Origin of the sequence: Spiroplasma attinicola (assembly GCF_023509825.1) — a bacterium.
GTDB lineage: Bacteria > Bacillota_I > Bacilli_A > Mycoplasmatales > VBWQ01 > Spiroplasma_D > Spiroplasma_D attinicola.
In genome coordinates this window covers 1-57,671 of the sequence record NZ_JAKQXY010000002.1, presented here as the reverse complement: position 1 = coordinate 57,671, position 57,671 = coordinate 1, and the positions used below count along the sequence as shown (strand labels likewise).

At 27.0% G+C, this 57,671-nt stretch carries 39 protein-coding genes, 3 rRNA genes, 2 riboswitches and 1 other annotated feature (1 of these 45 running past the window's edge); of the genes, 8 read left to right on the top strand and 34 right to left on the bottom strand.

Annotated elements, in window-relative coordinates:
* On the top strand, positions 1–894 hold the 3' portion of the coding sequence (locus tag LT335_RS03325) for an Mbov_0401 family ICE element transposase-like protein (protein ID WP_249728673.1). It extends 423 nt beyond the left edge of the window; only the last 894 of its 1,317 coding nucleotides appear in the window; the start codon falls outside the window, past its left edge; the stop codon is at positions 892–894.
* Between the two features lie 240 nt (positions 895–1,134).
* On the opposite strand, the gene rnc is transcribed toward LT335_RS03325, so the two are convergent.
* The 8 genes from rnc to nrdF all read right to left on the bottom strand — a co-directional run bounded on the left by rnc (position 1,135) and on the right by nrdF (position 13,543).
* Entirely contained in the window at positions 1,135–1,830 is a 696-nt protein-coding gene (gene rnc / locus LT335_RS03320) for a ribonuclease III (RefSeq protein WP_249728672.1), read from the bottom strand.
* Between the two features lie 36 nt (positions 1,831–1,866).
* The gene (gene plsX / locus LT335_RS03315; protein WP_249728670.1) at positions 1,867–2,892 is read right to left on the bottom strand and encodes a phosphate acyltransferase PlsX; all 1,026 of its coding nucleotides are present in this window, start codon (positions 2,890–2,892) and stop codon (positions 1,867–1,869) included.
* A 58-nt stretch (positions 2,893–2,950) separates the two neighbouring features.
* Entirely contained in the window at positions 2,951–5,641 is a 2,691-nt protein-coding gene (gene mgtA / locus LT335_RS03310) for a magnesium-translocating P-type ATPase (RefSeq protein WP_249728669.1), read from the bottom strand.
* Positions 5,642–5,729: 88 nt separating this feature from the next.
* A riboswitch (M-box (ykoK) riboswitch) is annotated at positions 5,730–5,903 on the bottom strand.
* 714 nt (positions 5,904–6,617) lie between these two features.
* Positions 6,618–7,691, bottom strand: a complete 1,074-nt coding sequence (locus LT335_RS03305; RefSeq protein WP_249728667.1) for a hypothetical protein — start codon at positions 7,689–7,691, stop codon at positions 6,618–6,620.
* Positions 7,684–9,582, bottom strand: a complete 1,899-nt coding sequence (locus tag LT335_RS03300) for an AAA family ATPase (RefSeq protein WP_249728665.1) — start codon at positions 9,580–9,582, stop codon at positions 7,684–7,686. The genes LT335_RS03305 and LT335_RS03300 overlap by 8 nt, the downstream gene beginning before the upstream one ends.
* 286 nt (positions 9,583–9,868) lie before the next feature.
* Positions 9,869–12,022, bottom strand: a complete 2,154-nt coding sequence (nrdE, locus tag LT335_RS03295; RefSeq protein WP_249728663.1) for a class 1b ribonucleoside-diphosphate reductase subunit alpha — start codon at positions 12,020–12,022, stop codon at positions 9,869–9,871.
* Positions 12,022–12,495 (bottom strand): class Ib ribonucleoside-diphosphate reductase assembly flavoprotein NrdI, encoded by a 474-nt coding sequence (gene nrdI / locus LT335_RS03290; RefSeq protein WP_249728661.1) that lies wholly within the window; start codon positions 12,493–12,495, stop codon positions 12,022–12,024. The genes nrdE and nrdI overlap by 1 nt, the downstream gene beginning before the upstream one ends.
* A gap of 25 nt (positions 12,496–12,520) precedes the next feature.
* Positions 12,521–13,543 carry a class 1b ribonucleoside-diphosphate reductase subunit beta gene (gene nrdF, locus LT335_RS03285; protein WP_249728660.1) on the bottom strand — a complete coding sequence of 341 codons (1,023 nt, stop codon included), beginning with the start codon at positions 13,541–13,543 and terminating at the stop codon, positions 12,521–12,523.
* 153 nt (positions 13,544–13,696) lie between these two features.
* A riboswitch (cobalamin riboswitch) is annotated at positions 13,697–13,862 on the bottom strand.
* Positions 13,863–14,030: 168 nt separating this feature from the next.
* Here nrdF and LT335_RS03280 point away from each other — a divergent pair.
* Positions 14,031–14,399, top strand: coding sequence for a Spx/MgsR family RNA polymerase-binding regulatory protein (locus LT335_RS03280; RefSeq protein WP_249728658.1), 369 nt, complete (start codon positions 14,031–14,033; stop codon positions 14,397–14,399).
* Positions 14,400–14,421: 22 nt separating this feature from the next.
* Here the strand turns inward: LT335_RS03280 and alaS are convergent, their stop codons facing one another.
* Entirely contained in the window at positions 14,422–17,187 is a 2,766-nt protein-coding gene (gene alaS, locus LT335_RS03275) for an alanine--tRNA ligase (RefSeq protein WP_374982222.1), read from the bottom strand.
* 205 nt (positions 17,188–17,392) lie between these two features.
* On the opposite strand from alaS, the gene LT335_RS03270 reads away from it, so the two are divergent.
* Positions 17,393–18,589, top strand: coding sequence for an AEC family transporter (locus tag LT335_RS03270; RefSeq protein ID WP_249728654.1), 1,197 nt, complete (start codon positions 17,393–17,395; stop codon positions 18,587–18,589).
* Positions 18,590–18,621: 32 nt separating this feature from the next.
* Complete coding sequence (locus LT335_RS03265; RefSeq protein ID WP_249728653.1) at positions 18,622–19,614, top strand: NAD(P)-dependent oxidoreductase; 993 nt, start codon at positions 18,622–18,624, stop codon at positions 19,612–19,614.
* 51 nt (positions 19,615–19,665) lie between these two features.
* On the opposite strand, the gene LT335_RS03260 is transcribed toward LT335_RS03265, so the two are convergent.
* Both LT335_RS03260 and LT335_RS03255 read right to left on the bottom strand, forming a co-directional pair.
* On the bottom strand, positions 19,666–20,436 hold the full coding sequence (locus tag LT335_RS03260) for a potassium channel family protein (protein WP_249728651.1): 771 nt from the start codon (positions 20,434–20,436) through the stop codon (positions 19,666–19,668).
* A 177-nt stretch (positions 20,437–20,613) separates the two neighbouring features.
* Complete coding sequence (locus tag LT335_RS03255) at positions 20,614–21,612, bottom strand: NAD(P)-dependent oxidoreductase (RefSeq protein ID WP_249728649.1); 999 nt, start codon at positions 21,610–21,612, stop codon at positions 20,614–20,616.
* 135 nt (positions 21,613–21,747) lie between these two features.
* On the opposite strand from LT335_RS03255, the gene LT335_RS03250 reads away from it, so the two are divergent.
* The gene (locus LT335_RS03250) at positions 21,748–22,176 is read left to right on the top strand and encodes a GNAT family N-acetyltransferase (protein ID WP_249728648.1); all 429 of its coding nucleotides are present in this window, start codon (positions 21,748–21,750) and stop codon (positions 22,174–22,176) included.
* Between the two features lie 56 nt (positions 22,177–22,232).
* Here LT335_RS03250 and LT335_RS03245 read toward each other — a convergent pair whose 3' ends face one another.
* From LT335_RS03245 to LT335_RS03145, 22 genes are all read right to left on the bottom strand, one after another.
* Positions 22,233–22,664: a hypothetical protein gene (locus LT335_RS03245; RefSeq protein ID WP_249728646.1), complete on the bottom strand. Its 432-nt coding sequence runs from the start codon at positions 22,662–22,664 to the stop codon at positions 22,233–22,235.
* Positions 22,665–22,948: 284 nt separating this feature from the next.
* On the bottom strand, positions 22,949–23,209 hold the full coding sequence (locus LT335_RS03240) for a hypothetical protein (RefSeq protein ID WP_249728645.1): 261 nt from the start codon (positions 23,207–23,209) through the stop codon (positions 22,949–22,951).
* Positions 23,210–23,259: 50 nt separating this feature from the next.
* Positions 23,260–24,939 (bottom strand): AAA family ATPase, encoded by a 1,680-nt coding sequence (locus LT335_RS04600; protein ID WP_249728644.1) that lies wholly within the window; start codon positions 24,937–24,939, stop codon positions 23,260–23,262.
* A gap of 146 nt (positions 24,940–25,085) precedes the next feature.
* The gene (locus LT335_RS03230; RefSeq protein ID WP_249728642.1) at positions 25,086–26,279 is read right to left on the bottom strand and encodes a hypothetical protein; all 1,194 of its coding nucleotides are present in this window, start codon (positions 26,277–26,279) and stop codon (positions 25,086–25,088) included.
* Positions 26,280–26,408: 129 nt separating this feature from the next.
* Entirely contained in the window at positions 26,409–30,170 is a 3,762-nt protein-coding gene (gene rpoC, locus LT335_RS03225) for a DNA-directed RNA polymerase subunit beta' (protein ID WP_249728641.1), read from the bottom strand.
* Positions 30,171–30,185: 15 nt separating this feature from the next.
* Positions 30,186–33,968 (bottom strand): DNA-directed RNA polymerase subunit beta, encoded by a 3,783-nt coding sequence (rpoB, locus tag LT335_RS03220; protein ID WP_249728639.1) that lies wholly within the window; start codon positions 33,966–33,968, stop codon positions 30,186–30,188.
* 140 nt (positions 33,969–34,108) lie between these two features.
* On the bottom strand, positions 34,109–34,492 hold the full coding sequence (gene rplL / locus LT335_RS03215; protein ID WP_249728638.1) for a 50S ribosomal protein L7/L12: 384 nt from the start codon (positions 34,490–34,492) through the stop codon (positions 34,109–34,111).
* A gap of 34 nt (positions 34,493–34,526) precedes the next feature.
* Positions 34,527–35,027, bottom strand: a complete 501-nt coding sequence (gene rplJ, locus LT335_RS03210) for a 50S ribosomal protein L10 (RefSeq protein WP_249728637.1) — start codon at positions 35,025–35,027, stop codon at positions 34,527–34,529.
* 40 nt (positions 35,028–35,067) lie between these two features.
* Positions 35,068–35,193, bottom strand: a sequence feature (ribosomal protein L10 leader region).
* Positions 35,194–35,255: 62 nt separating this feature from the next.
* A complete protein-coding gene (locus LT335_RS03205) occupies positions 35,256–35,762 on the bottom strand; it encodes a phospholipase D-like domain-containing protein (protein WP_249728636.1) in 507 nt (168 codons plus the stop codon).
* Between the two features lie 47 nt (positions 35,763–35,809).
* On the bottom strand, positions 35,810–36,778 hold the full coding sequence (locus tag LT335_RS03200; RefSeq protein ID WP_249728634.1) for a DNA cytosine methyltransferase: 969 nt from the start codon (positions 36,776–36,778) through the stop codon (positions 35,810–35,812).
* Positions 36,779–36,838: 60 nt separating this feature from the next.
* Positions 36,839–38,053 carry a DNA methyltransferase gene (locus tag LT335_RS04595; protein WP_249728633.1) on the bottom strand — a complete coding sequence of 405 codons (1,215 nt, stop codon included), beginning with the start codon at positions 38,051–38,053 and terminating at the stop codon, positions 36,839–36,841.
* 27 nt (positions 38,054–38,080) lie between these two features.
* On the bottom strand, positions 38,081–39,844 hold the full coding sequence (locus LT335_RS03190) for a hypothetical protein (RefSeq protein WP_249728632.1): 1,764 nt from the start codon (positions 39,842–39,844) through the stop codon (positions 38,081–38,083).
* Between the two features lie 198 nt (positions 39,845–40,042).
* Positions 40,043–40,177, bottom strand: coding sequence for a hypothetical protein (locus LT335_RS04305; RefSeq protein ID WP_283778631.1), 135 nt, complete (start codon positions 40,175–40,177; stop codon positions 40,043–40,045).
* Entirely contained in the window at positions 40,158–40,874 is a 717-nt protein-coding gene (locus LT335_RS03185) for a Fic family protein (protein ID WP_249728630.1), read from the bottom strand. Before LT335_RS03185 ends, LT335_RS04305 begins: the two co-directional genes overlap by 20 nt.
* A 304-nt stretch (positions 40,875–41,178) precedes the next feature.
* On the bottom strand, positions 41,179–41,967 hold the full coding sequence (locus LT335_RS03180; RefSeq protein WP_249728629.1) for a pyrroline-5-carboxylate reductase family protein: 789 nt from the start codon (positions 41,965–41,967) through the stop codon (positions 41,179–41,181).
* 18 nt (positions 41,968–41,985) lie between these two features.
* On the bottom strand, positions 41,986–43,098 hold the full coding sequence (locus LT335_RS03175; protein WP_249728628.1) for a hypothetical protein: 1,113 nt from the start codon (positions 43,096–43,098) through the stop codon (positions 41,986–41,988).
* Between the two features lie 178 nt (positions 43,099–43,276).
* Positions 43,277–43,382 (bottom strand): 5S ribosomal RNA (rrf, locus tag LT335_RS03170).
* Between the two features lie 72 nt (positions 43,383–43,454).
* Positions 43,455–46,382, bottom strand: a 23S ribosomal RNA gene (locus tag LT335_RS03165).
* Between the two features lie 215 nt (positions 46,383–46,597).
* A 16S ribosomal RNA gene (locus tag LT335_RS03160) occupies positions 46,598–48,118 on the bottom strand.
* The 16S, 23S and 5S rRNA genes sit together here, the layout of an rRNA operon.
* 261 nt (positions 48,119–48,379) lie before the next feature.
* A complete protein-coding gene (gene rpmF / locus LT335_RS03155; RefSeq protein WP_249728627.1) occupies positions 48,380–48,682 on the bottom strand; it encodes a 50S ribosomal protein L32 in 303 nt (100 codons plus the stop codon).
* 97 nt (positions 48,683–48,779) lie between these two features.
* Positions 48,780–51,824, bottom strand: coding sequence for a DEAD/DEAH box helicase family protein (locus tag LT335_RS04590; RefSeq protein ID WP_249728625.1), 3,045 nt, complete (start codon positions 51,822–51,824; stop codon positions 48,780–48,782).
* 31 nt (positions 51,825–51,855) lie between these two features.
* A complete protein-coding gene (locus LT335_RS03145; protein ID WP_249728623.1) occupies positions 51,856–52,260 on the bottom strand; it encodes a MerR family transcriptional regulator in 405 nt (134 codons plus the stop codon).
* Positions 52,261–52,323: 63 nt separating this feature from the next.
* Here LT335_RS03145 and LT335_RS03140 point away from each other — a divergent pair, with 63 nt between their 5' ends.
* Together LT335_RS03140 and LT335_RS03135 are read left to right on the top strand one after the other, a co-directional pair.
* Positions 52,324–53,310, top strand: a complete 987-nt coding sequence (locus LT335_RS03140) for an aldo/keto reductase (protein WP_249728622.1) — start codon at positions 52,324–52,326, stop codon at positions 53,308–53,310.
* A 19-nt stretch (positions 53,311–53,329) separates the two neighbouring features.
* Positions 53,330–54,175: an SDR family oxidoreductase gene (locus LT335_RS03135; protein ID WP_249728621.1), complete on the top strand. Its 846-nt coding sequence runs from the start codon at positions 53,330–53,332 to the stop codon at positions 54,173–54,175.
* Positions 54,176–54,737: 562 nt separating this feature from the next.
* Here LT335_RS03135 and LT335_RS03130 read toward each other — a convergent pair.
* Positions 54,738–56,138, bottom strand: a complete 1,401-nt coding sequence (locus LT335_RS03130; protein ID WP_249728619.1) for an APC family permease — start codon at positions 56,136–56,138, stop codon at positions 54,738–54,740.
* 159 nt (positions 56,139–56,297) lie between these two features.
* Between LT335_RS03130 and LT335_RS03125 the strand changes: the two genes are divergently transcribed.
* Entirely contained in the window at positions 56,298–57,023 is a 726-nt protein-coding gene (locus tag LT335_RS03125) for a DUF3800 domain-containing protein (RefSeq protein WP_308699464.1), read from the top strand.
* Positions 57,024–57,671: the final 648 nt, after the last annotated feature.

Below are 57,671 nucleotides of genomic sequence, written 5' to 3'. Positions count from 1 at the left end.
AATATTATTAAATCATTTGATTTATATCAATCGTTAAAAATTCTTACTTTACAACAAAAACCGATTTTAATTCCTAATTGCTTATACATCAATATGGATGAAACTTATGTTAAATTAAGAAATAATAATAAACTTAATAAATATCGCATTCGCTTAATTACCTTTCATACTGGTTATAATCAAGACACTTCCACCAATAAAAGAAAAGTTTTAGCTAATAAACGAGTATATTGACAACTATTTCCAATTACTCAAAAAATTGATACAAAGGAATTTATTAACAATCTTAAAAGCATTGCTAAAATTTTTTATGCCAATGTTGATACTAGTAAAATCATTATTGGTGGTGATGGTGCACCATGGATTAGAGAAGCAAGTTATTATTGATCAAACTCTTATTACTTACTTGACAAATTTCATGCTTGTCGTCAATTAAAAAAAATATTTCCCAATGAAGTAAATAACAAAAATCTAGAAAAATATCAAATTAGCAAAAATCTTTTTAATCTTGGATTATATTCTGAATTAATTACTTATTTAGAAAATAACTCTCCTAAATTAACAAGTAAAGAAAAACAAATAAAACTAGAAAAAGTAATTAGTTATTTTAAAAATAATTCAATTGGAATTATTAATCAAAAATTACAATTTAATATTGGCGTTAGTGCTGAAGGAGATGTTTCTCATATTGTTAAATGATTACTAGGTTATGGTTCAAAAGCATTTAATTATCAAACTTTTAAAAATATGTTATTATTACGAACAGCTGATATTAATCAAATTGATATTATTAATTATTTAAAATATGAAAATCATAATAAACAAAAATTAACTAAGGAACTTTATCAAAAAAAATATTATTACTCCTCACTAAATAAAATAATTTATTATTAAAATTATTTTTAAAAATTAATTCAAAAGTAATTATTGTTATCTTAAATTAAGATTATTTTTTTTCTGAAATTATTTAAAAAAATAAATAAAAAAACCTTGTTTTCTTTTTTAAATCAGTGCTATAATATTAAAGAATTGAAAAGATAGTAATAAAAACCTTTTGGTTCTTAGTTATTATATTAGTCCGTAAAATAAATTATTCAACCGTAATTAAAAAGATGCTTTAAAAACATCTTTTTTTTATTTTTTAACTTGTGCTAATTTTGCTAACGCTGCCTTAGCGGCCTCTTGTTCTGCTTTCTTTTTTGTTGTTCCTTGACCTTTGCCTAGTAAAATTTCATCTAAGTAAGCACCAATAATAAAAATCAGATTATTATTTTTCTTATTTTGTTCAATTAGCTTATAAATAATTGGATTGCGCTTTTCATTTTGAACGTATTCTTGTAATTTTGTTTTATAATCAATCATCCGATCAAAATTATTATTAGTAATTCATTCATACAAAGTTAAATTTAAAAGACGATCAATTGCTTGATGACCTAAATCTAAATAAACAGCCGCTAGAAATGACTCAAAAACATCTGATAAAATACTAACTCGTTGTTTACCTCCAGTACTTTCTTCACCATGACCTAAAACAAGATAATTTTCTAAACCTAAAGATAAACTAGCAGCAGCTAAAGTTTCTTCTCGAACTGCTTTACTTCTTAAACTTGTCATTTCTCCTTCAGTCATATTAGGAAATTGTCTTCAAATAAATTCTGAAATATGAGCACTTAAAAGGGCATCACCTAAAAACTCTAATCGTTCATAAGAATAAGATAAATTTTTTTCATTAGAATAAGATTTATGAGTAAATGCTGCTAAATAATTTTCATTAGTTTTAATTTTAGTCGCTAAACTCATTCTTAAAATATTATTAATTTCATTTTCCATTATCAATCATTCCTTAATATTCTTATAAAGGCAAATTTATAAGATTTTTTTAACTTCATCTTTAATTTTATTAGTCACATCTTGTTTAATTGCCGTTCTCAATAATTTCAAAGTACTATAATAAGATTGAACATCACTTGAACCATGTGCCTTAAAACAAATACCATTGATCCCAATTAATTGGGCACCACCAGTATTTTTATAATCAAAAGTAGTTTTAATTGTTTTAAAAACTGGTTTTGACATTAATCCTAATAATTTAGTTCAAAGATTTTTTTTATAAGCTTTTTTTAATAAAGTAAAAATTAAGGTTGTAATTCCTTCAAATGATTTTAAAAGAACATTACCAGAATAACCATCACAAACAACAATATCAACTTCACCATTTAAAACTTCACGGGGTTCAATATTACCACAAAAATTCAATTGTTGTAATTTCCCATCTTTAAGAGTTAATTCACTTAACTTTGCATAAGTTTCTTTTGTTACCTTTGGACCTTTATTTGCTTCAAGTCCAATATTTAATAAAGCAACTTTTGGTTCAGCAATATTTAAAATTGCTTTACTATAAATATTAGCCATTAAAGCAAAAGTAACTAACTCATCAGCAGTATTTTCAATATTAGCACCAATATCTAAAACTAATACTTTTGTCCCTTTTAATGTTGGCATAATTGGCATAAAAGCAGGTCTTTTAATCCCAGAAATTTCACCTAATAATAAATGACAAACTCCCAAATAAGCAGCAGTTGAACCTGATGAAAGAACACCATCAACTTTTTTTTCTTTAACTAAACGAACAGATTGACTCATTGAAGAATTTGGCATTCTTAATGCTTCAAATGGTCCAGCAGTCATTGGTACTATTTCATTAGCATGATGAATATCTAAGTTTTTATTTGGTTTGTTTTTAAAAATTTCTTGCAAATGATTTTTAATTTCTACTTCATTACCAACTAAAGTGATTTTTAAATCAGTAAATTCTTTTACCATTTCGCAAGCAGCTAAAATTGCTTCTTTACTGCCAAAATCACCACTCATAACATCAAATGCAATTTTCATAATACCTCCTACTGTTGCTATTAAAAATTATATCGTGTTCTACCTATTAATCATAATTTTAAATTCAACTTTTAAAAATTTTAATATATAACATTTTTCATAATTGACTCAGACCAAAATAAGCAATAACAATACCAACCAAATAAGCAAAGAAAATTCATGGTAATGGCACTAAATTTACTGCTGTGCCAATTACTGTAAAAGGAATGGCAATTCCAATTGCAGTAAATAAAATTGTTGTCACATAAACAGGTCACGAAGCATTACTTTTAAAGAATGGTACTTTTGCTGTTCTTAGTAAATGGAAAATTAAAGTTTGAGTTGTAATTCCAAGAACAAATCAGCCTGATTGAAATAACGGTGCATTATCATTAGGAATTGCATGTAAAGCATACCCTAAAAAAGCAAAAGTCGCAATATCAAAAATTGAACTTAACGGCCCATTTCACAAAGCAAATGGCACAATACTTTTAATATTTCACTTCCGCGGTTTGGCAATAAATTCTTGATCAACACCATCTCATGGAATTGTCAATTGTGACAAGTCATATAATAAGTTTTGTAACAAGATTTGAATTGCTAACATTGGTAAAAATGGTAATCAAGCAGCAGCTATTAAGATACTTAGAACATTACCAAAATTTGAGGCAATAGTAATTTTAATATATTTTAAAATATTACCAAAAGTAATTCGACCACCTGTAACACCTTGTTCTAAAACATTTAAATCTTTTTCCAAAAGAATAATATCTGAAGCTTCTTTAGCAATATCAGAAGCACTATTAACAGAAATACTAACATCAGCATGATGTAAAGCAACAGCATCATTAATACCATCACCTAAAAAACCAACAGTATGATTTTTTAATTTTAAAATATCAATAATTCGTGCTTTTTGTAATGGATTCATTTTTGCAAAAATTGTTGTTTCATCAGCTCGAATGCTTAATTCTTGATCACTAATAGCATCAATTTCAGTTCCTAGTAAAGGAGTTTTTGGATCTAATCCAACTTTATTACAAATTGCTCTTGTAACAATTTCATTATCACCCGTTAAAATTTTAACCTCAACACCATGAGTTTTTAATGCTTGAATTGCAGTAATCGCACTTTTTTTAGGAACATCAAAAAAACCAATATAGCCCATTAAAGTTAAATTTGATTCATCTTTAATTTTATAAACTTGTTTCTTATCTGCTTTAAAATTACGATATCCAACAGCAATTACTCGTAAACCTTGACTATTTAAATCTTGACTTAATTGTAAAATTTTTGCTTTCACTTCTTGATCTAATGGCACAACTTTATCTTCAATTTCAACACTATGACAAATCTTTAAAATTTCTTCAACAGCACCTTTACAAATTAAAATATCATCTTGATCATTCTTACTAATAACAACTGACATTCTTCTTCGGGCAAAATCAAAAGGAATTTCATCAACTTTATGATAATCTTGTTTAGTAATTTTACCGCTTTGTGCTTTTTCAATAATTGTTTTATCAATATTATTTTTTAACCCAGTTTGAAAACTACTATTTAAAAATGCTAGTTCTAAAACACGATGAGATTTTTTACCATCAGGGTCTAAATACCTTACTAATTCAATTTTATCTTCGGTTAAAGTACCAGTTTTATCAGTACATAAAATATCCATTGCCCCAAAATTTTGAATACTACTCAAATTTTTAACAATTACTTTTTTCTTTGATAATCGCAAAGCACCACGAGCCAAATTAGCACTAACAATCACAGGTAACATTTCAGGAGTAATTCCAACAGCCACTGAAATTGAAAACAATAACGCTGATAATCAATCATGTTTAGTAAAAAAGTTAACAACAAAAATTAAGGTAATCATTGCTAGCATAAATGCCACTAAAAGATAACTAACCTTTTTAATTCCTTTATTAAAACTAGTTTCTGGTCTTTTAGCAGTAATTGAACTAGCAATTGTTCCAAAATAACTATTTGCTCCTGTTGCAATGACAATCGCAATTGCACCACCTGAAACAACACTTGTACCCATAAAACATAAATTTTCAAATTCTAACATATTGCTAGTTTTTTTACTATTTTTATTATTATAAGTTGCATGTTTTTCAACTGGTAATGCTTCACCAGTTAAAGCAGCCTGATTAATAAATAAATCAATTGATTTTAATAATCGCACATCAGCAGGAACCATATCACCAGATGAAAGAAAAACAATATCACCAGGAACCAATTCTTCAATTAAAATTTCTTTCGTATTTTGAGCAACACTATTTAAATCATCTAAATTAATTTTTCGGTCAGGAAACTTTCTACTATAACGAAAAACACTAGCAGTTGTTTCAACCATTTCTCGTAATTTTTCTGATGATTTATAGCTACGAAAATCTTGAAAGAAAGTAATTATAACACTCAAAACAACCATAACAAGGACAATAATTGCTCCTCATAATTCACTACGATCATTAGGGTCATCATTAATGACAAAATAACTAATAAAATTATAAATCGCAATAATTGTTAAAATAATAATAAATGGATTAACCAAATTACGAAAAAGTTGTTTATATCAAACAAAATGCTTATGAGAAAAATCATTTTTACCATATTCTTTTTGCTTTTCTTCAATTTGATCTTTAGTTAAACCAAGCAAACTGCTATCTAATCTTTTAATTGTTTCTTGTTTTGAAAGTTGTGAAACTTCTTTAAAAAAAACATTATTTTTTACAGCGACCTTTTTTGTTTTGTTTTTCATGTTTCACCTTCAATCTTATATTTTGTTAGCCAAAAAATAAAAAAAGATTTATTTACGGAAAAAATAAATCCTATTCACAATTAAAAAGAATTTATTCACCGCGTTGAGCTTTAGCACTTTACAACTTTGACTTAAAAGTATAAGTCAGCTACATTAACTTAAGCCTTAATTCGACAAAAGTTGTTCACCCATTTTTTTGTCTTTAGACAAAAGTGGGTAGCAGCATATATCCGTAAAGTAGCCTCACCTAACAGAATAAAAATATTCGATTATTTTATCTACCTTATTTATAGCAGAAAAATCTTAATTAAACAATTATTATGAGTAAAAGAGAAGAAAATTTTAATATTTTAAACTATTTTTTTAATTTACATTTCATAACTATCTTGTTCATTTAGTTTTTCATTTCCATTATCTTTAATCTCGTTTTTTAACAATTCATTTTCAAGTCTTAATTGATTATTTTCAAATTTTAATTTTGTAATTTCAATATAAGGATCAATTTGAAAAGTTAATTTACTAAATTTACTTATAAATAATTTTTGTTGTTCATCATTTAAAATAAAAATTTTATTGTTATCATTTATATATCACTTATTAATTAAATCTTTAGTATTAACTTTAATTAAATTTTTATTATAAAAATAAGTATCAATATTATTAATTTTTATAACAATAGACTTTTCGTTAATATTAACTTGTTTTGTTGTACCAGCTCATACTAAATATATAATAATATTGTTGTTATAAGTTAAAGTAAAAAACTTAACTTGCAGGTAACCAAATCTCGTTCAAATTAGACCTTTCTTTAAGAAAGGTTATTTTTTTATTCAAATTTTTACTTTTAAATAAAAAAACATAAAAATAAAATTGGAATGCGCCTCCATAAGTAGTTTCACATAACTTTTTATTTTCGTGTCTATTTTTGAGGTGCATTCCAAACAGATAAACTGTTTTATGTTTATTTGCTTAATATTTATATTATTCCTCATAATTCAATTATAGGAAAAGGCATATCTAATTTAAGATCAGAAATCATATCTTGAAATTGTTTTATAATATGTTCTTCCAAATAATTATTACTATAATCATCAAATAAATTAAAAATATAATTTTTATCTATTTTTTTATAAACTTTACTTCTATTTAGAAAATTAAATATTTTTTCTCTCAAAAAAGTAGTATCTTCTATTTCTAAATCTTGATTAATTTTTTGCAAAAAGTTTTCTATTAAATTTTCATTTATACAAAGAAAATTATTATCAACTAAATATTTAATAAAAATATAATTAATTGGCAAATTCAAATTATTTTTGATTGTTGTAAAATTACTTATATATTTTTTATGGTTTGGTTTAATTAATTTACTTAAATTTTGATGATTAAAAAAATAATCTTTTTGTATAATTTTATTCTTTATTTTTTTATAATTAAAATTTAATTCTTTTACTATAAGAGAAAAATTTTTAAGAAAAAAAATATCTAATTGCTCAAAAAAATTTTTAATCTTTAAATATAAACTATCTAATTTATCAAATTCTAAAAAAATTTCTTCATCAATTTGAATTAAATTATTGTTATCATAATAATAACCATACTTATCTGTAAGAAAGCCAAAATTTTGAAAATCTTTCTCAAACTTCTTATGAACTATAAAAAAGAATTCTAATTCTATCTTTTGATTTTCATTTAAATAAATTAATAATAATATTCATCTAAAAATCATTAAATATTCTCAATCATAATTAATTACTTTTTCATAAATTATTTTTTTAAAATTATTTCAAATATTATCTCAACTATATTCTTTACAATCATCCAAAATTGAAATTGCTAAATTTAAATATTTTTCACATTGTTTTTTTGCATTTTCAAATAAATAATCATGATATATAAAAATTGTAACATTCTCTTTGATAAAAAGATTTTGCTTTAATTTATTAGAAATACTATCTTTTTGATTTAATAATTTTTGATCTAATTTTGATTCAAACTTTACTATTTCTTTTAAAGCATTATTATTTTGTTTTTTCAAAAAGAAACTAGTCATTTAATTCACCAAATTTTTGTTTTAAATATGTAAATAATTCTTTAATATTTTCTTCAGTTTCAGATTCTTGTAATAATTTTTGATAATAATCATTAAGTTTATTAAAATCATCACTTTTGATAAGTGTTAAATGTTCATCTTTAATATTCTTTAATAAAGTTTCTAAATCTTTAATTTTTTTATGTGAGAAAACATCATTATATTTTATAATTCTTTTTTTATCTATAAAATTATTATTTTTATAATCATTATCGTATAATGAAATATATTTTAAATTTGAAATTTTAAGAAAATTAATCAATTTAGTATTAAATTTACCATTAATACTTATAAAGTGTAAATTTTTATCTTTGACATAATTCTTATTATATCAAGTATAAAAAGAATGATCTGTTTTACCTTCAACAGTTATGTACTTAAAATCTTTATGATTCATTGCATTTATAACTAAATAATCATTACCTGTTATTGTAATTTCTTTTCCTAAAGCAGTTTCAGTTAATTCATTTTTATTATTCTCAGAATAAGATTTAACTACAGTTTTATTATTTTTATTCTTTTCAACAATCAAAATATCTTGATAAGTTTCAAAAATATGTCCTAGTAAATAAGGACTATGAGTAGTATAAATTATTTTAGTTTTTGTTTCTTCAGTTATTTTCTTTAATTCTTTATATAATTGTAAAATGGCACTAATATGTAATCCTTGATCTGGTTCATCAAGTAAAAGAATAATTTCTCTATCTGAATATTTTTTGCAATATTCTAAATTTAATTTTAAAAATAATTTATTCCTTAATCCTTGACTTATTAAAGCAATATTTTCTTCACATTCTAAATTATTATTTTTCAAAATCAGTTTAGAATTTAAAAACTTATCTCTATCAATATAAAAACTTGGATAAACAACATAATTATTACTATCATCATTTAAAATATCTAATAAAAATTCTTTTTTTAAAATCTCATTAATTTTTTTTAGAAATTCTTCATTTTTACTTTGACTTTTATTGTTTAATAAACTTTCAATTTTTATTAAAATATTCTTTCAGTCTTTATTAAAATAAATTAAAGGTGTTAAATAATTATTTAATAAATCTAGTTCAATATTTTTTTTAGACAAATCAATTGAACTAAAAATTTTAAATTCTTCATAATTTTCTAAACTAGTACAAATATAAAATATTTTACTTGATAAGTCATGATTTAAAATAGTTTTTTTTAATTCTCTAAAATTATTAATAAATTCAAATAATTTTGTTATTATATCTTCAATTTCTTCTTTTGAAGAAAAAACATAACTATTTAAAAGAAAATCTTTGAATGATTTCTTCAATTTATCATCATTATTTGAAATAAGAAGATTTTGGTCGAATGGAAAATAATTTTCTGCTTGATATAAATGAATTTCACTAGGATTTTCCAAAACTTTTTTTAAATTTTCAATAAAAAAATCAAAATCCCTTTGTAAAAAATATTTATTTTTAAAATGATTTTTCATAATATTTTTAAAACTATTAATATTCTTATTAACTAATTTATCTAATAAAGGAATAGCATTTTTCTTATTGTCTTTATTAATAAAAAATTTTTCTGTAAACTTTGAATCAGAAAATAAACATTCAACTTCAAAATCAAAATTAGTAGGAATATTATGATTTTCATTTTTAAGATAATAATTATCAACAACTCTAAAATTAGGTTGATCATGATTTTTATGATTTCAATAATAACCTCTTCTACTTCCTTTAATTGCATTTAAAGCTTCCAAAATATTAGTTTTACCAACATTATTTATTCCAATTAATGGAATAAGTTTTTTATTTTTTAAATCTATTGTTACTTCTTCTATCGATTTATAATTTTTAATTTTAAAACATTGTATTGCCATTGCTTTTCCCATAAATCAATAATCTATATATAACCTTGTTTTTTCATTTTAAATAAGTTATATTCTCTTTACTCTTTCTTGTCAATGACATAATTACATTTTATTTTCATCTTAAACTATGTTCTAATATTATTGTTATAAGTTAAAGTAAAATTTAACTTGCGTGTAACCAAATCTCGCTCAGATTAGACCTTTCTTCAAAAAAGGTCATTTTTTATATTAAAATAAAAACATAAAACAGTTAAAACTATTTTATGTTTAATTAATAAGTAAATAATGATAATAATTAGACAACACAAGCATCGCAATCATAATTTTCACTATCTTCCAAAACATCTTGCCGAACACGAACATAATAAATTGATGAACAACCTTTTTTAAAAGCACGAATATAAGCTTTATTCAAATCACGAGTTGTTGCTTTATCAGTAAAAAATAAAGTTAAGGAAATTGCTTGATCAACATGTTGTTGTGCTGCTGCTGCAATATCAATAATTGCATCAGGTCCAATCTCATAAGCACCAGATTTATAATATGGTAAATTTTCAGCAGTAATTTTGTATGCTGGCACATATACTCGCCCTAATTTACCTTCTTTTCTTGTTTCGACTGGTGCAACCACTGGTTGTAAACTAGGAGTACAAGAAGATAAATAACTAATTGAGCCAGTTGGAGCAACTGCCATTAAATGTGAATTAGCAAGTCCAGTTGTTTTAATTTTTTTCACTAATATTTTTCATTGTCCTTGGGTTGGAATTTCAACTTGATATTGCTCAAAGATTGCTGCAATTTTTTCTGTTTTTGGTAATCATTTATCACTTTGACACTTGATATATTTATCAAAATAACCACCATTAGCAAATTGACTATTTTTAAAACCATTAAAAGTGCCAAATTCTTGTGCTAATTTATTAGAAGCACTAAAAGCATAATAAGCCATCGTATAAAAAAAGATATTAGTAAAATCAATTGCTTCTTGTGAATCATAAAAAATCTGATTTGTTGCTAGAAACCCATGTAAATTCATTGCTCCTAAACCTAAAGCATGATTATTTTTATTACCTTCAACAATTGATGGTGCCGAAACTAAATTACTATTTCTTGAAACATGATCTAAAGCATAAATTGCTTGTGCAATTGCTTGACCAAATTCCTTACCACTTTCCATCATTTTTGCAATATTAACACTACCTAAATTACAACAAACATCTTCACCAATAGTTTTAAAACTTAAATCATCATGATATTCACTTAAAGAACTAACTTGAACAATTTCGCTACACAAATTACTCATGACAATTCGTCCTGGATGGGGATTACGATTGTTTACTGTATCATCAAATAATAAATATGGGTAACCACTTTCAAAATGTAATTCAGCAATTGTTTGAAATAACTTTCTTGCACTAATAAAAGTTTTTTTAATTTCTGGATGTTTTAATAAATTATCATACTCCTTCGTAATTGAAATATCAGTCATTGGTTTACCATAAACTTTTTCAATATCATAAGGACTAAAAAGTGCCATATCTTGATTATTTTTTGCTAATTCAAAAGCAATATCAGGAACAACTATTCCTAAAGATAAAGACTTAATTCTAATTTTTTCATCAGCATTTTCTCTTTTTGTGTCTAAAAACAACATAATATCTGGATGATGAATATTTAGATAAACTGCACCTGCACCTTGTCTTTGTCCTAATTGATTAGCATAAGAAAAAGCATCTTCTAAAATTTTCATAACAGGAATGACACCAGTTGCTTGATTAGCAATATTTTTAATTGGTGCTCCCTGCTCTCTTAAATTAGTTAAACATAACGCTACGCCACCACCACGTTTTGATAACTGTAAAGAAGTTGAAACAGCACGAGCAATTGATTCCATATTATCTTCAACTCGCAACAAATAACAAGAAACATACTCCCCCCGTTGTTTTTTGCCAGCATTCAAAAATGTTGGTGTTGCTGGTTGATATCTTCCTAACATCATTTCCCTTAAAACATCTTGAGCTTTTTTAAAATTACCATCAGCAAAAAATAAAGCATTCATCAAAACTCGTTCTGAATAAGTTTCTAAATATTCTTTACCATCAAAACTTTTTAAAGCATAAGCATTAAAAAACTTTAATGCTCCAACAAAACTAGCAAAATGATGATGATAACTATTAGCTTGATTTGTTAATATTTCAATTTCAGAAAAATCATATTTATTAATTAATTCTTCGTCATAATATTGATTTTTAATTAAATAATCAAATCGTGCTTTAGTTGTTGGAAATGTTTTTAAATTAGGAATAATATGATTTGCTAAATAAGCTTCAGCTGCTTGTAAATCTAATTGAAAATTATCTTGATTTCAATCAAATAACTTTGTTTTAGCATTTAAAGCAATGTATTGATCTGATTCTAAATTTCCTGATAAGGTTGTAATTTTTGCCATTATTCGTTTTCTCCGTCATTAGAATTTCAAAAATCTGTCAAAACTTTTCTCACGGTTGTCACATCATGTTCTGTTCCTAGTAATTCAAATTGGTAAAGTAAAGGAACATTTAGTTTTTTTGAAAGAATTGGCCCTGCCATGGCAAAAGTATTACCAAAATTAGTATTACCTGAAGCAATTACTCCCCGACAAAAATCACGATTTTGTTTATTATTTAAAAACTTAATTACTTGACTTGGAACAGCGCCCTTTTTAAATTCACCACCACCACTATAACTTGGTGTGATTAAAACATAATCTTGATTAACTAAAAGTTCTTCACTTAATTGATAAGGAATTCGTGAGTTTAAAACTGCTAATTTTTGAATAAAACGATGCGTATTATTAGAAATTGATGAATAATAAACAACATGAATTGCTCCCTTTGGCTTTACTACTTTGTCACTTGTGACTTTTATGACATCATTATGCATTTTACTTGCTCCTTACTTTCTCAAATTAAAATTCTCAATCTTCATCTTCAGTTTCTTCACTAATTCCCATCACATAAGATGAACCATTACCAGAAAAGAAATCATGATTTTCATCAGCTCTAGCTGATAATTGGGTAAAAATTTCTGGGGCAATTCTTGTTTCTGCTTCAGTAAATGGTGAATCATAACCTAAATTTTGTAAGAATTTCCCAGCATTATACAAACTAAATTTAATGGCATCTTCAGCTAAATCAAAACCTTGATAAAGTTCTGTTAAATAAGTTTTTTCTAAATCAATTAACTGAAAAAGTAAATCAAAAACAAATTTTTTCATTTCTGCTTGTTTTTCTACTGACAACTTTTCAACTTTTCTTTGATATTTATAACCACTATAATAATTATGAATTACTTTATCACGTAAAATTAAACGAATAATATCAGAAGTATTTGGTAATTTACCACGCGCTGATAAATAAAATGGTAAATAAAACCCACCATATAATAAAAACCCTGGCATTAATGCTGCAGCAACTTTTGATTTTAATGGATCACTATTACTATAATAAGGAATTAAAGCTTTAGCGCGTTCTTGTAACTTTTCATTATTAATAACTCACTCATGTGCTTCTTCAATTTGTTCACTTGAACACAAAGTTGAAAAAATTGTTCCATAAGAACGAGCATGAACGCCAACCATAAAAGCAAAATTAGCATAAATAACTTGTTCATGATCAGTTAATGAATTTGGAATTTGTGCTGGATCACAAAGTGTTGCTTGAATTGTATCCAACAAAGTTAAACCAGTAAAGGTTCTTGTAATTAATTGTTGTCATTCATTACTTAAAGTTCTTCAAGAAGTTAAATCATTTGATACCGGAATTTTTTCTGGTAATCAAAAATTTTGTGTTATTCGATTTCAAACTTCTAAATCTTTATCATCATTAATAACATTTCAATTTACTGCTCGCATCTTACCTTTAAAACCATTTTGACTATACCCTAATGGTGATAATGATGCTTGATAATACTGATTCTTATGTGTTGCCATAAGTTGTTACCTCCAAATTTCGTTAATAACTAAAAAATGCCCAAGTTAATTGGGGCATTAAAGATAATAATTATTTTGCTTTTTTATAATTTTTTACGACAAAAAAATCATAAAATTACTTAATAATTAAATATTCACCCCCAGGAATAATGATTATTTCTGAAAAATTAGACCGGTCTACTGGCTTAGCGTCTTTTTACTAGTTGCCCTTCTCAAAACAATGTTTCAATGGGTAATTCAACATTCATCAGCATTACAGTTGCTGGGACAGCAAAGAATTTTCATCTTTTTCCCGAACATCTAAACTTTCATTTTTTAGTTGTAAAGTCATAATACTATATTATTTTTTGTTTGTAAAATGATTTAATTTAAATTATTTTTTATTTTTAAATCACAAAATAACACAATTAATTTTAAAGGTGCTATTATGATTTTAAAAGATTATGGGGAAAATCAAGGTAGTATAAAAGAAATTCAGGGGTAGGATATGAAAAAGATTTATTTTTCATCAAGTTGTTCATCTTCACGAAAAACAATTAAGTTTTTCAATGAACATAATATTAGTTACACAGCAAAGAACATTATCAAAGATTCATTAACTGACCAAGAAATAAAAACATTATTACAATTTGCACCCAATGGTGTTAATGATATTATTGCAACAAAAGCAAAGTATATTAAAACTCATGCAATAAATATTGAAACATTAAGATTACCAGAAATCTATCAATTAATTAAAGATGAACCAAGAATCTTAAAACGACCAATCATTGTTGACTTTGAAAAGAAAAAGATTCAAGTTGGTTATAATGAAGACGAAATTGAAATATTTTTACGCAGTAATTTAGATGATTAATTTAAAAAATGGTTAAGTTTTATTAACCATTTTTTATTTCATTTTCTTGCGTTGTTTCTGAATTAACAAAATAAGGTATTACTTGTTCTGAAGTAATAATTCCCTGAATTTTTCCTTGACTTAATAAGTTTGTTCCACCACCTTGACCAGGAAATGATTGTAAAACTGTCATTAAAACTGCTTTAGCATCATAATTATTAGCAGCTAAAGTTTTACTAATTGCTACTAAAATTAAAGTTTCATTATTTGCCACAACTTGATTTAAGAAAATTACAATTAAATCTTGATAACGATTACGATAATAATCACTAAGATTTTTTAAAACATTAAGATTAAAGTTTTGAAAATGATGAACTAATAAATTTTTACCATCTTTTGCTACAATTGGTTTTAAATCTAAAAACGCTTGTGCTTGTTCTTTTTCAAATTGAGCATCAATAACTTTTTTTCATTTACGATATTGTTCTTGTAGTTCTGGCAATAGTTTTTTTGCTGTTCTTCAATCAGTTTTAGTAGCATTAAGTTTATTAAAAATTGTTAATTGTTGTTCCAATTTACTATCAACTTTAATCTTCCGATTTTTTTGATAAAAACTAGCGAGATTTTGACTAACTTGTTTCATTTGGTTCATTTCTTCGTTTAAAAATTCTTTAATTGTTTTAAAACTTGTTAGTGCCTGAATCCGATAATTACCTGAACCTTTTGATTCAACACTAGTAATTAATAAATCTTCAACTTCTTTACTATTACCACAATGAGTACCACCACACAATTCAATTGAAAAATCACCAAACTTAACAACACGAACAATTTGATCATACTTTTCACCAAAAAATGCCAAAGCGCCAATTTTTAAAGCTTCATCATGAGTTAAATGAAATACTTCTGCTGGTACTGCTGCATCAATTCATGCTTGTACTTGTGTTTCTAATTGAACAATTTGTGTTTCAGTAACAGTTGTAAAATGACTAAAATCTAATCGTAAGTATTCATCATTATTAAAACTACCTGATTGCATAACATGAGAACCTAAAATTGTTCTTAATGCTGCATGTAATAAATGTGTTCCCGAGTGATTTTTTCTTGTATAATAACGCTTTAATTGATTGATTTTTGCAATAACAAAATCATCTTTACTTAATTTACCAACCACTTCTAAATAATGAATATTAAAATTATTAACTGATTGAACATCTAAAACATGACCATAACCATTTTCACCAGTAATTTCTCCTGTATCGGCTGCTTGGCCACCTTTTTCAGCATAAAATGGTGTTTGATCTAAAATTAGATAACCATTAGTATTTTCTAAACTTTGATATGCTTGATTATCATCTTTAAAAAGAAAAATAATTTTACTATCATCAATTCGTTCTTGTTGATAACCAACAAAACTTGATTTTAATTGTAAGTTAATTAATAACGGATTTTGTTCTGTTAGTGCTTTAATATCACCTTGAGCATTACGAGCATTAACTTTATGTTGATTTAATAAAGCATAAAAACTTTCTAAATCAACATCCACTTTGTTTTCTTGTGCTAATTCTTGTGTTAACTCAATTGGAAAACCAAAAGTATCAAATAATTTAAAAGCATTTTCGCCTGAAATTGTTTGATTTTCTTTAATAATCTTTAATAACAATTCTTTTCCTGCCACTAAAGTTTGTCAAAATTTAACTTCTTCATTTTTAATAACATTAACAATTAATTGTGCTTTAGATTTTAACTCTTGATAATAATCTGCCATTTGTTCAATAACTGTTGGTACTAAAAGATATAAAAATGGCTTATTAATTGCTAATTTTTGACCATAAATCTCAGCTCGACGAATTAATCTTCGTAAAATATAACCCCGAGTTTTGCTACTTGGAAAAACACCATCAGCAATAGCAAAAGTTAAACAACGAATATGATCACTAATAATTTTAAAAGCAGTATTAATTGTCGTTTGCTTTGGATCATTTTTAAAATAATTATTAATCTCATAATGATATTGTGAAAAAGTTTCACATTTTTTAATAATTGCTTGAAATAAATCAGTATCAAAATTAGTTGGCACATCTTGTAAAACAGCAACAATTCGCTCTAATCCTGCTCCTGTATCAATATTCTTTCTTGGCAAATCTGTATAATTGTTAAAACCATCGTTATTATATTGTGAAAAAACAATATTTCAAATTTCAATATAACGATCATTTTCAATATCATCTTGTAATAACTTTAAACCAATCTTATTTTGATCATATTTAGCACCACGATCATAATAAATTTCAGTATTAGGACCACAAGGTCCTTGTCCCATATCTCAAAAGTTGGTTTTTCTTGAACCTAAAATTAAATGATTTTTAGGAATTTTAATATCATTTAATCAAATATTTTCTGTTTCTTGATCTTCAGAAAAAATTGTAATATAAAGTTTTTCTGGACTAAGATTTAATCAATTTTTACTAGTTAAAAATTCTCAAGCCCAAACAATTGCTTCTTGCTTAAAATAGTCACCAATTGAAAAATTACCTAACATTTCAAAAAAAGTATGATGGCGAGCAGTTAAACCAACATTTTCAATATCATTAGTTCTAATCGCCTTTTGTGAATTAACTAATCTTGGAGCGGGTGGTGTTTGTTTTCCTTCAAAATAAGGTTTCAAATTAGCAACACCGGAATTAATTCATAATAATGAACGGTCATCTTTTGGTACTAAAGAAGCAGTAGGCAAAAGATAGTGCCCTTTAGATTGAAAGAACTCTAATCATTTAGCTCGTAATTTGTCGGTTGTTCATTTCACAATTATTTTTCCTTTTTCTGATTTAATAAAATTATTTTATCGTAAATTATTAAAAAAACAAAGAAAATAACATTGCTGGAAAAAATAAAAAAGATTTTGAAAAAATTAAAAATAAAACTTAAATCGCAATATATAATAACTATGGTAGGTAGTTTAGAAGAGGCATTAATTAGATTGTTATTAAAATTAATCAGAAAGGATAAAGTTTATGATTTTAACAAAATCAATTAATGATGCTGTGTTAGAAACTTTAAAAAATTGAGGGTTTTGAAGTGCCATTGTTGCGACAATTTTTGTTATCTTCTTAGGTTTTTTGTTAACAAGAAAAAACATTTTAAAAAGAGAATGAGATAAAGTGCTAATTAAACTAGTTATGACAATTGGTTTACCAGCGTTAGCACTACAAGGATTTTTAACAAACATTACTATTGCCGAATTAAAAAATCAAGTTGCTGTTTTAGCAATTGGATTTATTTTTTATGCCTTAATGGCCTTTGGGACACGATTATTTTTCTTTAAATATGATCGTGACATCCAAGATACTTTAGCAATGTGTATTGCTTTTGCTTCAACAACATTTTTTGGATTACCAATCGTTTCTGAATTATTTAAACCAAATGGTTCAGCAATTGGAAATATGTTTAATGTTCCTTATCGTGTATTTTTATATTCATTGGCATTTATTATTATGACAAGAAAAAATCCAAAAATAAAATTAAATTTCAGTGAAAGAAAAGCATTAAAACTAAAAGCAATTCCTAATAAAGAAACAGAAACAGAAGTTTACCAAAATTATTTAGTTAATAAAAGAAATGCTGTAAAAACTCAATGTAAAAACATCTTTTTAAACCCAATTTTAATTGCTACTTTTATTGGAATTATTATTTGAGTAACACAATTAATTCCAGGAATTGAAGTAATAAAAATGTCCGGTATTAATAACGATCAGGCATTTTCACCATTACGAATTGATTTATTATTTCCACCAATTGCCAAAATCCTAACAATTTTAGCAGCACTTTGTACACCATTAGCATGAATTGCCATTGGGATGCAATTATCAGATGGTAACTTTAAACAAGCAATGAAGTCTAAAACAGTTTGATATGCAACAGGTTTAAAAATTATTGTTGCACCATTAATTATTTTAGGAATTTCAATGTTAATTGCTTGAATTGGATCTGCCACAGGTGGTTGAAAATTAAGTCAATCAGCTTTAGGAGTATTAGTAATTATGACAGCAACTCCACCTGCTAGTGTCGTTGTTTCTTATTCAATTGCTTTTGCCAAAGAACCAAAAATCGCCAGTGATTTAACATTAGTAACAACAGTAATGGCAATTATTACCTTACCAATTTGAGTAATTATCGTTACTGCAATTGGAACATTACCAATTTTTGGTTAATAAATTAAATAAATTTTAAAATGGAGGAACTTATGAAAATAATTTGTTATGGCGTTCGCGAAACTGATCAAGAATTTTTTAACTCATTAAATAAAAAATATAATTATCAACTAATTTTAAAATCAGAATTATTAACTCACGAAAATATTGCAACAGCAAAAGGATGCGATGCTGTGATGTTACGAGCAAATTGTATTGCTGATGAAAAAAATTTAAATCAATTAAAATCATATGGTGTTAAATATCTTTTAACAAGAACCGTTGGTTTTAATCATATTGATGTTGCCTATGCTAAATCATTAGGTTTTTTAGTAGCAAGAGTACCAGCATACTCTCCTAATGCCGTTAGTGAACTAGCAGTTGCTTTAGCAGTTGGTTTATTACGAAATACTTTTTATATTGCTAACAATTCTACTAATAAAAATTTTAAAGTTGATAATTTCATCTTTGCCAAAGAAATTAGAAATTCAACGATTGGCATTATTGGAACTGGTCGAATTGGCATTGAATTTGCCAAAGCTTTCAAAGGTATGGGTGCAAAAATCTTAGGATATGATATTTATCCTAATAAAAATAATGAAACAATTTTAGAATATACTGATTTAAATACATTATTGAAAAAATCTGATTTAATAAGTTTACACACACCTTACATTCCTGGAGAAAATGATAAAATGGTTAATCAAGATTTTCTTAATAAAATGAAAGATGGTAGTTTTTTAATTAATGCTGCTCGTGGTGAATTAATTGATCATGAAGCACTATATCAAGCTTTAATTACTAATAAACTTAAAGGTGCTGCTTTAGATACAATTAATCAAGAAGGAAAAATCTTCTTTAAAGACTTTAAAAATCAGAAATTACCAATTGAAATTTATGAAAAATTAAATTCACTATACCCAAGAGTGATTATTACTCCACATATTGGTAGTTATACTGATGAAGCAACAAAAAATATGATTGAAATAAGTTACCAAAACCTTGACGATTTAATTAATAACCGTGATTGTCTAAATCAACTTTAAGATAATAAATAAAAAACTGATTTAAAAATAAATCAGTTTTTTCATCATATTTTAAGGTCGTTTTCTGCCTCAAAAACCTTTTTTACTTTTTTGCTTCTTACTAGATTTTGATGATTTTGATGGCATTGTTGTATTACTTAAACTAAATTCATTATAAACTTTAACAATATTTTCATTTGCCCCAATAAAAAGCACTTCATCATTCAAGAATAGTTTTTCATCGCTTCGGGGAATAATAACACGATTATCACGCTTAATCGCAATCAAATTAATATTATAATTAACAGGAATTTGCAAATTCTCTAACTTACGATTAGTTAAGCGAACATTCTTCAAAATAACATGAGCAATTGAATGTTTTTGATCAACAGTAGTTAAATCTAATCCTAACTTTCAAATTGCTCGATAAGCTGCCCTTTTACCAGCTTCTAGTTCCGGTAAAATAATATTACTAATTCCAATTGCTTCTAATAATAACTGATGAGTACTATCAACTGCCTTAGCAACAATATTAATTTCTTCGCCATCATTATATTCTTTTTGTAATGCTAAAATTTGCACAGCAGTAACAACCGAAGCTGCTAAATCTGAACCAACAGCAATAATAATATTTTTAATTTTATGAATCCCAGCATCTTCTAAAGCATCACGATTAGTTGAATCCAAAATTAAAACTTCACTAGCAACATTAGCAGCTAATTGAACTCGATCTTCATTTTTGTCAATTGCTAAACAAACCTTACCTAAATCTTCTAAAGTTCTTACAACTGACATTCCAAACTTTCCTAAACCAATGACACAATAATCATTTTCTGAAGACATTACGATCCTACTTTCTTTTTCTTTAAATATGACAAATAATAATATCATTATACTAAAAATTATTAAAAATCGTTAAATTTAAAAAGGTTAAGTTCAATGTTAATTAAAATAATAATTAAAATCACCCTTGAATATAGGGTGACTTTTTTGCTAATAATTTAAAATTAAAAATAAATTTTAATCAATTCGATTATCACAAGTTCCTGTTGTTTGTAATTGTTTTAAATTTTCAAAAGAAATTTCTGACATATTTTTAATCGCTTCATCAGTAAAGTAAGCAACGTGAGGTGAAATTAAAGTTTTAGGATATAAAGCAATTAATTCTTCAATTAATTTTAAATTACTTGGGAATTTATCTTTAAAATTATGATTAATAATTTCTGATTCATGTGGAAAAACATCAGTTGCATAACCTTCCAAATGATTTGCTTTAATTGCTTTAATAACAGCTGGTAAAGACACTAATTCTGAACGAGCAGCATTAACTAAAATTGTCCCTTTTTTCATTTTTTTAATTACTTCATCATTAATAACATCATCATTTTCACCTTTAAAATAAGGCATATGAATTGAAATTAAATCACTTTTGGCAATAACTTCATCAAAAGTAGTATAAGATAAAAATGATTTAGCTGCTTCATTAGGATAAGGATCATAAGCAATAATTGTTGCATCTAATGCTTTTCACATTTTTGCAGTTTCATAACCAATTTTACCTGTTCCTAAAATTCCAATTGTACAATTTTTAGTTTCTTTAGCAAACATATTGCTATCAATTTTAAAATTACCTTGTCTAGTTTGTTCATAAATATAAGATGTTCGTCTTAATAAACTTAAACCACCATTAAAAGCTAAAGAAGCAATTGCTGTTGGTGAATATCCAGGAACACGACCAATAACATAATTTAATTCTTTGGCAGTTTTTAAATCAATATGATTAAAGCCAGCAGTTCTAGTAACAATATATTTAATTCCTAATTCTTTAATCTTTTTTAAATTATCAGCACTAGCATCACAATTAACAAATAAAATTAAAGCATCATAACCTTTTACTTTATTAACATTTTCATCATTTAATAATTCATTAGTAAATGATAATTTAAAGTTATAATTCTTATTATTTTGCTCAAAAATTGGTTTTTCTGCTTCTTGAATACCATAACATAATACTTTCATTGATAACTCCTTTATATTTTTTAGTATTATTTACCTTAATTTTACCATTAGTTATTTAAAATTCTCAATCAAATTTTAAAAAATACGATAAAATAAATATTATGGAAACTAATATTCTAGGGGAGAAAAAAATCAATGAAAATTAAAATAGTTAACAATCAAAAGATGTTAAATCAAGCTTTAAAAGTTAGAGAAATTGTTTTCATTAATGAACAAAAAGTGCCTTTATCAGAAGAAAATGATCAATATGAAACCGAAGCAACTCATTTTCTAGCTTATAATAAGAAAAACCAGCCAATTGCAACTTGCAGAACAAGAGTCTATGCCGACAATAAAGTTAAAATTGAACGAGTTTGTGTTTTAAAAGCTTATCGTGGTTTAAAAATTGGTGAAAATTTAATTAATTTTGCTGAACAAGCAGCAAAAAGTCAAGGATTTAAAGAAGCAGTTTTAGGTGCTCAAACCACAGTCCTAGACTTTTATCAAAAACTAGGTTATCAAGTTTGTTCTAAACCATTTATGGAAGCAAATATTGAACATTATTTAATGAAAAAAACTTTATAATAATAAAAAATGAGTTCATTCAATTGAACTCATTTTTTTGTTGCTATTTTTAATCTTTATTTATTAGCATCCTTTAATGTAAAAGTAACAGCTGCTGAACCTTTGATTAACAAATCACCATCTTTTGCTGCGACAATAGCACTTGTATGGGGAGCATTACTATCAAGGATAATATTAATATGAGGACTAATTAAAGCTTCAGACACTGGAAAATGCATAATGTCAGTTCCAAGAACAGCTACTGCTTTAATAATAGCTTTAGTAATTTGAGCATCTGTTGAGTTAGTATCAACACCTACTAAATTTAATTTACTATTTTCTTCAGTAACAAAAGAACCAATATCAATTCTAAAATCTTGTGTACCTAAATTAATAGCATCTTTATCAACAGTAACTGTTGCAATTTTTTCATGAGTTGTCGCACTTACTGCAGCAACCGTAATTAAACCTAAAGCTGTTAAGCTTGTTAATAAATTTCTCAATTTCATAAAAAATACCTCCCTTTTTTATTTAACTTATTATATCAATTAATTCTAAAAATTGCATAAAAACTTTTTCTTACCAAAATTAAATAAAAAAGATAAGTTTTATTGACTGGAATCCACCTCCATAAGTATTTTCATATAACTTTTTATTTTCGTGTCTACTTTTTGGGGTGTATTCCACACTATTCTATACCCTTTTTTCTTTTATTATAATGCTTTTTTAAAAATTATCATTAATAAAATAAAAAAATCTTACTTTTAAAGTAAGATTCTAAAATTAATAATTACTATCTGCTACATCTTTTATGCACTCCTGTTACATTCTCTTTTCGATTTGTTCCATCATCTCTTTTAGAAATTAAATATTCAACATTTCAGCAATTAGGATTATCTTGTTGTCAACTTTGATATGCTCCATATTCCATAGGAACTTTACATCAATAACATAATTTATGTTTATTTTTAGCATCTTTCTGAGATCCACAATCACAATCATATGAATTTTTTCAAGTTTTTCTAGCTTTTGATGATAAAAGTTTTTTTAACATTTCTTATATTCCTTCTTGAGTAAGAAGAATCTTATTTCTTCTTTATTTTACTAATTAGACATTGCATCTAATATATCATCCGATAAAATAGGTTTAATAAATGAATCAGTTAAATAAATATCTTTTTTAGTTTTAAAAAAATCATTAACAATCATATCTTTTAAGTCCTTTACTTTAGAAATATGCACTGAAAAAAATTCATTTGTTCCTAATTTTAAAAAATGTTTTGATTCTTTATCAGTAACTGGAATCAATTGATATTTAATTTTTTTAGAGATTATACTTTTTACAAAATCTTCTATTTTTTTATTCTTATCACTATTTAAATCCTGATAATAAATTCTAATAGTTTCTTTGTCTAAATCAATAGATAATTCTTCTTTTAATTTTTTCATATGAAATAATGTAATTAATGGAAAAATTCCATTACTTCTAATATCATTAATATCATTTGCTTTAATTATACTTGTACAACCGTTTTTATTCATTTCAGCAATATAAATATTTTCCTCTAAATTAGGAATTAAAAAAGGTGAATGAGAAGTTAATAAAATAAAAACATTATTTTGATTTTTAAAATTAGTTTCTAAATATTTTGCTAATTCATATTGTAATAAAATATGTAAACTTTTATCGGGTTCATCAACTACTAAAATTGTTCTGCCAAGTTTTGTATCATCTCAAAATTTGATAACTTCTAACATAATAATTAATCATAAAAAAGCTTTAAACCCTGAACTCTGATAAGTAGTTTCTGAACTAGCATAATGTCTATTATTATTAACATTAATTATAATTTGAAACATATTATCATCAATCACAATTTCAGGAATAGTATCCATAGTAAAATTATTAAAAATTTGTGCAAAACAATCTCTAAATCTTTGATTCATTTTATTTTTTAAAGCTCTAATTGTTGGTCGATTTGAAGTTGAACTAGATAAATCAATAATTTTTTGAATCTCAGTAATTGTTGTTTTGCCTAACATATTTAAAATATTTCTAAAAGTTGGATTCAAAGTTTCAGGATTTCTTACTCCAAAAATTGGATATTCAAATAAAATATGATTATCAGCTTCTAAATTACTGGAAAATAAAATATTTGGCCTTGTCTTAAAAACATTTTCAATATTAATTCATACATCAATTACCTTACACAATAATTCTTTGTCTGCATCATTTTCTTTAGATCTCTTAATTTCTCTTTTAGCAGATTCAGGACTTGTAGCAAATCTTCAATATTTAAAATCATTTTCTTCTTCTTGAATAAATAATCCTATAGGTCAGGAATTTTTAAATTTTGAAACTATTGCTTCTTTAATTCTTCCTAAATCAGTTAATCCATCTTTTGTAACATTTAAATTTTTATAATATAAATCCTTATACTGTACAAAATAACGACAAAGATTATCATTCTTAAATAATTTTATTTTTATTTCTTTCAAAGATTCTAAAACATATTTCTTTTCACCTTCATCTAATTCATCAGTATACATAATTTCAGGAACATCTAAAAAGACATTACTTGGATTAAAATACGGATGAAATTCTGTAGTTTTTGATTCGATATTTTTAATATCTTCTCCCGAAAATCATCTAATCGCATCTAAAATATTAGATTTACCTGAACCATTAACTCCTAAAATAATATTAATTTTATTTGAATCTAATTCAATATCTTGACTATCTACAATTGTTCTAAATCTTTTAATACTGTATTTTACTTTCATATAAGTCTCCTCCAATAACATAAATAATTAATACATTAATTATATAAAGAAATTATTACTATTCTGATAAAGTTTTATATATTTTTTATAAAATAAAAAATCTTACTTTTAAAGTAAGATTTTTAAGACTAATAATTTATCTCTTATTAAGCATAATAAATATATGATAATGCAATTGTACCAGTTAATTTAATTCCTGAAAATTTTGGGTCAAAAATTTGATAATTAGTATAATCTTCAACTCCAACATTATTTTTATAAACCATACGACAAAAATTACCAATAGACTCTATTTCAAATCACCTACTACATTCTATACCTGTAGAATTAACTATTAAGTTAGAATCTAAAACAACATGTGAAAATGGATCTCATCTAACAATCATAGACACTTGAAAAAATCAAATATCACCAGAAATAATTACAGTTTTTTTGCCAGTATAATATTGAATAACTTCAAAAGCAGATGTGAAAAATGAATTTTTAATCTCTTTTTGCTTTGATATTTTTTTTAATTCACTATCAATATTATTTAAACTTGATACTTTATCTTTACTTGGTAAAGTAATAACAGAAGGTTTACTAAAATTATCAATTTTTGATTCAACATTAGAAATAGAAGAATTTGATGACTTTAAAAAACTATAGCAATCATTTGTAAAACTTGTAAACGCAGCATGGTCATAAATACTTCCTGTTGCTCAATGATATCAAACACCTAATTTTCAATTAAGATTTAAAATATTATTATTTCAAGAAGTTTCTAAAATTAATCTTGCTTTTTCATTACTTTTATGAGACTTATCAGTTGATTGCAATATTTCAATTATTTCATCATTTTCTCTTAGATTATAATTATAATTTCACATTAAAACTGTTGGATTTTTTTGATACGGACTAGTTCAGTGTTGCACTCCATTTCAAAAATTATACATATACGAATAAGTAATATTAACTAATTTATATTTATTTAAAAATTCAGTTTTATTAGCAGCATATTTTGTAATATCTAATGATAAACCAGAAAATGACTGATCATATCAAGTATCTTTTTTACCTTTGCCAATGATATCATCAACCGTATTTTCTTGTTCAGGTAAATATTTATCAGAATCAGAATGAATATAAACTCTATGAGTTGTTTGATAATTATCACCATTAACACTAAAAGAATCTTGATTTTTAGATAAGTTTTGACTTTCATTTTTTTTATTATCTAAATAAATATTTTCATTAACATAATGAATATTATTAGCTTTTGTTATTTGTGAACTTACAATTGGTGCCGTAGCACTAGAAACTGGAATTACTGCTAAAAAAGCAAGCAAAAACTTTCTCACTATCCTATACCCCTTTTTTTTCTTTTATTATAATGCTTTTTTTAAAAATTACCAGATAAAATAAAGTTATCTTTTGTCATCAAAAATAAAAAAAATCTTAGATAAATATCTAAGATTTCTTATTTATGATTAATATTCACTAGACTTAGCAGCTTCGCCAAGACTTAAAATTTCTTCACTACTTAATAAACCAGTACCAGCAGGAATAATATTTCCAAGAATAACATTTTCTTTTAAACCAAGTAAGTTATCAGTTTTACCTTTAATTACGGCATTAGTTAATACTCTTGTTGTATCTTGGAATGAAGCAGCAGCCAAGAATGAATCAGATTCTAATGGTGCTTTTTTAATTCCTAAAATAATTGGTTTACCAAAGGCAGCAGTTTTACCTTCAATAATTGCTTTAGTATTTACTTTTTTGAACTCTTTAATATCTAAGATTTCTCCTGGCAATAATGTTGTATCACCACTATCAAAGACAAAGATACGACTTAACATTTGTTTAACAATAATTTCAATATACTTATCAGAAATTTCAATTCCTTGTAAACGATATACTCGTTGTACTTCTTTTAAAATATATTGTTGTACTTCAATAATTCCCGCAACTTCAAGTAATTGGTTAATATTAATTGAACCTTCAGTTAGTTTTTGACCAACCTTAACTTCTTGACCAACCTTCACACGAACTTGGGCATTATATTGTGTTTTGTATTCTTTGTAATCTAAGTTAGAACCAATCGAAATTGTGTAAATTCCTTGATCTTCATGAATACTCTTTACGTTACCAGCAAATTCACTAATTAAAGCAACAGCACCTTTTGGACTAGTTACATCTAACAATTCTTTAATTCTTGGTAACCCTTGAGTAATATCAGTACCACCAGCAACACCACCACTATGGAAAGTTCTCATTGTTAATTGTGTTCCTTGTTCACCAATTGATTGCGCAGCAATAATTCCAACGGCTTCACCAATTGCTACTTCATTGCCACTAGTTAAGTTCAATCCGTAACATTTTTTACATACACCACTATTAGCTTCACAAGTTAAAACTGAACGAATATTTACTTTCTTAATTCCAGCATTAATTACTTTTTCAACTAATTGTTCAGTAATTAATGTATCATGTGCTAATACTAATTTATTTTGTTCATCAAACAAGTCACCTTGTAAGTAACGACCAAATAAACGGTCTTTCAATGGCACAATAATATTATTTCGTTTCGCATCAACAATATCACTAACAATAAAACCATTATCAGTTTGACAATCATCTTCAGTAACAATAATATCTTGAGCAACATCAACTAATCTTCTTGTTAAATAACCTGAGTCAGAAGTTTTTAAGGCCATATCAGCCATACCTTTTCTGGCACCATGAGTTGAAATGAAGAATTCTGAAACATTTAATCCATCTCTAAATGAAGATTTAATTGGTAATTCAATAACTTCTCCCTTAGGATTATTCATTAAACCACGCATACCTACTAACTGAGTAAAGTTACTAATATTAGTTCTAGCACCTGAATCTCACATCATGAAAATTGGATTATTAATATCTTGTTTTAAAACATTTTCTAATTGATCTTGAATATCATTTTTTACTTTTGCTCATTTATTAATAATAAGATAATGACGTTCTCTATCAGTTAACATTCCATCACGATAGAATTGATAGATTTTTTTAACATAATCATCAGCTTCTTTAAATAATTTTGCTTTTTGTTCATAAGAAATAATGTCACCAGCAGAAATAGTTGTTCCTGAAAGTGTTGAAAACTTAAATCCTAAATCCTTCATCTTATCTAACATTTCAGCTGTTGATTGAGTTCCATAACGTTTAAAGTATTTATGAATAATATCAGCTAAAGTTTTCTTTTTGAATGGATCAGCAATTTTACGACCTTTAATTAATTCACGGAAATCAACATTAAAGTCAACTAAGTCTTCATTACTGTAATCGTGTAAATTAGTAATTTTTGCTTGGTTAATATAAGGCATATCAGAAGGGAAAATTTCATTAAAAATCAATTTTCCAACTGTTGTAATTAAAATCTTATTATGATCTTGTTCAGCAAACTTATTAATTCCAACATCACTAACTCTAATTCCAATAATCGCATGCAAAGAAACATTATCTGTTTCATAAGCTTTTCTTGCTTCAGTAATATCTTTAAACAATGAGCCTTGTCCTAATTGATTTAATTTTTCAATTGTTAAATAATAATTACCCAAAACCATATCTTGAGTTGGTGTAACGATTGGTTTTCCATCTTTTGGACTTAAAATATTTTTTGAACCTAACATTAAATGTCTTGCTTCAGCAACTGCTTCTTTTGTAATTGGCACGTGAATTGCCATTTGGTCACCATCAAAGTCAGCATTAAAAGCAGGAGTTACTAAAGGATGTAAACGAATTGCTTTTCCTTTAACTAACTTAATTTCAAATGCTTGAATTCCTAAACGGTGTAAAGTTGGAGCACGGTTTAATAAAACTGGTCTTTCTTTAATTACTTCTTCTAAAGCATCTCAAATTCTTTCATCTTGACTATCAATTAACTTTTCAGCAATCTTAATATTCAAGGCAGATTCATTACTTACTAATTTTTGAATTACAAATGGTTTAAATAAAATAATTGCCATATCTCGTGGAATTCCACATTGATACATTTTTAAATCTGGACCAACAGCAATAACACTTCTTCCTGAATAGTCAACACGTTTTCCTAATAAGTTTTGACGGAATCTTCCTTGTTTTCCTTTTAAAGTTGAAGTAATTGATTTTAATGGTCTTTTATCTCGACCTGTTACTGGTCGTGCTTTTCTTTCATTATCAAGTAAGGCATCAACAGCTTCTTGTAACATTCTTTTTTCATTATTAATAATTAAAACTGGTGCACCCATTTGTTTAATTTTCTTTAATCGTTCATTACGAATAATAATTCGACGATATAAATCATTAATTTCAGAAGTAGTAAAACGACCACCATCTAATTGAATAATTGGTCTAATATCAGGTGGAATTACCGGAATTGCATGCATTACCATTCATTCTGGTTTGTTACCTGATTTTAAGAATGAATCAATAACATCTAAACGACGCATTAATTTACGACGATCAGTTTGTGATTTTTTATTGTTTAATTGTTTTTTAATTTCTTCAAATTCTTTTTCTAAATCAATATTTTTTAATAAATATTCAATCGCAGCAGCACCAATTCCAAACTTAGTGTCAGTATGCCTACTAATAAATTGTGTACATTCATCCATTGAAAATGGTCGTGACAAATCACCCAAGCTTTCAGCTAAAATCTTTGCTCTAGTGTAAGCAAATGAATTTTCATCTAAATTTTCTTGAATTAAAGTTACAACTTTTCTTAAACGATTTCTTGTGTCAGTTGCTGCTTTTGGTGAGCCTAAATCAAGAACCATCTTTGGTTTAAAGATTTTATGTGCTCGTCCAGGGTCTAAAACAATATAAGAAACAAAATAAGCAACTTCTTCTAAATCTTTTGCTTTCATATCAATTGCTAAAGCAATTCTTGATGGTGATGCTTTTAACATTCAAATATGAGTTACAGGTTCTTCTAGTTCAATATGTCCTAAACGTTCACGACGAACAATTGCTTCAGTAATTTCAACTTGACAACGTTCACAAACTTTACCTTTATTTTTAATCTTCTTGTACTTACCACAAATACATTCATAATTTTTAATTGGTCCAAAAATTCGTGCATCAAATAAACCATCTTTTTCTGGTTTTAAAGATTTATAATTGATTGTTTCTGGTTTCGTAATTTCTCCATGCGATCAAGAACGAATTTGTTCGGGAGAAGCTAAAGAAATTTTAATTGCACGATAGTGCTTTGTATCAGTAGTATTTGCCATCTTATTCTTCCTCCCTTATTCGAAAAAGCCTTGGGCTTCTTCTTCTGTTGCTTCAACAATCGCTCCTGGTGCTTCGTAATCCATGAAGTTATTTTCCTCTAATGAAACTTCATCATCATAGGCTACTACTTCTTGTTCTTTACCATAGCCATCAATTAAACTAACATTAATTCCTAAACCTTGCAATTCTCTTGTTAGAACATTAAATGATTCAGGAATTCCTGATTTTGGAATCTCTTTATCTCGTAAAATTGCTTCGTAAGTTTTAATTCTTCCTTTAATATCATCAGACTTGATTGTTAAGATTTCTTGTAAAGTATGAGCAGCACCATAAGCTTCCAACGCTCAAACTTCCATTTCTCCAAATCTTTGACCACCATTTTGAGCTTTACCACCTAATGGTTGTTGCGTAATTAATGAATATGGTCCAACATTTCGCGCATGTAATTTATCATCAACCATGTGAGAAAGTTTCAACATATACATTACGCCAACAGAAATTTTGTTATCAAATTTTTGTCCTGTTACTCCATCATAAAGATCAACTTTATCAAAACCATTAAATTTGGCTTCTTTCATAATATTAAGTAAATCATCATTTTTTAGACCATCAAAAACTGGAGTAGCAACTTTAATTCCTAAAGTTTTTGCTGCCATTCCTAAATGTAATTCTAAAATTTGACCGATATTCATTCTTGAAGGTACTCCCAAAGGATTTAACATAATATCAATTGGTGTTCCATCAGCTAAGAATGGCATATCTTCAACTGGTAATACTTTTGAAATAACACCTTTATTTCCGTGTCTTCCAGCCATTTTATCACCTTCACGAATTTTTCGTTTTTGTACGATGTAAACGTGAATAATTTCTTCTACTTCGGAAGGTAATTCATAACCTTCAGCACGCGCATAGCGCTTAATACTTTGAACAATTCCAGCACCACCATTTGGTACTCTTAAAGAATTATCTTTAACATTACGAGATTTTTCACCATAAAGAATTGATAATAATTTTTCTTCTGGTGTTGGTTGTGTTTGACCTTTTGGTGTTACTTTACCAACCAAAATATCGCCTTCTTTTACTTCAGTTCCAACCAAAACAACTCCGTCATCATCAAGGAATTTTCTTGCTTGTTCAGAAGTATTAGGAATTTCTCTAGTAATTTCTTCTTTACCTTGTTTTGTTCGTCTTCGTTCCAATGTATATTCTTCAATATGCATTGAAGTATAAACATCATCTTTCACTAGTCTTTCACTAAGAATAATCGCATCTTCATAGTTATAACCATTTCAAGTCATAAAGCCAACAATAACATTTTGTCCTAATGCCAATTCACCATCTTTCATTGATGGTCCATCAGCCAAGATTTGCCCTTTTTCAACTTTATCACCAACTTTAACTAATGGTCGATGACTAATTGCTGTTCCATAGTTACTACGTTCAAAACGACTTAAATCATAAGTATTAACATCTTTTTCAGATTTAATAATAATTTCATTAGCATCAGCATAAGCTACAACACCAGCTTGTTTTGCTAAAATTGCCAATCCTGAATCACGAGCAACTGCATGTTCAACTCCAGTTCCAACAATTGGTGCATCTGGTTTCAACAATGGAATTGCTTGTCTTTGCATATTAGCTCCCATTAAAGCACGGTTAGCATCATCATTTTCCAAGAATGGAATACAACTTGTCGCAATTGAAACAATTTGTTTTGGTGAAACATCAATAAAATCAATTTCACTTGGACTAACAATAATATTTTCACCATTATTACGAGCAATAACACTCTTACTACTAATATTATTATTGTTATCAAGTTCAATATTAGCTTGACCAATAATATAATTTTTTTCTTCGCCCGCTGTTAAATAAACAACTTCATTAGTTACTTTATTATTAGTTACTTTTCGATATGGTGTTTCAATGAACCCAAATTGATTTACTCGCGCATAAGTTGCCAAGTTACTAATTAAACCAATATTTGGTCCTTCAGGAGTTTCACTCGGACAAATTCGGCCATAGTGAGAATAGTGGACATCTCGAACTTCTAAACTAGCACGTTCACGAGATAAACCACCTGGTCCTAAAGCAGTTAGTCTTCTTTTGTTTGCTAATTCAGCCAAAGGATTAGTTTGATCCATAAATTGTGATAATTGTGATAAGTTAAAAAATTCACCAACAACCGCTGTTAATGGTTTATTGTTAGTAATATTAGTTGGCTTAATTCTGTCAATATCAGTTGTTGCCATCTTTTCTTTAACATTTTTTTCAATTCTTCCCATCCCAATTCGGAATTGATTTTGTAATAATTCACCAACAGTTCGCACACGACGATTAGCTAAATGATCAATATCATCTTCACTACCAACACCATGAATAAAATTCAAAATGTATGATAAAGTTGCAACAATATCAGCAATTGTAATACTGTCAACATTAGAGTTAGTAACACCAACAACATTAATGATATTTTCTTCAATTTGTTCAGTATTATCTTTATAAATTTTAACTAATTGTAGTTGATGTTGATTTTGTTCAGAATTAGCAACTGAATTTAAAGATATTAAACAAGCACCTTTATTTAAGGCTTGTTTTAAAACTTCAATATTAGTTTTGTCAATTAAAGTATTCTTTTTAATTACAATATTACCCTTATTATCTTTAATATCTTGAGCAATAGTTTTATTCAAAATACGATCAGTAATTGTTAATTTTTTAATTAACTTATATCTTCCGGCTTTAGTTAAATCATATTTTTTACGATCAAATAATAAACCAAATAAAAACTTTGAAGCACCATCAATACTTGCAGTTTCTCCAGCTTTAATTTTTTTGTAAACTTCTTGAACAGCAGTTTCTCATGTTGAATATTCATCATATTGATAAGTATTTAATAAAATTTCATCATTACCAAGAATATCAAGCATATCAACTTTTGATAAACCTAATGCTGTTAATAATGTTGTCACAAGAATTTTTCTTGACTTTTCAACTTTAATTTGGATAATTTCTTTTAAAGCATTTTTATTTTTAATTAGTTTATTCTTTTTCGTATCAGTTTCTAATTCTAATCAAGTTCCTCTTGAAGGAATTAAGTCACCAAAATATTTTTTTAATCCAGTTTTAGCATCAACTTCAACTTTAAAATAAGCACCAGGTGAACGAACTAATTGTGAAATCACAACTTTTTCACTACCATTAATGATGAAAGTTCCTTTATCAGTCATAATTGGAAAATCACCTAAGAAAACATCACCTTCACGAGTTAAATTAAAATCAACAACTAATTCTTGATCAGTTCTTTGTTGAACAATAATTTCAATATTTGAAAAATCACCATTATTATGTGGCGTTTTTTCTTCAAAATAATAAGTATCACCACTAATTTTTGGTTCAATAATATTAGTAATATTAAATTGTTCTTTAATTCAACGAGTTAAGTATTGTAAAATATTTTCTTTTGGGGTAATTGGTAATTTACGATTACTATCAGATATTGCTAATGATAATTTCGTATATAATGGTGCTTCATAATTTTTTGATTCTTCTTTTGCTTCTTTAATTGATCTTCGAGGTGTCCGAAATTCTCAATCTAGTAAAGAAAGAATTGTCCGATCATCATTATCAGTAATTGGAAAAATATCATCAAATACTTCTTGGATTCCTTGTTTGTTAAATCAATCGTAAGTATCTCTTTGAATTGCAATCAAGTCAGGTAAATCTAAATTACCAGAAACTTTTGTATAATCTCTTCTTGACGCATAATGTCCAAACTTCTTTGTTGTATATTCCATTGGCCAGCTCCAATTCGTTTTTTTATTTTTTTGTTATTATATAGTCAAATATAACACAATTTGCTTAGAGATTATCTAAGTAGATAAAACCAGTTCAAAAACTGGTTTTTAGTTATCTTAAATTTTTTGTTTTAATAAATTTATTTAATTTCAACAACTGCTCCAGCTGCTTTGAAAGCTTCTTCTAAATCTTTTAATTCAGCAGGTGAGGCATTTTCTTTTAATAATTGTGGTTTTTCAGCAACAGCATCAGTTACTTTTTTAGCAGACATTAAGTCCATTCCTAATTTTTCTTTCATTAATTTAATAACAGCAACTTTAGCAGCTCCTACTTCTTTTAAGTAGATTGAACTTGCTTGCTTTTCTTCTTGAGCAGCATCTGCTGTCCCTGTTGGTGCTGCTACAACTGCTGCTGCAGCTGTTACACCGAATTCTGCTTCAATTGCAGAAACCAATTCTTTTAATTCTAAAGCACTCATTGTTTTAACGTGCTTAATGATTTCGGCATTAGTTAATTTTTCCATTTTATTTTCTCCTTTTATTATATATTCTTAATTATTATTTAATTGATGGGTCTTTTTGTTTTGCAACTGCATCAAATGCTGCTGCTAATTTTTGCACAGGTGCTTGTAAAACACTCAATAACATTGATAATAAGATTTCTTTTGGTGGTAATGATGCAATAACTAGTAATTGTTTTTGATCAATTACTTTATTATCAAAAATACCGGCTTTCAGTTTTAACAACTTATTTTTCTTAGCAAAATCTGATAAAACTTTCGCAGTCTTTAAATCATTTTCAAAACCAAAAACAAATGCATTTGGACCAATTAATGATTGATCTAAATCAGTAAACTTGCTATCTTTCAAAGCACGACTAACTAAATTGTTTTTATAAACTTTAATTTCGGCTCCGGCTTGCTTTAGTTCATGTCTTAATTGACTTAATAAACTTACATCCAATCCTTGATATTGAACAACAATTGTTGTTTTTGCTTTTGTAATTTGATCATGAATTTGATTAATAATTTTTTGTTTTTCTACCATTGCTGGGCGCATCAATTACACCTCCTTCTTCTAGAATTTTGTTACTAGATTATAAGCAATGTAAAAACTCGAGTGAACCCGAGTATTAATTACCACATAAAGAAAACATGGAATTTACCTGGGCAACATGATTAAGACTTGTGTCCGTTGCTGTCTTAGGCTTATTTTCTAGTTTAAATATTATATTATAAATTAGAGTAAAATACAATATCTTTTAGTTAATTTTTATATATTTTTAAACTAAAAATCTTTATTTAAATCATTATAATCATCTAAAACAAAATTTTGTATAAAAAATTCATATGAACCAATTTTTTGAAAGTCTAATTTGTAAAAATTATCAAATTTTTCAAAGACAACACTATCAATTCCTATTTCTAATAAATCTTTATATTTCACTACCTTTTTTTCAGGAATTTTCAAAACATCTCTTAATATCCACTTACCTAAATCTTTATTAGGATTAGACATTATTGCTTTTCCTCCTTGTTGACATACTTTCATATTTAAAATTTCTCCATTAGGTAACTTAACTTTAAATGGATATTTTCTGTCAGGAAAAAAATTTTTAAATTTTTCTCTAAGTTCAGAAGGAAAAGGTATATAAACTTCATCATTATGTCTTAACCTACCCTTTGCATTTCACTGATTTAAGCCACTTTTTTTATTAATAATTTTTTCTTTTCCTTTTTTATAAGAATATAAAGGTAAAATTATTTTCTGCATTTTGTTATCTTCTTTTTCCATCGTTGAACCTCACTATTTTAATAATCATCTAAAGTACAATGCATTTTTTAATTTAAAGCTTTAATTATATTTTCTGCTATACGTTCAATAACAGTAACCGAAACAGAATTTCCAATTTGTTTATATATAGTTGAATTACTTAAATTTTCTGGAATTATATAATTTTTTGGAAATCCTTGTAATAATAAACATTCTTCTGGTGTTAACTTTCTTATTCTTTCAAAATTATCTTTTATTATAGGTATATTATGTCCTCCCATACCCATATTAGCTGTTAGAGTAGGTGATAAACCTGATTTATTTTCTCTAACATAAACACGTCTATATTGATATATAGCATTATTTTTAACTACATTTTCTTTTAATAAGTTAAAAACTTTACTCTTTTCTGAATAATAGTATTGCGAAGGAACTTCTTTATTTCAATCTATTAATTTATTTATTGTATTTGTTAATGGTATTTTTTCAGGTCATTGAAACTTATTAAAAGCTTTTTTTGAAGAAAACGCTATTATAAATAGTCTTTCTCTATTTTGCGGAATATTACCATATTCACAGGTATTTAATATTTTTTCTGTAACTTCATAATCTAATTTTTTTAACTCTTCTTTAATTATTTTATAAGTTTTTCCAAAATCATGAGTATATAAATTTTTTACATTTTCTAAAAAAACTACTTCTGGTTTTCTGTTTATCTTAACTAATTCATATATTATTTTTGTCACTTGAAAAAATAAATTTCCTCTATCATCATTAAATCCTTTTCTTTTACCAGCTACAGAAAAAGGTTGACATGGAAAACCACCAGCTAAAATATCAAAATTAGGTAATTGTTCTATTTTTAAATTAGTTATATCATCAAGAATAAATTCAGTATTGGGAAAATTTTCAGAAAAAGTAATTTTACAAAACTTGTCAATATCATTTGCTAAAATTGAATCTACATTAACTTTTTTAAAACCTAAATCAATTCCACCAATCCCAGCAAAAAGGCTTAAAACCTTATATTTTTTCATTCTAAACAATCCTTTCTGTGATATTTAATAATCTAATTATATAGAAAATATTAAAGTTAATTATTTTAATTTAAAAATATACATCCTATCTACTCTAGTTGCTCTGCCTGCTTTTGTGCCTAAAGAATTAGTAGCTTTTTTTTCTTGAATAATAGAATCAGCATATGTTTCTTTTAATCTAAAAGGAACAACTTTTTTAATTTCATCTCACATTAATTCAAAATAATTATGTATTCTTTTATTATTAGCATCACCAATTACTAAAATAACTGTAGTATCATTATTACAAATTTTTGCAATTTCTAATAAATAATTAGTCATAAAAATTTTATAACTTAAAAAATTATGACGATCATCTAATTTAATATTATTGTTATCTTGATTATTATTAAAACCCAACATTCACATTTTAATTCAATTTTGTTTTGTATAATTAATTAAATTTAAATAAGGTGGTGAAGTAAAAATTAATTTTGGTTTAATATCAAAATATTTATTTATTTCTAAAGCATTTCCTAATTTTACTTGAGCAATATTATTAGAATATTTTGATTTTTTTAAAATATAAATTGCACGATTTTTTATTTTCTCAAATATATTATCATCATCAGGTTTCTTAAGATTATGTTTTACAGCATAATTTCTAACATAATTAACTGACATTGAAGTATGATTACTCATACTTAATGAAAAATATATTGACTTTCCACTTTTTCTCATAGGTCCATGCATAATACCTAACGTTATAGCCAAAATAAAATTATCAAGAGTTGATATTTTTTTAAATCTTATTCCTAAATTTTTCTTAATAAAAACTAATTGATGTAAATTTTTCTCACTATAATAAACTTTTAAATCATCATAAGTATTATCAAAATCATAAATAATATTATTATTTGAAAAATACTTTTTTTCTCAATAATTAATTCTTTTTAAAACATCTTCAATTTTAAAACTTTGAGATTTTGCACGAGACAAAACATATGCAAATGGATTTAAATCTATAGCATAACATTTACGATCTAACAATCTTGCTTCTAAAAGAGTAGTACCTCTTCCAGAAAATGTATCTAATACAACATCATTCTTGTCACTATATGTTTTAAGAAAAAAACTAGCCAAACTTGGAGAGAACATAGCTACATAAGAACAAATACGATGCATTTGATCACCTCAAAGTCGGTTATGCTCTTTTCAAGTATCTTCTTTTGGCAATTCTAAATTTTTACCAGTTTGAAAATCCCTATAAATTACTATGTTTGTATCCAATTTCATTATTTTACCTCTTTTTTTAAATTTTTATTATTCAATTATTATTATACTAAAAAATTTTAATACTTCTTTAATCAAGCCAAACGTTCTTGCACAAGCATCTATAATTTCATTTTTATTACTTCTTAAGTAATGAGGAGTATGAACTAACTTATTTAAAATTGCAAATAAATTTTCATCAAATAATTCCTTTTGTAATGTAGGTAATAAACTATTTATACTATCCAAAATTTTAGAATTATATTTTTGAGTTATATTTGGAGAGTTTTCCAATATTTTCGAAATATCTTTTCAATTTAAAAATTTATTTTTCAAAAATATCCTTAAAAGTGTTTTTAAATTTTTATTTACTTTGGAATTACATGAATCAATTTTCTTTACTAATAACTTATAATTACTTTTTACTAATGGTTCCGCCAAACCAAAATCATTTCTATTATTAATAACAGAATTATATTTATCTCATATTTTAAACATGTTCTCATTATTTAAATTTTGATAAAGATTATAAATATATTTATATGCAAATTCATCCATATAAATTAATAACAAAAGAAAATTTTCAATTGTTGTTCTTAAAATAAGAGACAAAGTGGAATAAGGATAACCATTTTTATCTATTATGCTTAAAGCATCTAAAGTAACTAAATCATATTTTCATAAATATTTAATAGATCAAATTAAATTATTATCTTTATTATTAAAATTAATTTTTAAAGACATTTTTTGAATTTCTTTAATATTATCAGTAATTTCAATTTCTTGTTTTTCAGTTTTTGTTTTTGTTTTTTGTTGTTTTAATTTTTTAATGTAATCTTTGTGGTTTTCTGTCTTAAAGACTTCTTTATAAAATAAACTAGACAAATCATCATAAAGTTCTGGCTTAATACCTCGAGTAGTAATCATTTTTTTCAGACATTGATTTACCAAAAAAATTAAAACTTCTTCTTGATTAATTTCTTGGTTTTTTATTATTAATTTTAAATTTTGTGAATCTCAATATAAATTTAAAATATTTGAAATTCTCTCATTATTATCATTAAATTTAATATTTTGAGTCGGTAATAATTCCAAACTAGAAATTTTCATATTTGTAAAATCAATTTTATCTTGAATCTTTGTTTTATTAGTAGATTTATTATAAATTTCTGTCACATACATTATTCATATTCCATTTTTAAGATCTAATTGAATAATTTCTTTCTTTTTATTAAAAATTAAGGAACATTTTTGTACAATTTGATCATAAGTATTATTTTCTTTTTGTAATTTTTCTGCATAATGCATTAAATCATAAAAATATTTAAATCTTGAATGACCTCGTTTACCAATTTCTTCACCCACATGCTTTGAATTTATTGTACGTCAAATTTCAATAACTTCATCTTCATTTTTTGGTAAATCTAAAAATTCTATACTTATATCAGTAGGAATATCATTTTTAAATGCTTTTATAATTTTCTTCATTTTATTAAAAGATAATTTTTCATCTTTAAATGCTTTTTCAATTTTGTCTTGATCTACTTTATTAAAAGAAGAAAAATCAGAAATTAAATTTAATACCATTAATCTTCTATTTCCTTCTACACAATAAAAGTAACCATCTTGACCTTTAATAATAAAAATCTTTGAATATTTATCTCAACCATTTTCTATAATTGAATTTAATAATTCTAAAAAATCAGAAAAATCATCTTCAAAATTTAATAAATGACATATATTATCTATTAAATTATAATTAGTATAATTTTTTTCTTTATTATTTCCAATTTTCTTTCAATCTAAATCTTCCATTAATGTAAATCTAGGGTTAACTGGAAGTAATCTTATATTTCTTCAATTCAAAACTTTCACCTTATTTTTCCTAATTCTTTATATATTCCCAAGAAAGTCATTTAAATTTTAACATAAAAAATATTTTAAAAATATAAGGGAAAAAGAAAAATCAATTTTTAATTTAAATTAAAAATTGATTTTTAATGAAATTTAATTTTATTTATCTGCCAATCTCTTTGCAACTTCAATTAAAAAATCGTTATTCTTGTTACTTTCAATTGCTCGTTCAATGTTCTTTTGACCATATTTTTCATTGCTGTTTGGCAAATTTTTAAAGTTCAATTTTTTCATGTTCGGGCTCCTTGACAATAGACTTTTCAATTTCAGTTTCTAAAATAATTTCATTATTGAAATTCATTCAAATTGAATTTAATAATTTAGTTTTAATTTGTTCTATTGTTTCTTTTTCATTTTTATTATCTGCTATTTCTAACATAAATTTTTCTCATTTTTCTAGATAATCTGGTTTAATATCAAACTTATATAAATATAAACCAATACTATCTAAAAAAGCACCAGCAGACAAGAGTGCAGTTCTTTTGTTACCATTAGTAAAAGGATGATTTATCGTTGCTATCCGATACATAATATCAGCAGTCATATCTAAAACTGAAATATTATCTTTATTAAGAAATCATTTATAACAAACTAAATTATTAATTATTGATGCAATGCTTCCTTTATCCCGTTCTCGATAATTTCCTATTTCTAATCCATTTCTTGTTGGAATTTTCTTACTTAATTCCAATTGACTTAAAATTAATTTAGTTAAAGAAAATACTAATTCTTGATCTAAAACTATTTCTTCTTTAAGTATAATAAATTCATCGGGTTTCTGAATATCTGAACTAAATCTTAAAAGATTATTTCCAATATTTTGAATTTTACCAGAATTAATCGATTTACTAAGTGCCCTATTAAATACTTTGGCATCATTCTGTTCATTAATATATGAAAAAATATATCTAGGTAAACTTAATTCATTCATCATAATCCCCTACTTAAGTTTATGAATTAATCTTATCATTAGTTTTTACTTTTTATCAAAACATTTTGAAAATTATTCTTTACTGTATTAAATAAAAACACATAAAATATAAATATGAAAACTAATAATCTAAGCTAAGATTATTAGTTTTTTTAATAAAAGAATTTATTAATGGTGTTTACAATGACAATTTTCACAATTGCAACTTTCGCAATGACAATTACATTTTTTATCGCTTTTTTCACTAGCCATAATAACCCCTCCTACTTAGTACTTACCTCTATTATATAGAATTATTTTTAAATTATGATTCTAAACTTTGTGAGACACTTTTTTTAGCAACTGCTTCTATTGCTTGTTTAATAACATCTTTTAGATGATATTCATCAAAAACTTTAATCGCTTCGATTGTTGTACCACCTGTAGTAGCAACCTGGTTTTGTAGCATTTCTAAAGATGCTGAACTATTACTAATATTTGCAGCAACACCAAGTAAAAGATTAGTAATAATTACTTTACTATCTGCTTCACTAATGTCATCAACGATTGCTAACTTCATTAATGGTTGTAATCAGTAATACAAATAGGCACTAGCACTACCACAAATGGCAATGAAAGTATGAATTTGTTTTTCAGATAAAACAATTGTTTTGCCTAATCATTTAAAAAGATTTAATGCTTCTTTATTAGCATCTTTTGTTCCTTCTTTTGTTACCATTATCATTGATTGATTATATTGAACAGAAGTATTTGGCATGACTCTTGTCACTGAACAAGTAGGAAAGATTGTTTTTAATTGTTTTAAAGTAATACCACTAGCAACTGATAAAATCATTTGTTTCTTAAAAGTTGCTTGTAACTTACCTTTTAAATCAATAATATTTTGTGGCAATAAAGCTAAAATTATTAAATCGCAATCCTGGATAAATTTTCAATCTTGACTAACTAAAAATCCTTCTTTTTTAAAAGCTTGTTGACTTTCATTACTATTAACAACAATCCTAAAATCAGAATACTTATATCTTTTGCTATTTAATAATCCATTAATAATACTCTTACCTAAGTGCCCTGCACCTAAAATTCCGATTTTCATTTTATCAATCAACTTTCTTTATCCTTTTTCATTTTGTAATTCTTCTTTATTATCTATAAGTATTATTTCTTTTTTATTAACTTCATCCCAAAAATCCTTTGATTCTCTTAATTTAATTTTCAATTTATGTACAATTTTTCAATTTTCTGAAGATGGATTAGTTCTTTCAAGAAATTTAATATTATAATTTAATTTTGCTTGATCTTCAGTAATTTCAATTTTTTTATTATAATCAGGATAATCTTCATTCAAATTAATTTTTAAAAAATCTTTTTCTTTAATTAATTCAATGCCTTCAGATTCTTCATTTCAATTTGCAATCATTTCAAGAAATTCATGAAAATTTTTTAAATCATTTTCATTATGAAAATAATAAGTTATAGTTTTACAAATTTGAGAGAAAATAAAAAAAATAAAAATTTCTTCATCATTTTTTGAATTTAATCCTACAACATCTAAATTATATTCTCCTTTTAATTCATTCATATCTAAAAAAATCGGTAAAGTCGTCTTTCTTAAACTATTTCATTTAGGATTCAAATAACTTTCAAAAACGCATCCTTTGTAATCTAATTTATTATTTTCAAATTTTAATTTACCATGTACATGTCAAATATAACTTTCCTTATATATAGTTGTTAAAAGTGAATCATAATTTAAAGTATAAATATATTGATATTCTTTTTCTTTTAAATACTTTTTAAAATTAATATTTCATTTAGAATTTTTAAGTAAATTAATTTTGCTTTTCTTTTGTAAGTTAGCTAAAAAATAAAAAAATAACAAATCAAAAAAATGTTCAAATTTATTTAAATTTTCATTTTTTATATTTAAAGGAGATTGAAAAATTAAAGCTTTTACTGATCTTTTAAAGGCTGATACTGCTATCTCAACTCCATTAAATTTAGATTCTTGATCTAAATTTATAATACTACTCTTACATTTATCAAATATCTCTAAAAAATCTTCTTTAAAAGAATCAAATTCCTTATATTCAAGTTTTTCTAAAATTTCATTAATTAATTCTAATAATTTTTCTTCATTAGTTAAAATATCAATAAAATTTTTAAAACAAAATTCTTTATTAAATTCAATATTAATACCATTACCACACAGTAAAATTTTATTCATAACTACCTCTTTTACTTATTTTATTATTTTGAATAGAATTAATCATTCCCTTAATTAATATAAATTATTTTACTATTATTTTTACAAAATAAAAATATAATACCACTTTATTTAAAAATAAAAAAAATCCTTTCTTTTAAGAAAGGATTCTCTTGGTCAAGAATAACTCTTGATATAAAACTGGCATCGTGCTATTTTTCCATCTCTGGTATCGTCGCCGCTGATATGCTTAACTTCTGTGTTCGGTATGGGAACAGGTGCGCCATATCGCTATTAACACCAATAAATATTTGGTAATTATTCTCTAAAAACTAGATGTAGACATCACTATAAATTAGTTACAATAGCGCAATTTCTCTAATAAATCCTCGATCTATTAGTATTGGTTAGCTAAATACGTCGCCGTACTTACACACCCAACCTATCAACCTTGTTGTCTTCAAGGGATCTTACTCCTTGCGGATGAGAAATCTAATCTTGGAACTGACTTCGCACTTAGATGCTTTCAGTGCTTATTCATGCCCTACATAGCTACCCAGCTGTGCCACTGGCGTGACAACTGGGGCACCAGAGGTAGGTCCATTCCGGTCCTCTCGTACTAGGAACAGCTTTCCTCAAATTTCTTGCGCCCACGACAGATAGGGACCAAACTGTCTCACGACGTTCTGAACCCAGCTCGCGTACCGCTTTAATGGGCGAACAGCCCAACCCTTGGAAGCGACTACACCTCCAGGATGCGATGAGCCGACATCGAGGTGCCAAACCTCCCCGTCTATGTGAACTATTGGGGGAGATAAGCCTGTTATCCCCGGGGTAACTTTTATCCGTTGAGCGACGGCCCTTCCACACGGGACCGCCGGATCACTAAGCCCAACTTTCGTTTCTGCTCGACTTGTAAGTCTCGCAGTCAAGCACCCTTCTACCTTTGCGCTCTATGTATGATTTCCATTCATACTGAGGGTACCTTTGGGCGCCTCCGTTACTTTTTAGGAGGCGACCGCCCCAGTCAAACTACCCACCAGACACTGTCCTCAGACCAGATAATGGCCTCAAGTTAGAATTTCAGTATAACAAGGGTGGTATCCCAAGGTTGACTCAGTGCCTACTAGCGTCTGCACTTCATCGTCTCCCACCTATCCTGTACAAGTTATACCAAAATTCAATATCAAGTTGTAGTAAAGCTCCACGGGGTCTTTCCGTCTAATCGCGGGTAACCTGCATCTTCACAGGTACTAAAATTTCACCGAGTCTATAGCCGAGACAGCGTCCGGATCGTTACGCCTTTCGTGCGGGTCAGAACTTACCTGACAAGGAATTTCGCTACCTTAGGACCGTTATAGTTACGGCCGCCGTTCACTGGGGCTTCAGTTCAAAGCTTCGCAATAAATTGCTAACAAATCGCTTTAACCTTCCAGCACTGGGCAGGCGTCACCCCCTATACTTCGTCTTGCGACTTTGCAGAGAGCTGTGTTTTTGCTAAACAGTCGCCCGGACCTCTTAACTGCGGCTCATATTTTACTATGAGCACCCCTTCTCGCTAACTTACGGGGTTATTTTGCAGAGTTCCTTAGCTATAGTTATCTCGCTTGCCTTAGGATATTCTCCTTGACCACATGTGTCTGTTCTCGGTACAGGTACCATAATAATATCTTTAGAAGCTTTTCTTGAAAGCAGGGCGTCAGATACTTCGTTACTAGGCGAACCGTTCACTCCCCATCATACTTCAAGGTTAATGTTGTGCGGATTTGCCTACACAACCCTCTTTGTATTTAGCCCAGCACTTCCAGTCGCTGGGATATCCTAGCCTTCTTTGTCACTCCATCAGTTACTATGGTAGTACAGGAATATCAACCTGTTGTCCATCGACTACGCCTTTCGGCCTCGCCTTAGGTCCTGACTAACCCTGGGAGGACGAACCTTGCCCAGGAAACCTTGGTCAATCGGCATGAAGGATTCTCACCTTCAATCGTTACTCATGCCGGCATTCTCACTTTTAAGCGCTCCACTAGTCCTTCCGGTCTAACTTCGTTGCTGCTTAAAACGCTCCCCTACCGCCCATACACTTATAAAAGTGCATAAACCCATAGCTTCGGTACAATGCTTAGCCCCGGTACATTTTCCGCGCAGAATCATTCGACCAGTGAGCTGTTACGCACTCTTTAAAGGATGGCTGCTTCTAAGCCAACCTCCTGGCTGTTTAAACAATTCTACATCGTTTTCCACTTAGCATTGATTTGGGGACCTTAGCTGATGATCTGGGCTGTTTCCCTCACGTCCATGGACCTTATCACCCACAGACTGACTGCTAGATATGAAACAATGGCATTCGCAGTTTAATTGCATTCAGTACCCCGAGGTGGGGCCATCATACATTCAGAGCTTTACCTCCATTGTCCTAATTCTAACGCTAGTCCTAAAACTATATCGGGGAGAACCAGCTATCTCCAGGTTCGATTGGAATTTCACCGCTAGCCACAAGTCATCCACGGTCTTTTCAACGAACGTTGGTTCGGTCCTCCACTAACTGTTACATTAGCTTCAACCTGCTCATGGCTAGATCACCTGGTTTCGGGTCTACGACCACATACTAAACGCCCTATTCAGGCTCGCTTTCACTACGGCTCCACGTCTAAAACGCTTAACCTTGCATGTAATCGTAACTCGCCGGCTCATTCTACAAAAGGCACGCCGTCACCCATTAACGGGCTCCGACTTGTTGTAAGCATATGGTTTCAGGAACTATTTCACTCCCCTTGCGGGGGACTTTTCACCTTTCCCTCACGGTACTGGTTCACTATCGGTGATTGGTTAGTATTTAGCCTTACGCAGTGGTCTGCGCAGATTCCGACAAGATTCCTCGTGTCTCGTCGTACTCAGGATACCATCAGAAGATTTGTTAATTTCGTATACTGGACTTTCACCATCTATGGTGTTGCTTCCCAACAACTTCTACTATTAACAAATTTTGTAACTTCTATATAATGGTCCTACAACCCCAGTTTAAAACTGGTTTGGGCTGGTCCCTTTTCGCTCGCCGCTACTAAGGGAATCGCATTCGCTTTCTTTTCCTCTAGGTACTAAGATGTTTCAATTCTCTAGGTATCACTCTGAATAACTATGAATTCATTATTCAGTACTATCTGATTAGAGATAGTGGGTTTCCCCATTCGGAAATCTCCGGATCAAAGTTTATTTCCAACTCCCCGAAGCTTATCGCAGGTAATCGCGTCCTTCATCGTCTTCCAATCCCAAGGCATCCACCATACGCTCTTAATAATTTATTAGAATAATCCTATTGCAAGATAATTTATAAAAAATTTGATTAAAATTTTGATGTCTACTTTATCTAGTTTTTAAAGAACAATTACAATTTTCAGAAACAAAACAATCTCTGAAAACTAAATAGAACAAAGAACTTTTTTAATAATCCGTACTTTATTAAATCAAGGTTAAATTTCTACATTGATTGATGTCTTAATTAAAAGACAATTCTCCATAGAAAGGAGGTGATCCATCCACATCTTCCGATACAGGTACCTTGTTACGACTTAAGCCTAATCACCACCACTGCCTTGGGTAGCTCCCTCCTTGCGGTTAGGACACCAACTTCTGGCATTGACGACTCTCATGCTTTGACGGGCGGTGTGTACAAGACCCGAGAACGTATTCACCGCGACATTGCTGATTCGCGATTACTAGCGATTCCGACTTCATGAAGTCGAGTTTCAGACTTCAATCCGGACTGAGACTGACTTTTTGAGATTAGCTCGATCTTGCGATTTTGCGACTCTTTGTATCAGCCATTGTAGCACGTGTGTAGCCCAGGCCATAAGGGGCATGATGATTTGACGTCATCCCCACCTTCCTCTAGCTTACACTAGCAGTCTCCCTAGAGTCCCCAACTTAATGCTGGCAACTAAGGACAGGGGTTGCGTTCGTTGCTGGACTTAACCAAACATCTCACGACACGAACTGACGACAACCATGCACCACCTGTATCCTTGTTAACCTCCACTATATCTCTATAGCTTTGCAAGGTATGTCAAGGCCTGGTAAGGTTCTTCGCGTTGCTTCGAATTAAACCACATGCTCCACCGCTTGTGCGGGTCCCCGTCAATTCCTTTGAGTTTCACTCTTGCGAGCATACTACTCAGGCGGAGTACTTAATGCGTTAGCTACAGCACTGCCTTTTTGGCAACACTTAGTACTCATCGTTTACAGCGTGGACTACTAGGGTATCTAATCCTATTTGCTCCCCACGCTTTCGTGCTTCAACGTCAGTGATAGGCCAGTTAGCCGCCTTCGCCACTGGTGTTCCTCCATATATCTACACATTCCACCGCTACACATGGAATTCCACTAACCTCTCCTATACTCTAGTCTTGTAGTTTCCAAGGCGATTAGGAGTTGAGCTCCTAAATTTAACCTCAGACTTGCAAAACCGTCTACGCACCCTTTACGCCCAATAAATCCGGATAACGCTTGCCACCTATGTATTACCGCGGCTGCTGGCACATAGTTAGCCGTGGCTTTCTGGTAAGGTACCGTCATAGATAAAACCATTTCCTGTTTTACCATTTCTTCCCTTACAACAGACCTTTACAATCCGAAGACCTTCATCAGTCACGCGGCATTGCTCCATCAGGCTTTCGCCCATTGTGAAAAATTCCCTACTGCTGCCTTCCGTAGAAGTTTGGGCCGTGTCTCAGTCCCAATGTGGCCGTTCATCCTCTCAGATCGGCTACGTATCATTGCCTTGGTAGGCCATTACCCTACCAACTAGCTAATACGCCGCATCCTCATCAATCAGCGAAGCTTGAAAGCTCCTTTCATTACTGGAAATCATCCAGTAATCTTATGCGGTATTAGCTGTCGTTTCCAACAGTTATTCCCCACTAAATGGTAGATTAGATACGTGTTACTCACCCGTTCGCCACTAAGTATTGCTACTTCGTTCGACTTGCATGTATTAGGCATGCCGCCAGCGTTAATCCTGAGCCAGGATCAAACTCTCATTTAAAAATATGTTAATTTAAGTTATCTTCTGACTTAATTGACGGATTAATTCTTGTTCTATTTAGTTTTCAAAGATCGTTCTATTTTGTAAATTTTTTAGATTTGCAACCTTTTTAAGTCACAATAGGAATATTACCGAAAAGCAGAAACAAAGTCAACAAAAATAAGAAAAAAATAATTATTTTTTTTAACCTTTTTTTATCTTTAAAATTGTATTAAAAATGCACTTCCTTTTTGCAAAGAAAATGCATTAATTAATTGAAATTTACTCTTTAGTTGCTTGATTAACAACTTGCTTTTTATCTTCTTTTTTATCCTTTTTAGGACTTTTTGCTTTTTTATCAGAACTACCTTTTACTTTAGCATCTTTAGTTTCTGCTAATACTGTAGTTTTTTTACTTGTGGGAATATTTACACCTTTATAAGTATTGCATTTCATGCAAGCATGATGAGGTAAAACTACTGAACCACAATTAGGACAATTAGCTGTTGTACGAGAAATTAAAGCATCGTGACTACGACGAGTATTTTTACGCATTTTTGAAGTTCGTCTTGCTGGTACAGCCATATTTCTTCCTCCTTGAAATTACATACCAGTAAATTATATATCTATTTTAAAAAAAATAATAGTATTTTTTAAAACTTTTTTAAGACAAAAAGAAATATTAATCTTTAGTAATCTCTTTTTTAACTTTTAATTTAATTGTTAAGTATTTATCAGATAAAGTAGCAAGATATTTACCAATTCCAACGAAGTTATAAAGTTTTAATGATAAGTTAGGATAGTTCTTATTAATTGGTTCATTTAAAAACAAAAACTTAACAATTGTTTGATTTTCTAAATCCTTAACTCATTTACTATTAATATTCTTTGATTCCGGTACCGATCAATAAAATTCTTGCTTTGCTTCATCATATCTAGTTAATTTACCATAATTACTGCCATCTAAATCAGCAAAAACTACTGACTTATCTTGATCATAAGTTAAATAACCTGCTTGAAAGGCAATAATTTTTAATGAATCTAAATTCTTAATGAAATTTAAGCGACCAATTGCAGCTAATGCTTGCCTTACTGTATATGTTGCTTTAATTGCAAGTAAAGGATAATTAGTTATCTTTTGTTCTTGAACAAGCAAAGTTTCATATTGTAATTTATAAGCAAGAATAATTAATAACTCTTGAACAATTAATTGATGGTGATTAATAAAGTTTGCAATTAAATTATCTTCATCACTAATAAGTGAACGAAAAACTTTTAAACTAGTAACTTCATAAAATAAAGAACAAAATAATAAATTATCATAATAATCATCAACAACAAATTTTGTTAAATCATTTTGTAATCGTAAGTAAAAATAATTAATAATTTGATAATCATTTAAAAATAAAAATTGTTTTAAAATATTTTTATTACGCAATGTTTGATTTTCTTGCTCTTGATAGCGATTAATTGACATTGCTACTCTTAAATAAAAATCATCCAAGTAATGATAAAACAAAATTAGATTCAAGTCATAATCATTAATAATTTTTGCCAAACCTTCATTTTGATATTTTTGATAATATTCCCTAACTACTTGATGCATTCTTTTTGGTACTTGATATCAAGCTTGTAAATTCTTTAAAATAATTTCTTTACTGCGCGCTTCTAAATTCAAAGTACAACCATTAGGTAAACTAAAACCTTGCTCAAAGAGTGCTTTTTGATTTAAAGTTGCTTGATTATGATATAAATTTTTAATACCAATCGTAATATCATATTTTTGATCAATATTAGCAATTAAATCATAAACAACCAATTTATTTTTATTAATTGTTTTTCGTAAACCACGACCTAATTGTTGTAAGAAAATTGTTTTTGAATTTGTTGGTCGTAATAAAATAATCGTATCAATTTCAGGAACATCAATTCCTTCATTAAAAATATTAACAACACATAAATAATTAATCGTTCTTTTTCGAAAATCATTTAAAATTTTATTTCGTAAATGACTAACTTTGCTAGTTAAATAATTTGCTTTTAATCCTTGTGCTTGTAAATAGTTACTAATAATTTCAGCATGAACGGTATTAATACAAAATACTAAAGTTAATGGCTGATGATAAAAACCAATATAATTATTAATCACATCTAATAATAATTTATTTCTTGCATCATTATTTAAAACTTTAAATACTTGTTGATCATTATTCAAATCAATGCCAATTAAATTACTATTAATATCATCAATACAATAATAATCAAATTTTGCTAATAATCTTTGATCAATTGCATCTCACAATCGTAATTCATAAGCAAATTCATTATCAAAATAAGGTAAGATACTTTTATTATCTTCTCGTTCTGGAGTTGCTGTTAAACCAATTATCTCTTGTGGTTGAAAATATTTAAAAACTTGATCAAAAGTATCAGCTGCAATATGATGTGCTTCATCAAAAATAATTAAGTCAAATTGTTTTCGATTAAACTTTTTTAAATGCCGATAAACTGTTTGAATTGTTGCAAATAAATAATCATAATTAAAGTTTTCAGTTTTAACATTTAAAATTTGACCAAAGGTTTTATCTTTTAAAACATTACGAAAAGTATTTAATGCTTGCTCAATAATTTCTTTTTGATGGGCTAAAAATAATAATCTTGGTTTTCTTCCTTGATGATTTTTAATTTGTTGTAAATAATCAAAAGCACTAATAACTGTTTTGCCTGTTCCCGTTGCCATAATAATTAAATGTTTATTTTTCTTAATTCTTCTCCGAAAAACTAATTTTTCTAAAATGGCAAGTTGAAAGTCATATAATAAATAATTAAAAAAATTACTTTGATTAATACTTGGATTAAAGATTTGATTTTGATTTTCAATTCTTGCTAATAATTGTTTTCTTGCTTGTTCATTATTAAAATCAATTAAATTATCATTTCATAATTTTTGATATTCCTGATTAATCCTTTGATATAAACCTTGATTATTAAATTCATTAATTCTAATATTTCATTCTCTTCCCGAACTCATTCCAGGCATTGTTAAATTACTAGAACCAATAATAACTGAAGAAAAACCAGAAGTACGAGTAAAAATTGCTGCTTTAATATGAATTCTTTCACTTCTAATTTCAGTGTTATCTTCAATCCGAATTTTAATATTAGCATATTGTTTAATTAATCGTTCTAATTCATATAAATTAACAAATAATGCTTGATGATCAAAAGTTGTTGTAATTAAAGTAATTGGAATCTGATACTTTAAAGCAAAATTAAAAGCACCTCGTAATTTATTAATCATTGTTTTAGAAATAAAAGGATAAACAAATGCTACAGCATCACTAGTAATAATTTCTTTATTTAATTGTTCTATTAATTTTTGTTCTTCTTGATTGGTAAATAAATAATTATCACTCAAACGAATTTGACTTTGATATTCGTTGCTTTTCGTTTGATCTTTAACTTGCAATAAAATATCTTTCCGAAATTGTTTACTACTAAAATTTGTTAATAAATTATTAATGAAATTAACTTTATCATCAAGATTATTAATTGTTGTTAAATGATTAATTAATAAATGATTAAATTGTTGTCCTAAATATTTATTAATGTCATTAATATTATTAACTTCTTGTTCCAGATTTTTGATTAAATAATTATCATCAATTTCATCGGTTGATTTTAATAATAAATCATAATACCCTTTATCTTTTAATTTATTGCTCATATTAACAACTCTAATACCTTTCACTTAAAAATTATTTTGAATAAGAATATGGATGATCTTTTATTCCTACTTCTTTACTTATTAACTTCTGATAATATTGTTCTTTTTCCTTTAAAAATTGTAATTCATTTTGTAATTCAATAATTTTAGTTTCAACAACTGCTTTTTGATTAATAATCATTAAATGTCTTGTTGCAACAGTGCTTTCGCCTTTAATACATAAATCAATATATTGTTTAATATTTTTAATTGCCATACCAGTTTTCTTCAAACAAACAATCACTTCAATTCATGGTAAGTCAATTTCATTTAAATAACGATAACCATTTGCTTCTCGTTTTATAAATGGCATTAAACCTTTTTCATCGTAAAATCTAATTGTTGCTTCACTAAGATTAAATCGTTTTGCAATTTCATTTAAATATAATTTTTTCATTTTTAATTTCTCCTTGCCTTAAAGTTACTATAATCTTTTACAATTATATCAGAGGTGAAAAAAATGAAAACAAGAACTTTAGGAAAAGATTTAGTTGTTTCTGAAATTGGTTTAGGTTGTATGGGATTAAGTTTTTCCTTTCCACCATTTCCAAGCAAAGAAGAAGCAATAACATTTTTAAGAGCAGCATATCAAAAAGGTGTAACATTTTTTGATACTGCTGAAATTTATGGGCCATTTGTTAACGAAGAAATTGTTGGCGAAGCATTAAAACCGTTTCGTGATAAAGTTATTATTGCAACAAAGTTTGGCTTTAAATATGAAGGTGATAAAGTAGTTGGCTTAGATAGTAGTGAAGCAAATATTCGCCGTGCTATTGAAGGATCTTTAAAAAGATTACAAACTAATTATATTGATTTGTTTTATCAACATCGTGTTGATCCAAATGTTCCAATTGAAACAGTTGCAAAAGTTATTAAACAATTAATGGCAGAAGGTAAAGTTCGTCATTGAGGTTTAAGTGAAGCATCAGCAAAAACAATTCGAAAAGCACATAGTATTTGTCCAGTTACTGCCTTACAAAGTGAATATTCAATGTTTTGAAGAGAACCAGAGCAAGAAATTATTCCAACACTTGAAGAATTAAGAATTGGCTTTGTGCCATTTAGTCCTTTAGGAAAAGGCTTTTTGACAGGTACTGTTAAACCAGGGCAATTATTTGGTGAAGGTGATTATCGCAATACAATTCCAAGATTTAACACACCAGAATATTTTAAAGCAAATATGAAACTTGTTGATTATGTTAAAGAATTAGCTATTAAAAAACAATCAACACCAGCTGCAATTGCTATTGCTTGAATTCTGGCACAAAAACCTTGATTTGTTCCAATTCCTGGAACAAAAAAAATTAGTCGTTTAGAAGAAAACTTATCAGCAATAAAGGTAGAATTTACTGAAAAAGAACTTATTGAAATTAAAAAACATTTAGATACAATTAAAATTGTTGGTCACAGATATAGTGACTTTGCTGAAAAACAAATTGATAAATAAAAATAGCAAAGGAGAAAAAATGAAAAATAAAACTTGATTAATAACAGGCGCCAGTCAAGGACTTGGCTTAGAAACTGTTAAATATTTAATTAGCCAAGGTAATAATGTTATCGCATTTTCAAGAAATCCTGAAACTATTACCAAAGAAATTGGTGATGTGAAAAATTTATTAGCACTAAGTCCTGATTTAAATTCAATTAGCGATATTAGTGAAAAGATTAATTTAGCACTTAAAAAATTTAATACAATTGATATTGTATTAAATAATGCTGGCTATGGACTAATTGGACCATTTGAAGAAATTAGTGATGAAGAAATTAATAATTTATTTAAAGTTAATGTTTTTTATACTTTCAATGTTATTAAATCCGTATTACCAATTCTTCGTAAACAAAAATACGGTCATATCTTTAACACATCTTCAGTTGCTGGTTATCGTAGTTTCGCTAATGTTAGTGTTTATAGTGCTGTTAAATTTGCCCTTGATGGCTTTAGTGAAGGATTAAATGATGAACTAAAACACTTTAATATTTCTGTTTCATCAATTTTACCTGGAGGCTTTAGAACAAACTTTTTAGAATCAACATCAATTAAGTATGCCGATAGTAAAATTAGTGATTACAATTTTGAAACTGATAAGAAAAATTGAAATGCTATTAACCATCAGCAATTAGGAAATCCAAAAGCTTATGCAAAATTTATTTATGATTTAACAACCAAAAAAACAATTCCAACTCATATTTTTGTTGGCAGTGATGCAATTAGAAATGCTTTAGCAAAAATAAAACTAGTAGAAGCAGATATTGATTCATATAAAGAAGCATCAAATCAAACTGGTTTTAAAGACTTTAAAGTAATTCATTAATAAAAAAGAACAAGATTAATAGACTGACCTCCAAATAGTAAGGACAAATTAAAAAATAGTTTGTATAAATTAACTTACTAGATGAAGGTCTTTTTTATCGCTAAAAAGGGCAAAAATTCAAAAAATCTCAATTAGAAGTAAAAAGAAATTATTGATTTTAAAATTTCAAAATTTAATGATTTAAAATTAGTAATGGAAAAATTTAAATTCAGCAATTAAGAAAACAAAAAATGATCGCAATGGAATAATTATCCATTCAGATCACGGTAGGCAATACACATCAAATATATATAAAAATTTCTATACTGCTAATGGCATTGTTATCTCAATGGGAAAAGTATATTCTTGTACAGAGATGCTGTTATTGAAAGTTTTCATATTAGTTTGAAAAAGGGAAAAATTCATAGCAACCATTATTTGAATATTAAAAAATATGTTTTAGATGTCGTTGATTGAAACGATTGATATAATAAAATAAAATTGCAAGACTTTAACATCTTGCAATAATTTTAAAAAGTGTTTTTTATTTAATACTTACTTTTTAGGGTTCACCCTATTAATCTTATTCTTTTTTATTCTTTACTTGTTTCTTTTTTGATTCATCATTGCGAAGTCATCGTCAAAAAGTTCGCAAATAATAAATTGGATAACCTGCTAATAAGACACCACAAACAATTAAACATTTTCATAAGATTCATCAATCATTATTATTAATTACTGAAATATAAACAGAAATAATTGCTCCGGCTAATAAGAGCATATCAGCAATTAAAACGCTAAAAAAAATAATTCCAAAAACAAAATCGTTAAAAATTTTCTGATAATCTTTTCGTTTATGTCGTAATTGTCAAGCAACAATAATTGAAATAAATTGTAAAATTGTGGTAGCAATAACAAAATAAGTAACAATACTATATAACTGATCTCAAAGAATATAAATTGCTGCTAAAACAATTAATAAAATAATTGCCATATAAGGTGATTCATTGCTCTTTCTTACTTTAGCAAAAATTAGTGCTAAATCTTTTTCTTCTGCTAACTTATGAACCATTCGTGAATGATATAAGAAGAAAGAATTTAAAGAACCAAAGAAAATTATTATCACAAAAATATTAAAAGCCAAAATTAAACCAGAAGGAAGTTTTAAATTTTTAAGCGCATCTTGTCAAAAAGTCGATGACATTCAGTCAAGACCATGACTAACATTAATAATAATGAATGACAAAGCTAAAATTAAATAAACAGCAATAACAACAATCGTTGCTAAAATTTTGGCACGAATAATATTTTTTTTCGGCTCTTTAATTTCACCAGCAATATAAGTAACTGATTCTACTCCTGAATAAGCAAACATTGTCATTGCAATTGCTGGTAATAATAAATATGACGATACATATGTTTCTGTTAAATTACTACCACCCTGATTTTTGAAATTATTAAATGAACCATAAATTATCGCAATAACAATAATAAAAAGAATTGGTAAAAGTTTTAAAAATGTAAAAATTGTTTGAGAAACAATAACAAGTTGTTTTAAAAAAATATGGAATAAACCAATTACTAACATTAAACCAATACCAATAGCTTTAATAATTCATGGATTAGTAATATTAAATAATGAAGCAATTAATGAACTACAAGCAATTGTAATACTAGCAATTGCTGTGGCACTAACAATTAAAACTAAAATTCAACCAAACCAAAAAGCAAATGCTTTATAATTTGCTTTTTTTAATCAATTATAAGTCGTACCATTTTCTGGATAACTAACTGTTGTTTCAGCAAAAATTAATAAACTAGGAATAATTAACAAACCACCTAATGCCCAAGCTAATAACATTAAAATTGGATTAAACTTTGCATAAAAAGCAACTTGACCAAAAGAAATTAAAATTGATGATCCTAATGTTGCACTGATGGCAACCATTGTTGTTGTTAATAAACCATATTTTCTTTTTAACATTTCCGCACCAATTAAATCTTTTTTCTTAAATATAACATAGTTTATTAAGTTATAAAAACTATTGATTATATATTTTAATTTTTATTATAATATTTATAGAATAGAGTTTAGAAAGAGGTATTAATGAATCAAAATAATATAAAAGAATGTTAAGTTTTTATTGATGATAGTGGAAATATTGAACTATCAAGTAATAATGAATATTTTATTTATGGAGCTTTAATTTTCACTAGTCAAGAAGCAGTTGATAATTTTAGAGAAAAATATGAAAATGCATTAATAAAATTATTTAAAAATAATAAAGAAGTAAAAGCTGGTTCATCAATATCAAATTGAAAACGTAAAGAAATTTATAATGTTATCAAAAATAATAATTGTCAATTAATATCAGTAATAGAACAGAAAAGTTTATCTGATAGACTAATAGAAATTGAAAAAATTTATGATAAAGAATTAAAATCAAAGAAAAATAAATCATTACAAAATAAATTAAAAATTAAACAAACAAGAAAAAATAATTATGGATATCATAAATCATATCTAATTGGACAACTAATTTGTTTAATAATTGAATCTATCCACCCAACTAAAAAAACAAAAATTAATATTACTTTAGATCAAGAAGATCTTGGCATAGCTGGTAAAAATGGTTCTTTTATTAATTACTTAAAACATGCTCAAAAATATCTAAAAAGTCGTTCATATAATTATACTTTTGTAATGGCAGATTCAAAAAGTGAATATTGTTTACAAGGTGCAGATTTTTTTGCTCATTCAGTTTACTCGTTAAAAAATAAAAATGATAATCAAAAATTTAATTATCTCAATGCACAAAACAATATAATAATAAAAAATTATCCTTATATATCAGAAAAAATTCAATAAAATCTTATATATTTCTTGACACTGCAAATTAAAATGATAAGATTTAAATAGTGAAATTAATGGCCATAGGCTCAGTGCTAACATTGGTAAGAACGTATGTCCGTTTCCATTTTTTTACAAAAGTATATCTAAGATTAGATATACTTTTTATTTTTTTATCCTATAAATTAATTTTAGATCTTAAATATTCTTAATTTTCAATTTTTTATTTTTCACATTTATTCAAAAAAAATTACTAATTGTGAATCTTTTATTCGCTCAATTCTTTTTCTGTAGTTTCTGATATTCCGACTATTTTATTTTTTCGCAATAATGTTATATATTCATTTTTTATTAGAAAAATGAAATTTCTGCTTAAAGAAAATAATTCACTTATAAAGAAAATCTAATGTTGATAAAAGCTTATATGTTTCTATATTTTTAAGATTAAAAAAACAAGTAAATTTAGACTGAAGCAAAATGTAAATACTAAATAAAAAATAATTTTTAAAATTATTACAAGATTTTAAAATCTTGTAATTTTATTTTATTTAAAAAGAACCAATCCTAGATCTTAAAGATTTTTTTGTCTTTGTAAAACTAATTAAAAAAATAAAATGAGTTCAATTTAACTGAACTCATTTTAATTAATCTTTTATTAAAAAGATA